This is a genomic window from Tenacibaculum pacificus (assembly GCF_027941775.1).
GTDB classification, from domain to species: Bacteria; Bacteroidota; Bacteroidia; order Flavobacteriales; family Flavobacteriaceae; genus Polaribacter; species Polaribacter pacificus_A.
The window spans coordinates 152,672-210,342 of sequence record NZ_CP115917.1; the positions used below are offsets into that span (position 1 = coordinate 152,672).

48 protein-coding genes and 1 pseudogene (2 of these 49 running past the window's edge) are annotated in these 57,671 nt (G+C 28.6%); 28 read left to right on the top strand and 21 right to left on the bottom strand.

Annotation, left to right across the window (positions count from 1 at the left end):
* The 5 genes from PG913_RS00690 to PG913_RS00710 form a co-directional block, all read left to right on the top strand.
* Positions 1-1,124, top strand: partial view of a TonB-dependent receptor plug domain-containing protein gene (locus PG913_RS00690; RefSeq protein WP_271231174.1) — the 3' portion only. The gene continues 370 nt to the left of window position 1, outside the view; 1,124 of the gene's 1,494 nt are visible here — the last part of the coding sequence; the start codon falls outside the window, past its left edge; it ends in the stop codon at positions 1,122-1,124.
* Complete coding sequence (locus tag PG913_RS00695) at positions 1,048-2,358, top strand: TonB-dependent receptor (protein WP_271231175.1); 1,311 nt, start codon at positions 1,048-1,050, stop codon at positions 2,356-2,358. Before PG913_RS00690 ends, PG913_RS00695 begins: the two co-directional genes overlap by 77 nt.
* A gap of 123 nt (positions 2,359-2,481) precedes the next feature.
* Positions 2,482-2,892, top strand: a complete 411-nt coding sequence (locus tag PG913_RS00700) for a hypothetical protein (RefSeq protein WP_271231176.1) — start codon at positions 2,482-2,484, stop codon at positions 2,890-2,892.
* Positions 2,893-2,953: 61 nt separating this feature from the next.
* Positions 2,954-3,550, top strand: coding sequence for a lysophospholipid acyltransferase family protein (locus PG913_RS00705; RefSeq protein ID WP_333780766.1), 597 nt, complete (start codon positions 2,954-2,956; stop codon positions 3,548-3,550).
* A gap of 160 nt (positions 3,551-3,710) precedes the next feature.
* Positions 3,711-4,691, top strand: coding sequence for an acyl-ACP desaturase (locus PG913_RS00710; protein ID WP_271231177.1), 981 nt, complete (start codon positions 3,711-3,713; stop codon positions 4,689-4,691).
* 49 nt (positions 4,692-4,740) lie between these two features.
* Here the strand turns inward: PG913_RS00710 and PG913_RS00715 are convergent.
* Positions 4,741-5,525 (bottom strand): annotated as a pseudogene (locus tag PG913_RS00715) (nitrilase family protein).
* A gap of 76 nt (positions 5,526-5,601) precedes the next feature.
* Here PG913_RS00715 and PG913_RS00720 point away from each other — a divergent pair.
* Positions 5,602-8,358, top strand: a complete 2,757-nt coding sequence (locus PG913_RS00720) for a PD-(D/E)XK nuclease family protein (protein WP_271231178.1) — start codon at positions 5,602-5,604, stop codon at positions 8,356-8,358.
* 12 nt (positions 8,359-8,370) lie between these two features.
* Here the strand turns inward: PG913_RS00720 and PG913_RS00725 are convergent, their stop codons facing one another.
* Positions 8,371-8,793 (bottom strand): molybdenum cofactor biosynthesis protein MoaE, encoded by a 423-nt coding sequence (locus PG913_RS00725; RefSeq protein WP_271231179.1) that lies wholly within the window; start codon positions 8,791-8,793, stop codon positions 8,371-8,373.
* Positions 8,794-8,910: 117 nt separating this feature from the next.
* Between PG913_RS00725 and PG913_RS00730 the strand changes: the two genes are divergently transcribed.
* The 3 genes from PG913_RS00730 (at position 8,911) to PG913_RS00740 (ending at position 13,522) form a co-directional block, all read left to right on the top strand.
* Positions 8,911-10,098, top strand: coding sequence for a phosphoglycerate kinase (locus tag PG913_RS00730; RefSeq protein WP_271231180.1), 1,188 nt, complete (start codon positions 8,911-8,913; stop codon positions 10,096-10,098).
* A 51-nt stretch (positions 10,099-10,149) separates the two neighbouring features.
* On the top strand, positions 10,150-11,190 hold the full coding sequence (locus tag PG913_RS00735; protein WP_271231181.1) for an NADP(H)-dependent aldo-keto reductase: 1,041 nt from the start codon (positions 10,150-10,152) through the stop codon (positions 11,188-11,190).
* A 148-nt stretch (positions 11,191-11,338) separates the two neighbouring features.
* Complete coding sequence (locus PG913_RS00740; RefSeq protein ID WP_271231182.1) at positions 11,339-13,522, top strand: DUF5723 family protein; 2,184 nt, start codon at positions 11,339-11,341, stop codon at positions 13,520-13,522.
* Positions 13,523-13,619: 97 nt separating this feature from the next.
* Here the strand turns inward: PG913_RS00740 and trpS are convergent, their stop codons facing one another.
* A complete protein-coding gene (gene trpS / locus PG913_RS00745; protein ID WP_271231183.1) occupies positions 13,620-14,588 on the bottom strand; it encodes a tryptophan--tRNA ligase in 969 nt (322 codons plus the stop codon).
* A 114-nt stretch (positions 14,589-14,702) separates the two neighbouring features.
* Between trpS and PG913_RS00750 the strand changes: the two genes are divergently transcribed.
* Positions 14,703-15,488 (top strand): lysophospholipid acyltransferase family protein, encoded by a 786-nt coding sequence (locus tag PG913_RS00750; RefSeq protein ID WP_271231184.1) that lies wholly within the window; start codon positions 14,703-14,705, stop codon positions 15,486-15,488.
* Entirely contained in the window at positions 15,466-16,077 is a 612-nt protein-coding gene (gene trhA / locus PG913_RS00755) for a PAQR family membrane homeostasis protein TrhA (protein ID WP_333780768.1), read from the top strand. The genes PG913_RS00750 and trhA overlap by 23 nt, the downstream gene beginning before the upstream one ends.
* Before the next feature lie 33 nt (positions 16,078-16,110).
* Here the strand turns inward: trhA and PG913_RS00760 are convergent, their stop codons facing one another.
* On the bottom strand, positions 16,111-16,581 hold the full coding sequence (locus PG913_RS00760) for a CYTH domain-containing protein (RefSeq protein ID WP_271231185.1): 471 nt from the start codon (positions 16,579-16,581) through the stop codon (positions 16,111-16,113).
* A 113-nt stretch (positions 16,582-16,694) separates the two neighbouring features.
* Between PG913_RS00760 and recO the strand changes: the two genes are divergently transcribed.
* Genes recO through PG913_RS00775 form a run of 3 tightly spaced genes read left to right on the top strand, consistent with a single transcriptional unit; the run spans position 16,695 to position 20,168 of the window.
* Positions 16,695-17,417, top strand: a complete 723-nt coding sequence (gene recO / locus PG913_RS00765; protein ID WP_271231186.1) for a DNA repair protein RecO — start codon at positions 16,695-16,697, stop codon at positions 17,415-17,417.
* Positions 17,418-17,420: 3 nt separating this feature from the next.
* On the top strand, positions 17,421-19,883 hold the full coding sequence (locus tag PG913_RS00770; protein WP_271231187.1) for a TonB-dependent receptor: 2,463 nt from the start codon (positions 17,421-17,423) through the stop codon (positions 19,881-19,883).
* A 12-nt stretch (positions 19,884-19,895) separates the two neighbouring features.
* Positions 19,896-20,168 (top strand): DUF3817 domain-containing protein, encoded by a 273-nt coding sequence (locus PG913_RS00775; RefSeq protein ID WP_271231188.1) that lies wholly within the window; start codon positions 19,896-19,898, stop codon positions 20,166-20,168.
* Between the two features lie 72 nt (positions 20,169-20,240).
* On the opposite strand, the gene PG913_RS00780 is transcribed toward PG913_RS00775, so the two are convergent.
* The 5 genes from PG913_RS00780 to PG913_RS00800 all read right to left on the bottom strand — a co-directional run bounded on the left by PG913_RS00780 (position 20,241) and on the right by PG913_RS00800 (position 27,307).
* Positions 20,241-20,483: a MoaD/ThiS family protein gene (locus tag PG913_RS00780; protein WP_271231189.1), complete on the bottom strand. Its 243-nt coding sequence runs from the start codon at positions 20,481-20,483 to the stop codon at positions 20,241-20,243.
* Positions 20,484-20,539: 56 nt separating this feature from the next.
* Entirely contained in the window at positions 20,540-23,005 is a 2,466-nt protein-coding gene (locus PG913_RS00785) for a DUF5686 family protein (protein WP_271231190.1), read from the bottom strand.
* 99 nt (positions 23,006-23,104) lie between these two features.
* Positions 23,105-25,741 carry an AsmA family protein gene (locus PG913_RS00790; protein ID WP_271231191.1) on the bottom strand — a complete coding sequence of 879 codons (2,637 nt, stop codon included), beginning with the start codon at positions 25,739-25,741 and terminating at the stop codon, positions 23,105-23,107.
* 167 nt (positions 25,742-25,908) lie between these two features.
* Positions 25,909-26,553: a PAS domain-containing protein gene (locus tag PG913_RS00795; RefSeq protein WP_271231192.1), complete on the bottom strand. Its 645-nt coding sequence runs from the start codon at positions 26,551-26,553 to the stop codon at positions 25,909-25,911.
* Between the two features lie 121 nt (positions 26,554-26,674).
* Positions 26,675-27,307: a PAS domain-containing protein gene (locus tag PG913_RS00800; RefSeq protein WP_271231193.1), complete on the bottom strand. Its 633-nt coding sequence runs from the start codon at positions 27,305-27,307 to the stop codon at positions 26,675-26,677.
* Between the two features lie 153 nt (positions 27,308-27,460).
* Here PG913_RS00800 and PG913_RS00805 point away from each other — a divergent pair, with 153 nt between their 5' ends.
* The 8 genes from PG913_RS00805 (at position 27,461) to PG913_RS00835 (ending at position 40,568) form a co-directional block, all read left to right on the top strand.
* Positions 27,461-29,743 carry an NADP-dependent malic enzyme gene (locus PG913_RS00805; RefSeq protein ID WP_271231194.1) on the top strand — a complete coding sequence of 761 codons (2,283 nt, stop codon included), beginning with the start codon at positions 27,461-27,463 and terminating at the stop codon, positions 29,741-29,743.
* Between the two features lie 53 nt (positions 29,744-29,796).
* Complete coding sequence (gene ruvA, locus PG913_RS00810) at positions 29,797-30,378, top strand: Holliday junction branch migration protein RuvA (RefSeq protein ID WP_271231195.1); 582 nt, start codon at positions 29,797-29,799, stop codon at positions 30,376-30,378.
* 6 nt (positions 30,379-30,384) lie between these two features.
* Positions 30,385-37,530, top strand: a complete 7,146-nt coding sequence (gene sov / locus PG913_RS00815; RefSeq protein ID WP_271231196.1) for a T9SS outer membrane translocon Sov/SprA — start codon at positions 30,385-30,387, stop codon at positions 37,528-37,530.
* 24 nt (positions 37,531-37,554) lie between these two features.
* Positions 37,555-37,935: a glycine cleavage system protein GcvH gene (gene gcvH / locus PG913_RS00820; RefSeq protein WP_271231197.1), complete on the top strand. Its 381-nt coding sequence runs from the start codon at positions 37,555-37,557 to the stop codon at positions 37,933-37,935.
* Entirely contained in the window at positions 37,901-38,275 is a 375-nt protein-coding gene (locus PG913_RS12970; RefSeq protein WP_408648493.1) for a VanZ family protein, read from the top strand. Before gcvH ends, PG913_RS12970 begins: the two co-directional genes overlap by 35 nt.
* 72 nt (positions 38,276-38,347) lie before the next feature.
* Positions 38,348-39,070 (top strand): energy transducer TonB, encoded by a 723-nt coding sequence (locus PG913_RS00825; RefSeq protein ID WP_271231198.1) that lies wholly within the window; start codon positions 38,348-38,350, stop codon positions 39,068-39,070.
* 372 nt (positions 39,071-39,442) lie between these two features.
* A complete protein-coding gene (locus PG913_RS00830; protein WP_271231199.1) occupies positions 39,443-39,940 on the top strand; it encodes an energy transducer TonB in 498 nt (165 codons plus the stop codon).
* 46 nt (positions 39,941-39,986) lie between these two features.
* Positions 39,987-40,568, top strand: coding sequence for an acyltransferase (locus tag PG913_RS00835; protein WP_271231200.1), 582 nt, complete (start codon positions 39,987-39,989; stop codon positions 40,566-40,568).
* Between the two features lie 83 nt (positions 40,569-40,651).
* Here the strand turns inward: PG913_RS00835 and PG913_RS00840 are convergent, their stop codons facing one another.
* Genes PG913_RS00840 through PG913_RS00865 form a run of 6 tightly spaced genes read right to left on the bottom strand, consistent with a single transcriptional unit; the run spans position 40,652 to position 47,649 of the window.
* Complete coding sequence (locus PG913_RS00840; protein ID WP_271231201.1) at positions 40,652-42,031, bottom strand: mannosyltransferase; 1,380 nt, start codon at positions 42,029-42,031, stop codon at positions 40,652-40,654.
* The gene (locus PG913_RS00845) at positions 42,031-43,521 is read right to left on the bottom strand and encodes a cellulose synthase family protein (protein ID WP_271231202.1); all 1,491 of its coding nucleotides are present in this window, start codon (positions 43,519-43,521) and stop codon (positions 42,031-42,033) included. The genes PG913_RS00840 and PG913_RS00845 overlap by 1 nt, the downstream gene beginning before the upstream one ends.
* A complete protein-coding gene (locus PG913_RS00850; protein ID WP_271231203.1) occupies positions 43,521-44,213 on the bottom strand; it encodes a glycosyltransferase family 2 protein in 693 nt (230 codons plus the stop codon). The genes PG913_RS00845 and PG913_RS00850 overlap by 1 nt, the downstream gene beginning before the upstream one ends.
* Complete coding sequence (locus tag PG913_RS00855; protein WP_271231204.1) at positions 44,214-44,690, bottom strand: toxin-antitoxin system YwqK family antitoxin; 477 nt, start codon at positions 44,688-44,690, stop codon at positions 44,214-44,216.
* Positions 44,680-46,302 carry a 4Fe-4S binding protein gene (locus PG913_RS00860; RefSeq protein ID WP_271231205.1) on the bottom strand — a complete coding sequence of 541 codons (1,623 nt, stop codon included), beginning with the start codon at positions 46,300-46,302 and terminating at the stop codon, positions 44,680-44,682. Before PG913_RS00860 ends, PG913_RS00855 begins: the two co-directional genes overlap by 11 nt.
* Before the next feature lie 3 nt (positions 46,303-46,305).
* Complete coding sequence (locus tag PG913_RS00865) at positions 46,306-47,649, bottom strand: NAD(P)/FAD-dependent oxidoreductase (RefSeq protein WP_271231206.1); 1,344 nt, start codon at positions 47,647-47,649, stop codon at positions 46,306-46,308.
* A 140-nt stretch (positions 47,650-47,789) separates the two neighbouring features.
* Between PG913_RS00865 and PG913_RS00870 the strand changes: the two genes are divergently transcribed.
* Both PG913_RS00870 and PG913_RS00875 read left to right on the top strand, forming a co-directional pair.
* Positions 47,790-48,665 carry a transporter family protein gene (locus PG913_RS00870; protein WP_271231207.1) on the top strand — a complete coding sequence of 292 codons (876 nt, stop codon included), beginning with the start codon at positions 47,790-47,792 and terminating at the stop codon, positions 48,663-48,665.
* Positions 48,666-48,852: 187 nt separating this feature from the next.
* Entirely contained in the window at positions 48,853-50,115 is a 1,263-nt protein-coding gene (locus PG913_RS00875) for a BamA/TamA family outer membrane protein (RefSeq protein WP_271231208.1), read from the top strand.
* A gap of 10 nt (positions 50,116-50,125) precedes the next feature.
* Here the strand turns inward: PG913_RS00875 and PG913_RS00880 are convergent, their stop codons facing one another.
* From PG913_RS00880 to PG913_RS12975, 3 genes are all read right to left on the bottom strand, one after another.
* Complete coding sequence (locus PG913_RS00880; protein ID WP_271231209.1) at positions 50,126-51,013, bottom strand: sterol desaturase family protein; 888 nt, start codon at positions 51,011-51,013, stop codon at positions 50,126-50,128.
* A 152-nt stretch (positions 51,014-51,165) separates the two neighbouring features.
* On the bottom strand, positions 51,166-51,912 hold the full coding sequence (locus PG913_RS00885) for a uroporphyrinogen-III synthase (protein WP_271231210.1): 747 nt from the start codon (positions 51,910-51,912) through the stop codon (positions 51,166-51,168).
* A gap of 12 nt (positions 51,913-51,924) precedes the next feature.
* On the bottom strand, positions 51,925-52,392 hold the full coding sequence (locus PG913_RS12975) for a DUF4271 domain-containing protein (protein ID WP_408648500.1): 468 nt from the start codon (positions 52,390-52,392) through the stop codon (positions 51,925-51,927).
* Between the two features lie 254 nt (positions 52,393-52,646).
* Between PG913_RS12975 and PG913_RS00890 the strand changes: the two genes are divergently transcribed.
* The 3 genes from PG913_RS00890 (at position 52,647) to PG913_RS00900 (ending at position 55,163) form a co-directional block, all read left to right on the top strand.
* A complete protein-coding gene (locus PG913_RS00890) occupies positions 52,647-53,369 on the top strand; it encodes a polyprenol monophosphomannose synthase (protein ID WP_271231211.1) in 723 nt (240 codons plus the stop codon).
* Positions 53,370-53,379: 10 nt separating this feature from the next.
* Positions 53,380-54,717, top strand: a complete 1,338-nt coding sequence (locus tag PG913_RS00895; RefSeq protein WP_271231212.1) for a dihydroorotase — start codon at positions 53,380-53,382, stop codon at positions 54,715-54,717.
* A gap of 83 nt (positions 54,718-54,800) precedes the next feature.
* On the top strand, positions 54,801-55,163 hold the full coding sequence (locus PG913_RS00900) for a DUF4296 domain-containing protein (protein ID WP_271231213.1): 363 nt from the start codon (positions 54,801-54,803) through the stop codon (positions 55,161-55,163).
* 3 nt (positions 55,164-55,166) lie between these two features.
* Here PG913_RS00900 and PG913_RS00905 read toward each other — a convergent pair whose 3' ends face one another.
* The 3 genes from PG913_RS00905 to PG913_RS00915 form a co-directional block, all read right to left on the bottom strand.
* Positions 55,167-56,168 (bottom strand): NAD-dependent epimerase/dehydratase family protein, encoded by a 1,002-nt coding sequence (locus PG913_RS00905; RefSeq protein ID WP_271231214.1) that lies wholly within the window; start codon positions 56,166-56,168, stop codon positions 55,167-55,169.
* 77 nt (positions 56,169-56,245) lie between these two features.
* Positions 56,246-57,079, bottom strand: coding sequence for a hypothetical protein (locus PG913_RS00910; RefSeq protein WP_271231215.1), 834 nt, complete (start codon positions 57,077-57,079; stop codon positions 56,246-56,248).
* Positions 57,057-57,317, bottom strand: a complete 261-nt coding sequence (locus PG913_RS00915; protein ID WP_271231216.1) for a hypothetical protein — start codon at positions 57,315-57,317, stop codon at positions 57,057-57,059. Before PG913_RS00915 ends, PG913_RS00910 begins: the two co-directional genes overlap by 23 nt.
* A 162-nt stretch (positions 57,318-57,479) precedes the next feature.
* Between PG913_RS00915 and tyrS the strand changes: the two genes are divergently transcribed.
* Positions 57,480-57,671 carry the start of a tyrosine--tRNA ligase gene (tyrS, locus tag PG913_RS00920; RefSeq protein ID WP_271231217.1) on the top strand. Its footprint extends 1,110 nt past the window's final position, so the window shows 192 of its 1,302 coding nt (coding positions 1-192); its start codon is at positions 57,480-57,482; its stop codon lies off the right edge, out of view.

Genomic DNA, 57,671 nt, shown 5'->3' on the forward strand with positions numbered 1-57,671 from the left:
CAGTTTCTACAATTAAAGCTGCTGAGATTCAAAAAAAGATAGGAACTCAAGATATTACGATGACTTTAGTGAATACACCTTCTGTATATGTTGCTGGACAAACTGGAGGTTTTGGAGATTCAAGAATTGCGGTAAGAGGTTTTGGACAAGATAATACTGCATACTTATTAAATGGACAACCAATTAATGGTATGGAAGATGGTAAAATGTATTGGTCGAATTGGTCAGGAATTAACGATATTGCAGAAGCAGTACAGATTCAAAGAGGTTTAGGAGCTTCTAAATTAGCTATTTCTTCTGTTGGAGGTACAACAAATTTTGTTATTAAAACAACAGGTAAAAAAGAAGGTGGTTATGTTTCTGGTGCAATTGCAAATAATCAGTACTATAAAACTACAGCTTTTTATAATTCAGGAGTAAATGATAAAGGGTTTGCAGCTTCAGTAATGTTATCTCATTGGCAAGGTGATGGTTATATGGATGGAAATAAAGGAGAAGGACAAACTTATTTTATTTCTTTTGGATACAAACCAAATGAAAAACATAATTTCAACTTCTTATTAACAGGAGCTCCACAACAACATGATCAAGCTTTCAGTGAAAAAATTGAAACATATTTAGAAAAAGGTACAAGATATAATAGTAATTGGGGTACTTATAAAGGAGAATATAAAACTGAAAGAAGAAATTTTTATCATAAACCTATTGCTAATATTAACTGGGATTTTAATATTAATGAAACATCAAACTTATCTACAGTACTTTATGCTTCTTGGGGACGTGGTGGTGGAACAGGAGGTAGAGGTAAGAAAATAAAAACTGATTCTGGAAATGTTGATTATGACGCTATTTATGCTAAAAATGCAACAGCTTTAAATGGAGCAGGAGGACTTTATGCTGCCGGAAATGGTTATGCTACCAGAGCTAGTATGAATATGCATGATTGGTATGGTATGGTATCTAATTTTGAAAAAGAACTTTCAGATAACTTAACATTCAATTTTGGAGTAGATTTAAGAACTTACCACGGAAAACACTATAGAACTATTGCCGATTTTCAATGGTTTAAAATCTTGGCAAGAAAATATTCAATTATTAGACCATACAATAGAAGGACATCCTAAAGTGGGGTCTTACGGAGATTATAAAAATGTAATAGTTACAGAATCTTATGCTGTAAATCCTTACAAAGCTTTATTTAATTCTTATGATAAAAAACAAAGAATGGCTTGGGATTACGATGAAACTATTTCATATATGGGAGCATTTACTCAATTAGAATACGCAACAGATAAATTTTCTGCATTTTTTCAAGGAGCAATTTCTAATCAATATCACGACAGAACAGATTACTATCAGTATGCTGATCAATCATTAGTTGATGGAACTTCTCCACAAGCTACAGGTGATTTACCAAGTAACATAACAACTGATGGTACAAAAGCTGAAAGTGTCGAAAATTTAGGGTACAACGTAAAAGGTGGATTAAGTTACACAATTAATGATGCAAATAAAGTATACGTAAACTCAGGATATTATTCAAGACAACCATATCATGATAATATTTATTTAAATTATTCAAATTACGTAAACTCTGCAACAGAAAATGAAAAAATATTAGGTATCGAAGCAGGTTATGCATATAGTTCTTCTAATTTTTCAGCAAATTTTAACTTATATAGAACTTCATGGAAAGATAGAGTAACTTCTGCAAGTAAAATTGTTGAAGATGTTTTACAACTTACAACAAATTATGGAGTAGAACAATTACATCAAGGGGTTGAAGTTGATTTTACATATAAGCCAATTGAAGATTTAAAAGTTAAAGGATTCGGTTCTTATGGAGATTGGAGATATAAAGGAAAAGGATTGACACAGGTTGTTGATGAGGATCAAAATTTAATTGATACAGGAGAGGTTGATTATGATGGAGGAGAAGTAGGCGATGCTGCTCAAACAACTCTTGGATTAGGTTTAGATTATAGAATCACTGAAAATTTATCAGTTGATACTGATTACCGTTATTATGATAGATTGTATGCTAATGTAGGAGCTCAAAAAGAAAACTTACAATTACCTTCTTATGGTTTACTTGATTTAGGTATATCTTATCATTTACCTTTAGCAACCGAAACTCAAAGTATTGATTTTCGTTTTAATGTAAATAATGTTTTAGATACAGAATACCTTTCTGAATTACAGTCAAGTATTAAGGCAGATGATTTGATTGATTCAGATGATGCTTCTAAAGGAACTTATAGATCAAATAACATGTTACATAACGGAATTGCTACAGCAAATAAAGGTTTCTTCGGATATGGTACAACTTGGAACTTTAGTCTTAAATATAATTTCTAATAATTAGTTTTTTATTAAATATTATTAGATAATAAAATTTTTAAAACCACCTCAATTGAGGTGGTTTTTTTATGCATAAAATTCACTAAATTTGTCATCAACAAAAACTAACACAAACACATCATGATTAAAACATTACACTCTTATTGGGCATATATAGTCGTAGCCGTATTGGTTTTTACGGTAATAAATGCAATTGTAGGATTAGTTCAGAAAAAAGAATTTACACACAAAGAGTTTCGTTTAGGCTTATTTAGTTTAATAACAACTCATATTCAATTATTACTAGGTTTTTTAGTATACTTTGTTGGAGGTTTTCAAAAAGGATTAGGAGATATGAAAGATTCTAGCGTAAGATTACTTGCTTTAGAGCATCCATTAATGATGATTATTGCTATTGTATTAATCACCATCGGATGGTCAAAACATAAGAAACAAGTAAAAAGTGAAACCAAATTTAAAACCTTTGCTATTTTTTACGGAGCAGCATTAGTACTAATATTATCAAGAATTCCTTGGAGCAATTGGTTTTAATTGAAAAATATACTCCCGCTATCGCGGGATTTTTTATTTTTGCAAACATTAAATTATAATAATGAAGCTTTTAAGTTATATCATCTCATCTATATTTGCGGTAGTTTTCTTTTCACTACTATTAATATTTCATCCTATACAATGGTTAGGACTGAAATTTTTTGGTCAAAAAGGACATCAGAATGTTGTAAATATTATGAATTGGTTTTTAATTCAATCATTATTAATTTTAGGAGTTCGTGTTCAAGTAGAGAACGAGCAAAATTTACCAGAAAATACTAGTTTAATATTTGTATCAAATCATCAAAGTACTTTTGATATATCTCCTATTATTTGGCATTTTAGAAAATACAATCCTAAATTTGTATCTAAAAAAGAATTAGGAAAAGGTATCCCAAGTATTTCATTCAACTTAAGACACGGAGGAGCTGCTTTAATTGATAGAAAAGATGCAAGACAAGCATTAACTGAATTGGCTAGTTTTTCAAAAAGAATAGAAAAAAATAATTGGTCTGCTGCTATTTTTCCTGAAGGAACAAGAAGTAAAACAGGAGTGCCAAAATCATTTTCACCAAATGGTTTAAAAATGATTACAAAATACAATCCTGAAGCATATGTTGTTCCGTTAACAATTAACAATTCAATGGAAAGTATTTAAATACGGGAAATTCCCATTAGGATTAGGAAGTCCTATAAAAATTATAACACACAAGCCAATAAAAGTAGATAGTTTACCGTTTAATGAGTTGATAGCTAGTGTGGAAAGTACTATTAAAGAATCAATTTTATAATCACTTATAAAATATAATTATATATTTATGTCAATACAAAATATCCGAAAGGAAGTTATGAAAACGCTCGAAAAGAACATCGATATTTTCGTAGATAAGTTTTTAATCCCTGCTGAAAAAATTTGGCAACCAACTGATTTTTTACCAAATTCACAACAAGATACTTTTATTTCTGAAGTAGAAGAAATCAGAGAATTATCAAAAGAATTAGATGATGATTTTTGGGTTGTATTAGTAGGAGATACTATTACTGAAGAAGCTTTACCAACTTATGAATCTTGGTTATTAGATTTAGACGGAGTTACACAACACCCTGACAATGGCTGGGCAAAATGGATTCGTGCTTGGACGGCAGAAGAAAATCGTCATGGAGATGTTTTAAATAAATATTTATATCTTTCAGGAAGAGTAAATATGCGTGAGGTAGAAATTACAACACAACATTTAATTACTGATGGATTTGATATTGGTACAGCTAGTGACCCATATAAAAACTTTGTATATACAAGTTTTCAAGAATTAGCAACTTATATTTCACACTTAAATGTTGCTAAAATAGCAAAGAAACACGGGCATAAATCTTTAGCAAAAATGTCTAGAATTATTGCTGGAGATGAAATGCGTCATCATTTAGCATATACCGAGTTTGTAAAACAAATTTTTGCTATTGACCCTAGTGAGATGATGTTAGCTTTTCAACACATGATGAAACATAAAATTGTAATGCCTGCATATCATTTAAGACATTCTTTTGAAGCAAAAGGAAGTTTATTTGATGATTTTTCGACAGTAGCGCAAAGAGTAGGTGTATATACTGGTTTTGATTATGTAGATATTCTTAAGAAATTAAACGAAGCTTGGGAAATCGATAAAATTACAGGTTTAACACCTGAAGCAGAAAAAGCTCGTGATTATTTAATGAAATTACCAGCTAGAATGTATCGAATTACAGAACGTATTACAGTTCCTGATACAAAGTTCGAATTTAAATGGATGATTCCAGCATAAATAAAAAACAATTAAAAAAGCAACCTTAGGGTTGCTTTTTTATTAAAAATTAGTTAAAAACAATAGTATCTTTATCATTTAAAAATCCAAATTTACTACGGATTTTATTTTGTTCTTCTTTATTTAATTCGATGTGTAAAGATATTTCTTTACTGTTATTATTTTTATCGATACAGTTTCCAAGCATATCATAACAAACAGAATTTCCATTATATTCATGTCCATTGGCATCAATTCCAATTCTATTTACACCAATTGTAAAACTTATATTTTCAATTGCACGAGCTTTTAATAAAGTATCCCAAGCGTCAATTCTTGAAGTTGGCCAACTTGCTACGTATAGTAATAAATCGTAATTTTCGGTGTTTCTTGCCCATGCAGGAAAACGCAAATCATAACAAATTAACAGACAAATTTTCCAATCTTTGTAATTAACAATATTTTTTTTAGTTCCAGCGGTAAATATTTTCTGCTCGCCAGCAAGGGTAAATAAGTGTTTTTTATCATAAAAATCAATCTTACCTGAAGGATGTACAAATAATAATCTGTTAAAATAAAGTTCATTTTCTTTGATAATAATACTTCCTGTAATGGCGCATTTTTTTCTTTTGATATTTTTTGCATCCAAATAATGGTATCACCATTCATGGTTTCAGCTAATGAATTTGGATTCATAGTAAAACCAGTTGTAAACATTTCAGGCAAAATAATTAGGTCTATATCCGAAGAAAGTTTATTTATTTTTTCTTGAAAATTTTTTCTGTTTTCTTTCGGATTTTCCCATACAATATCAGATTGTACAAGTACTGTTTTAAGTTTATTATGAGTATGCATTATTCAAAAAATGAAGTGGTTATTCTTATCAAAAATAAGATAAAATTTGTACTTTGGGTTGATTAAAAAAAAAGCTATGAATTCGTTTATTTCTGAAACTTTAAACACAATTTTAGAAACCACTAAATCATTTGAAGATGTTGTATTTATTCTTCCATCTCAAAGAGCAGGAGTGTTTGTAAAACAAACATTTAAAGATAAAATTTTTGCAGGTTTTTTGCCTGAAGTCATTAATATTGGCGATTTAGTTGAAGATATTTCTGAAATTACCAAAGTAGATTCTGTGCAATTATTATTTCATTTTTATACAATTTATAAAGATGTAGAAGAAAATCCGGTTTCTTTTGATATATTTTCTACATGGGCTTTTACGGTTTTAACTGATTTTAATGAGATTGACCAACATTTAATTGATCCGACTAAAATTTTCGTGTATTTACGAGATATTCATCGATTAGAAAAATGGTCAGTAAAGGGAGAGTTTAAAGAAACCGAATTGATAAAAGATCATTTTTCTTTTATAGAAAGATTAGAGAAATTTTACACAGTTTTTTATAAGTTTTTACTTGAAAATGAAATTGGTTATCAAGGTGTTTTATATCGAGAAGCAACCAAAAAAGTAACGAGTTTTCTTAAGAAAAATGAACATAAAAAATATTTTTTCATCGGATTTAATGCCTTAAATACTGCCGAAGAATTTTTATTTAAAGCTTTTTTATCCGAAGGAAATAGCAAAGTATATTGGGATGTGGATAAATCATTTTATCAAACAAATCATCAAGCTGGTAGTTTTCTTAGAAAATATAAAAAAGCATGGAAATATTATGAAAAAAACTCAATTGAAACGATAAAAAACTATTTTTCTGAATCTAAAAATATTCAAGTAATAGGTGCATCTAAAAATATAACACAAGTAAAACATGCAGGTGAAATTTTAGCAAAATTATCAAGTCATAACAATACAGCTTTGGTTTTGGCTGATGAAACTTTATTACCGATTACCCTAAATTCACTGCCAGAAAGCGTGAAAGCAATCAATATTACTATGGGATATCCGTTAAAAGATATTCCTACAACTACTTTAATTTTCGCTATTTTTCAGTTGTTTAATAATCAAGAAAAATTACAAAAACAAACCGAAAATTTATTTTATCATAAAGATGTGGTTCGTTTTGTAAAAGATGCATCAATATATAAATTATTACAAATTAATGAACTTGAAAATATAGCAGAAATTATTTCATTAGCTATTGTAAAAGAAAATAATACATTTATAAGTCGTGCTAAAGTCAATGATTTTTTAGAGCCTTTAGATGATGAAATTAAAGAAGTTATTGGGCTTGTTTTTTCAAAGTTTTCAACAATATCAGAATTTTTATCAAGAATATTACAGTTAATAAATGTTTTAAAAGATAGAGCAAACGATTTAGAAAAGGAATATTTATTCCGTTTTTATACGGCTTTTACGCAATTACAAACCTTACATAACGAGTTTAATTATGTACAAGATTTAAAAACGTTACATCAATTTTTTAAACAATTAATTCAATCTGAAAGTTTATCATTTCAAGGAGAACCACTTCAAGGATTACAATTAATGGGGGTTTTAGAAACTCGAATGTTAGATTTTGAAAATGTAATTATCACTTCTGTAAATGAAGGCGTATTACCTGCAAGTAGTCAGCAAAATACTTTTATTCCTTTTGATGTAAAAATTGAATTCGGTTTGCCTACTTACAAAGAAAAAGATGCACTTTTTTCGTATCACTTTTTCAGATTATTACAACGAGCTAAAAATATTTTTATCCTATATAATACAGAACATGATGTTTTTGGAAGTGGTGAAAAAAGTCGTTTTGTAACACAATTAGAAATGATGCGAGATGATATTACTGAAAAAACAATCAGCCCTAAATTAGTAACATCGCCTGTAAAATTAAAAGAAATTAAAAAAGATGTAAAGGCTTTAGAAAGTTTGCGAGAACTTGCTAAAAAAGGAATATCTCCATCGGCTTTAACGAATTATTTATACAATCCGATTGCATTTTATAAGCAGAAAATTTTAAAGATAAATGAGTTTGAAAATGTTGAAGAAACTGTTGCTTCAAATACGATGGGTAATGTAGTTCATGATGTTTTAGATGCTTTGTATAAACCTTATATTGGTGAGTTTTTATCGGTTGCTGATATTGATAAAATGAAAGTTAAAACAAAAAAATTAGTGATTTATTATTTTTCGAAACATTTTAAGAATGGAAATATTTCAACAGGGAAAAATAGGTTGATTTTTGAAGTAGCAAATCGTTTTGTTGAAAATTTTTTATCCAAAGAAAAAGAACTGTTAAAGGATGAGAATAATCGCTTAAAAATTATAGGAGTAGAAGATTTTTTAGCTACTGAAATTATGGTTGAAGGAATTGATTTTCCTATAAAAATACACGGAAAAGTAGATAGGATAGATGAGTTAAATGGCGTTATTCGAATTATAGATTATAAAACAGGAATGGTAGATTCAGGTAATCTTAAAGCTACTGATTTTACGAATATTCGAGATTTAAAACATCATAAAGCAATTCAAGTAATGTTGTATGCTTTTTTATATACTAAAACGAATAATTTTGATTTTTCAAAGAATTTAGAAGCAGGAATTATCTCTTTTAAAAACTTAAATAGTGGTTTTTTGAAGATGAATTTTTCAGCTAAAAGAGGTGGGAATGATAATCTTGTTACAGAAGAAAAATTAGCCGATTTTATGGATGAAATAAAAACGTTTTTAATCGAGATATATAATCTAGAAGTTGATTTTATTGAACCAGCAGATTTGCCTTATTAAAAGAAATATTTATTAAGGATGTGCATTTACCCAAACCTCCCCATCTTCAAAATATTCTTTTTTCCAGATTGGGACGGTTTCTTTTAAAGTATCAATAGCAAATTGACAAGCATCAAAAGCAGCGTTTCTGTGTGGAGAAGAAACGGTAATAATAACAGGAATATTTTTTATTTGTAATAAACCTTCGGCATGATGAATAGCAATTTTTTTGATGCTAAATTTAGCGAGAGCTAAATCAGCAATTTTTTGCATTTCTTTAATTGCCATTGGTTTATAGGTAGAAAAATCTAACTGTGTGACATTTTTATTCTGGGTTGAATTTCTAACAGTTCCAACAAAAACAGCAATTCCACCGCAAGAGGAATCTTCTACAAAATTATAACATTCTTGTAAATTTAGTTTTTCTGAAGTTACTTTTATAGAGGTTGTATTCATATCAAATAATAAACAATCACAAATATATATGTTTGAAAAGGTAAATAGTACAAACGAATCAGATTTAAATAATTATTTTTGTAGGTAACAAAAACGAACACACTTTTAATAAAAAATATGAAAACACTAAACGATTTTAATTTCGAAAATAAAAAAGCCTTAATTCGTGTAGATTTTAATGTGCCTTTAAATGATGCATTTGAAGTAACTGATGCTACAAGAATTCAGGCAGCAAAATCAACAATTATAAAAGTTTTAGAAGATGGAGGTAGTTGTGTATTAATGTCGCATTTAGGAAGACCAAAAGGAAAAGAAGACCAGTTTTCATTAGGTCATATTGTTGCTGAAGTAAGTAAAAATATAGGAGTTAAAGTTAAGTTTGTTAACGATTGTATCGGTGATAAAGTTAAAGAAGCTATTGCTAGTTTACAAAATGGAGAAATTTTATTGTTAGAAAATTTACGTTTTTATCCAGAAGAAAAAGCAGGAGATGTTGCTTTTGCTGAAAAATTATCAAAGTGGGGGGATATTTATGTAAACGATGCTTTTGGTACAGCACACAGAGCGCACGCTTCTACGGCTGTAATTGCTCAGTTTTTTACTGATAACAAATGTTTTGGTAATTTATTAGCTACTGAAATTGAAAGTATTGATAAGGTTTTAAATGATGCAGAAAAGCCTGTAACTGCTATTTTAGGAGGTGCAAAAGTATCATCTAAAATTGGAGTTATTGAAAATATTATTGAAAAAGTAGACCACATTATTGTTGGTGGAGGAATGACCTTTACTTTTATAAAAGCTTTAGGTGGAAATATAGGAAATTCATTAGTAGAAGATGATAAATTAAGTTTAGCATTGGCTATTTTGAAATTAGCAAAAGAAAAAAACACAGAAATTCACTTACCTGTAGATGCTGTAATTGCTGATGCTTTTTCTAATGATGCAAATACTCAAACAGTAGATACTACAAAAATTCCTGAAGGATGGATGGGACTTGATTGTGGACCTAAAACTTCAGAAAATTTTGCAACAGTAATAGCAAAATCTAAAACTATTTTATGGAATGGTCCTTTAGGTGTTTTTGAATTAGAAAATTTTTCAAAAGGTACTATTGAATTAGGAAATGCTATTTCAAAAGCAACTGAAAACGGTGCATTTTCTTTAGTTGGAGGAGGAGATTCTGTAGCCGCTGTAAAACAGTTTGGTTTTGGTGATAAAGTAAGTTATGTTTCTACAGGTGGAGGTGCAATGTTAGAAATGTTAGAAGGAAAAACATTACCAGGGATTGATGCTATTTTAAAATAAGCTATCTTTTAAGTGTAGCTAAAAAATATTAATATTAATCAAATTGATAAAATGAAATATACAACACTACCAAATACAGATATCAAGGTTTCTAAAATTTGTTTAGGAACAATGACTTGGGGAAATCAGAATACAGAAACTGATGGACACGAACAAATGGATTATGCTTTAGAGCAAGGTGTAAATTTTTTTGATACTGCCGAATTATATTCAGTTCCTGCAACTCCTGAAACTTACGGAGCAACGGAAAAAATTATAGGTTCTTGGTTTAAAAAAACAGGAAATCGTGATAAGGTAGTGTTAGCAAGTAAAATTGCTGGTGGTGGCGATTATACCAAACATATTCGTACAGGTGGATTTACAAAACAAAATATTATTGATGCCGTTGAAGGAAGTTTAAATCGTTTACAAACCGATTATATGGATTTGTATCAATTACACTGGCCTTCTCGTGGCGTAAATTGTTTTGGTGTGCGTGATTATCCGTATAAAACATCAGTAAAAGAAGCTGAAAATCATTTAGAAATTTTAGAAACTTTAAATGATTTAGTAAAACAAGGAAAGATAAAACATATCGGTTTATCAAATGAAACTCCTTGGGGAACAATGAAATATTTGCAAACCTCTGAGCAACATAATTTACCAAAAATGAGTACAATTCAAAATTCGTATTCGTTAATTCATAGAGGTTATGAAGTTGGAATGAGCGAGGTTTCTATGCGTGAAAATATCGGTTTATTGGCATATTCGCCATTAGCACAAGGTGTTTTATCAGGAAAATATTTAGAAGGAAATCTTCCTGAAGGCGCACGAGGAACATTATTTCCAAGGTTTATAGCACGTTATATGAATGAAGGTTCATTAAAAGCAGTTTCAGAATATTTTAAAATTGCAGAGAAACATGGTTTAACACTTGCTGAATTATCATTAGCATATATTAATCAATTACCTTTTGTAACAAGTAATATTATTGGAGCTACGAAAATGCCTCAGTTAAAAGAAAATATCAATTCTATTAATATTGATTTATCCGAAGAAATTTTAATCGAAATTGAAGCTGTTCATGCTTTAATTCCGAATCCTGCGCCTTAATAATTGCAGTTTTAATAGATGAAAAAATCCGAAGTAATAATTACTTCGGATTTTTTTTATTCTAGTAAATTTTTCTAGTTTAGAATTCTATTAATAAAGGTGTGATTGAAATATAATGTATATTTTTGCTTCAAAATTTAAAATAAAAATGAAAAAAATAGGACTATTCGGATTTCTTTTATTTAGTAGTTTAGTTATGAAAGCACAATCTTATGTTGGTTTTCATTCTGATAACTATAATGGTGTACACAGTGTAATTTTTAATCCTGCAAATATTGTAGATTCTCGTTTTAAAACCGATATCAATATGGTATCAGCAAGTTCATTTGTAGGTAATGATTATTTTGCTGTTGATTTTGGTAAAATAGGTAGCAATAATTTTGATGAAGATAAACATACTGTCAAATCACCAACAAATAATAATAATTTGTTTGCTAATGTAGATGTTATGGGACCTTCATTTATGTTTAACATCAATAAAAATAATTCGATAGCTATTTTTACTAGAGCACGATCGGTTGTAAATATAGCTGAAGTAAATGGTGAACTTTTTGATGAATTGAGTAATGATTTTGATCAAAATAAAGACTTTAATATTAATGAAGGAGACTTCAGTGGAAATGCTCATGCTTGGGCAGAAGTAGGTATTTCTTATGCAAAGGTACTACTGAATAATGAACAACACTTTTTAAAAGGAGGTTTATCATTAAAGTATCTTCAAGGTTTAGGATTTTATAGTGCTCAAGGTAATAATGTTAATTTTGACTATGATTTAGATGGAACTGTTTTACCAAATGGGCAAACTACTGGATCTATTGATTCAAAAGGGTCAGTATCTTATTCAAGAAGTAGTAATTTAATTGATGATTCAGCAGATTTTGAAATTGTTGATGGCGCTACTAGTTTTGGTGCTGATTTTGGTTTTGTATATGAATGGAGACCTGATTATAAAAGTTATAAAACAAGTAATAAAAGTGGAAAATCATTTAACTTTAAAGATAAAAATAAATACAAATTAAAAGTTTCATTATCGGTTACTGATATAGGAGGAATATCTTATAAAGCATCAGAAAACAATAATTATAATTTATTAGGATTTAATATTAATGAAGATACTTTTAATAGTTATGATGATTTAGAGGCTGTTTTAGAAAATATTTATACAGAATCAAACACAATAGAAGATATTCGTATTTCGCTTCCAACAGCTTTACATACTGCGGTAGATTATAATATTAATAATAAATTTTATGTAAACTTAAACTATGATGCAAGTTTAAGAAAAGTTACAGAAAATGCCAATAGTATTACAAGTAGTCTTACGTTAACACCACGATTTGAATCAAAATGGTTTAGTTTTTATTCTCCTATCGGAATTAATAAATACAGTAGTTTTTCAATGGGAGCAGGCCTTCGTGCAGGTCCTTTATTTGTTGGTTCTGGATCTGTTTTATCAAATTTAATTTCAAAAGAATCTAAAGCTGCAGATGTATATATTGGTTTAAAAATCCCTATTTATCAAGGGAAATTAAAAGATAAAGACAAAGATGGTATTTTTGATAAATTAGATGAATGTCCTAAGCAGGAAGGTCCTATTGAAAATGATGGTTGCCCTTGGAAAGATACAGATGGCGATAGTGTTTTAGATAAAGATGATACTTGTCCAAAAATAGCAGGAATACCTGAAAATAAAGGTTGTCCTTGGAAAGATACAGATGGAGATACAGTTTTAGATAAAGATGATACTTGCCCAGAATTAGCAGGAACACCTGAAAATAATGGTTGTCCTGATACTGATAAAGATGGAATTTCTGATGATAAAGATGTTTGTAAAGAAGTTGCAGGACCTATAGAAAATAAAGGTTGTCCATGGGCTGATACAGATAAAGATGGTGTTGCTGATAAAGATGATAAATGTCCAAATGTAGTAGGTTTATTAGAAAAGCAAGGATGTCCTGAGGTAGTAATTACTAAAGAAGCAAAAGCTAAATTAGATGAATTTGCAAGAGCTATTTATTTTAACTCAGGTAAAACAACTTTTAAACAAGGAGTTACATCAAAATTAGATTTAATGGCTAAAATTATGCAAGAATATGCTACTGCAAAATTTAATATTGAAGGACATACAGATAGTGTAGGTTCAGCAGTAACAAATCAGCGTTTTTCTGATAAAAGAGCTAAAGCAGTTTTAGATTATTTAGTAAAAATAGCAGGAATTAAAGCTGATAGATTAACTTCTGTAGGTTATGGTGAAAACAATCCGATTTCAACAAACAAAACAAGAGCAGGAAGAGCAGAAAATAGGCGTGTAGAAATAAAATTAGTAAAATAATTAGAACGCTTTACTTTATAAAAAAAGCCTTGAAGAAATTCAAGGCTTTTTTAGTTTATGATAATAGATTTAAAACTACTATTTTAAATTTTTAGAATTAATATCCTATTTTTTTACGAACTCTTTGTAAAACATCAGTAGCTACAGTTTTAGCTTTTTCGGCACCAATTGATAATGCTTTATCTATTTCATTTCTGTTTTCCATATAGTGTGCATATTTTGCACGAATTTCAGCAAACTCTTCAATAATTAGCTCATATAATGCTTGTTTTGCATGACCGTAACCATAATTTCCACCTTCATAATTAGCACGCATTTCTGCAATTTGAGCATCCGAAGCTAATAATTTATAAATAGCAAAAACATTATCTGTATCAGGATTTTTAGGTTCTTCAAGGGCTTTACTATCCGTTTGAATTCCCATTATTTGCTTGCGTAATTTTTTATCTGCTAAGAAAATATTGATAAAGTTATTTCTTGATTTACTCATTTTTTCACCATCAGTACCAGGTACTAACTTGGTGTTTTCGTTGGTTTTTCCTTGAGGCAAAATTAAGGTTTCACCAACAGTATTATTTATTCTACTAGCTACATCACGAGCCATTTCTAAATGTTGTAATTGGTCTTTTCCTACGGGAACAATTTCAGCATCGTATAATAAAATATCGGCAGCCATTAACATAGGATATGTAAATAAACCACTATTTACGTCTGATAAACGGTCAGATTTATCTTTAAAACCATGTGCCAATGTTAAACGTTGATATGGAAAATAACAACTCAAATACCAACTTAATTCGGTTACTTGAGGAATATCACTTTGGCGATAAAAAACAGTTTTATTGATGTCAATTCCACAGGCAAGCCAAGTAGCAGCAACACTGTAAGTGTTTTCTCTTAATTCGTTTCCATCTTTAATTTGGGTTAACGAGTGCATATCTGCAATAAAAATATAAGATTCATTTTTAGCATCGTTCGCCATTTCAATGGCTGGTAAAATAGCACCTAATAAGTTACCTAAGTGTGGAGTTCCTGTACTTTGTACTCCTGTTAAAATTCTTGACATATAGTTGTTTTGAAAAATTATGTAAGCAATCGTAGTGATTGCTAATACTACTTGTATACTAGCAAAAATAAGCTTAAAATTGTTCAAACAAAAGAAATTACTACATTCGCATATATGAAATACATACTTTTTCCTTTTCGATTAATTTGGCGAATCTGGTTTTATCTTCTGATGATTGTTTCGGTGGTTGCCATATCTCCTTTTGTATTGTTTTTTTTATCTGAAGAAAAATATTATGGTTCTTTTTGGAAACTAATGAGAGCTTGGTCATTTTTCTTAATTTACGGAATGGGTTTTAGGCTTAAATTTGAAAGACAAGAAAAACTAAATCCTGAAAAAAGTTACATATTTATAGCAAATCATACTTCATTATTAGATCCTTGGATAATGATTGCATCGAGTAAAAACCCAATTTTATTTGTAGGGAAAATCGAATTAACAAAAGTACCATTGTTTGGTTTTTTCTATAAAAAAGCCGTGATTACTGTTGATAGAAAAGATCCAAAAAGTAGAAGGGAAGTATATGGACGCATCAAAAAAAGATTAGATACAGGTTTGAGTATTGCTATTTATCCTGAAGGATTAGTTCCTACGGAAGATGTTGTTTTAGCTCCTTTTATGAATGGTGCATTTAATTTAGCAATACAATATGAAATGCCAATTGTACCCCAAATATATTTTGATGCAAAACGCTTATTTTCTTGGGATATTTTTAAAGGACATCCAGGTGTTTTTAGAGTAAAACAATTACCCTTTATACAGGTAGAAGGCTTAGTTCTGAAAGATAGAAAAGTTTTAAATCAACAAGCTTTTGATTTGTTAGAGAATGAATTATTAAACGATAAACGATATATGAAAGATACTAATCGATTAAGTAATGAGCGAAAAATTAAATCATAATTATAGTAGTACCGAAGAAAAATTAAATGTTTTAACTCACGGTTTTGGCTTGTTATTATCAATAATAGCGTTGCCTTTTTTAATTTTAAAATCGGTAAGTTATCAAGGTTTTTGGCAAATTGCTAGTTTTAGTATTTTTGGTTGTAGCTTGATTATTTTATATGCTGCTTCAACTTTTTATCATGCGTCTAAAAACGCTAAAATCCGCCGAAGGCTTAATATTTTTGATCATGCTGCAATTTATGTATTAATCGCAGGAAGTTACACACCATTTTGTTTGGTCGTATTGCCTGAAAAAACAGGTTGGTATTTGTTCGTTTTTGTGTGGTTATTTGCTTTGATAGGCGTTGTTTTAAAGCTTTTTTTTACAGGAAGATTTGATAAATTATCAACAGTTTTATATTTGATAATGGGCTGGCAAGTCATCTTTTTAATAAATCCATTAATAGATAATTTACCTTGTGATGGATTATTTTATTTAATTGCAGGAGGCGTTTTTTATACTGTAGGAGCTATTTTATATTCGATTAAAAAAGTGCCTTATAATCACGCTATTTTTCAATGTTTTTGTGCTTTTAGGAAGCTTTAGCCATTTTTGGACAATCTATAAATATGTGTAATTTTACCAGTTACAAAACGGTAGTTTACTTAAATTAGAATTATAATATTTTACAGTTCCTGTAACTTCTTTTCCTAGCCAATTTGGTTTTTCAAAAGCTTCGTTTTCTTCGGATAATTCTATTTCAGCAACTACTAAGCCTTTATTATCACCTAAAAAATCATCGACTTCATATATATGATTATTTGATTTTACTAAATAACGATATTTTTCAATAATTCCTTCTTCGCATAAATTGAATAAATCTTGTGCTTCTTTTAAAGGAATCTCTTTTTCCCATTCATAACGAGTCGTTCCGCTTTTGTTTGATGCTCCTTTAATGGTTAAAAAACCGCTGTCATCTTTTATTCGAACTCGTACAACACGTTCTTTTTTAGAGTTTAAGAAACCTTGTTTTATATAGCTTTTTTGGTAAGCTACTTGTTTATAAGCATCAGAAGTTACTAAGAATTTACGTTCAATTTCAAAAGTCATATTAAAATTTATAAGAAGTTAAATCATATTTGTACGAATGTATCATTTTTGTTGATATTATTAAATATCTTTGAAGGTATATTGTTCTTATTCATTTTTAAACTTTTAATTTAATGGCATTAATTACAACAAAAGCAATTGTTATTAGTGCGCTTAAATACGGAGATACTAGTTTAATTGTAAAGTGTTTTACTTTTGAAGACGGAATTCGTTCGTATATGATACGAGGCGTATTAAAATCGAGAAAAGGGAAACTTAAAAAAGCCTATTTTCAACCATTAACACAGTTGCTTATTGAAGCAAATCATAACAATAAAAACACTTTAAATTCGATAAAAGAAGCGCAAGTTATTAATCCTTATGAAAATATTTATACATCAGTAATAAAGCAATCTATTGTACTTTTTTTATCAGAAATACTTTCAAGTATTATTAAAGAAGAAGAAAAAAATGAAGTGCTATATGAGTATATTGAAACAAGTTTAATTTGGCTAGATACTCATGATACTGTTGCTAATTTTCACTTGCTTTTTTTGCTGAATTTATCAAGGTATTTAGGGTTTTATCCTGATGTTTCCGAAGCTTATAAACCTGCTTTTAGTTTAATTGAAGGACAATTTACAGATGCAACTTATGAAAAATTATTGTTAACAGGAGATGAACTAATTCTCTTTAAAAAGTTATTAGGTTTAAATTTTGATGAAATACCTAGTATTTCCTATCATAAAAGCGAAAGGCAAATCATCCTTAGAGCTATAATTAGATATTTTGAATTACATTTGGAAGGTTTTAAAAAGCCAAAATCATTAGATATTTTAGAAATAGTGTTTAGTTAATTTATGAAACAATTTATAACCATAATATTTTTCTTTACAATCACGTTTGTTTTTTCACAAAAGCTTACTTTAATTGATGCTAAAACGGGTAAAAAAATTGATGGAGTTGCTGTATTTAATAAAAATAAAACAATAGCCGAAGTTAGTAATATTGATGGAATTGTAAATGTTTTTAATTTTAAAGAAGATGAAATTATTATATTTTCACATGTAGCTTATGCTGATTATCAAGAAATAAAATCGATATTAAAAAAAAATAAATATCAAGTTTATTTATCAAAATATTCGGAACAATTAGATGAAGTTGTAGTTTCGGTCTTTAAAAATAAAGAAAAAACAAATAGAATTGCTGAACAAATAGCAGTTGTTTCTTTACAAGATATTCAAAAAGTATCACCTCAAACATCGGCTGATTTATTAGCAAGTATTCCTGGAATTAAAGTGCAAAAATCACAATTTGGAGGTGGAAGTCCTGTGCTTCGAGGAATGGAAAGTAATCGTGTTTTATTAGTAGTAGATGGTGTGCGAATGAATAATGCGATTTATAGAAAAGGACATTTACAAAATTCAATTACAGTTAATCCAAATTTATTAGAACGAACAGAAGTGGTTTTTGGACCTTCATCAGTTATTTATGGTTCTGATGCACTTGGCGGTGTGATTCATTATTATACGAAAACACCAAAATTATCCAACGAAAATAATATTAAAGGAAGTCATTTTTTACGATATAGTTCGATAAATAATGAAGTAACTAACTCTTTATCTGCTGAGTTACAATTTAAAAAATGGGCATCGTTAACAAGTGTATCACATAGTAATTTTGGTGATTTAAAAATGGGTAAAAATAGAACTCATGGTTTTGATGATTGGGGAAAAGTGTTTTTTTATTCAGATAATTTAAACGTAAACTATACTGAAAATCCGAAGAAAAATAAGGATGTAAATTTGCAGAAAAATACAGGATTTAGTCAAACTGATTTTTTACAGAAATTATTTATTCCTCTATCAAAAAATACCGATTTAAAATTTAATATTCAATATTCAACATCATCAGATATACCAAGATTTGATAAGTTGACAGAATTAAAAGATGGCAATTTAAAATTTGCTGAATGGTATTACGGACCACAAAACAGGTTGTTAATTTCTTCTCAACTAGATATCAATCCGAATAAAAATTGGTTAGAAAAAGGAACAATTACTTTAGCGTATCAAAATATTGAAGAAAGTCGTATCCAAAGAAAATTTGAAAGTTTAGAGCGATCTTATAAAAATGAAAATGTAAAAGTATATAGCGCAAATGTAGATTTTACAGTTCCTTTAGCAAAAAAACGTGATTTAGGTTATGGTTTTGAAGTTGCTTATAATGATGTGCAATCAGAAGCTTATGGAAAAACATTAAAAATATCTACGGATAAAATAATTAGTTTTGATGATGATTTTGTGGTGCAATCTCGTTATCCTGACGGAGGAAGCAGCTATTTTAGTACTGCAATGTATTTAGATTACCGCCAAGATATTACTTCAAATTCTACTTTAAATACAGGAATTAGATTAACTAATACGCACTTGAATGCTAAGTGGATAGATGAAACATTTATAAAATTACCAAACAATAATATTAGTTTGAACAATACCGCATTAACTGCAACTGCTGGTTATGTGTATAAACCTGTTAAAAATTTGCAATTAAATGCTGTATTATCATCAGGATTTCGTTCGCCAAATATTGATGATGTTGGTAAAGTTAGAGAGAAAAATGACGAAGTTACTGTGCCAAATATTAACTTAAAACCAGAATATGCTTATAATGCAGAAATTGGTGCTCAAAAGTATTTTAATAATAAAAAGTTTCGAATCGGTGCAAATATGTATTATACTTTACTGAATAATTATATTTATCGAGAAGCTTTTATATTAAATAGTAGTCCTACAATTCCTTATGAAGGAGAAGATGTATTTACTGTGGCTAATGTGAATAAAGGAACGGCTTACATAACAGGTGTAACGGTAAGTTATCAAGGTAAATTTTCTAGACATTGGAAAACATCGGGTTCTTTTACATATACAAAAGGAAGGTCATACGATACCGATTTACCATTGTCATCAATTCCGCCATTATTTGGTCGTTTTGAATTGAATTATATTAATAAAAAATTTGAAAGTGGTGTTAATTTTATATTTAATGCTAAAAAAGATATTTCAGATTATAATCTAGAAGAAGGTATTGATAATCATCAACAAACACCAATTATCAACAAAAATGCAACAAATGATGTTGATAAATATTACGGAACACCAAGTTGGATGACTGTTGGTTTATATGCTAAATATACGTTGAATAAAAATATTTCAATACAAACGCAGTTTAGTAATTTATTTGACACTCATTATAAAGAATTTGCTTCAGGAATTTCAGCTCCAGGACGCAATATTTCAATATCATTATTAACTAATTTTTAAACACACAGAAAAATGATAAATATATTTAAAATTGTAAGTTTATTAGAAGGGATTTCTTACATATTATTACTTTTTATAGCAGTGCCTATTAAGTATCTTCAAGGAAATGCTGAGTATGTAAAAATGCTAGGAATGCCTCATGGAGTATTATTTGTAGCCTATATAATTATAGCGATTATGCTAAAATTCGAACTAAATTGGAGTGCTAAAACTTTCGGGATTGTTAGCATATTATCAATTTTACCTTTCGGAACTTTTTTTGTTGGAAAGTATTTAAAAGCGTAATATTAGTAGTTTTTAAGAATAATATGGTAATATATTTATCTTTTAAAAGGTAAATATATTACCATATTATTACTACCCACCACTAACAGGTGGAATAATAGCTATTGTACTGTTTTCTTTGATGATAATATCATCTTTAGCGTAACTTTCGTTGATAGCTACAGCAAATGAGCTCATGCTTTTTAGTTCAGTGTGTTGTTTTACAAGTAATTCTTTAAAATGGCTGACACTACAATTAATAGGAAGCGCTACTTCTAAAGAAGAGTTTCCTATTAAATCTGTAGCAATACCAAAAAGTAGTACAGTTATGTTCATATTAGTATTTGAGGATTTTTCGCTTATAACCTCTATAAGCAGATTAAAAGTCTAATTTACAATTTAATTCCGAAAACTATTCTATTTTCAGATTTTCCGTTAAAATTAGACTTAGCAAAATCGACACGTAAAAAACGCCACTTCCCAAAACCGATGTTATCCAAACCAATAGCAAATTCAGAATAAGGTTTGTTTTCAGCTGTAAATAATCCTTTTGCACCAGTAACTAAATGGAAATTTAATTTATTAATTAATGGAATTTTAGTTAGTAAAGCACCTTTAAAATTATATTCTCCATGAAGTTCTCCATATTTATCATTAGTACTTAATTGATAATAAGGTAGCATATAAAAGTTATCTAAATAATTATCTTTTGGAGCAATTAACAAACGATTTCCATTAAAATGAACATAATCTATAAACGGAATATCTTTTTTCTTTAAAAATATGCCTCCTTTAGCTTTATATTTAAATTCTCCCCAATTACTTAAATTCATTTTTTGAGTTAATTGAGAATAGAATATATCAGAATTTAATGTAGTATTTCCTGAACCAAAATTTTTAGTATATCCGACAAATAAAGTAGGATATTTATTAGTTCCTATATTATATTTTCCATCAGGATATGACATATATTTTTGATCGAAATTAATATTTGCACCTAACTTAAGTGACCACATATGATGCGGTGTAAATGAACTTGTAAAATTTGTAGGTTCTTGCGGATTGTTAGCTGTATAATTAACATCATTTTTAGAAAACATAACATAATCGGTTGTATTAAATAAAGGTTTTCTATCTGCGTATTCTAAGGAAGAATAGAAACGAATACCATTATTTACTTCTTCTGAAAAAGCAATTTTGGCAAATGTTTTTTCATAAATTTTCATATAATTTCTTTTAAAATAAGTGCTGCTAATTGTATTCCATAATCTTGAAATAGGTTTTTTAGCATTAAATTGCGAAGTAGTAATACCTCCCGAAGCAGTTAAAATAGGTTTATTTGTATTGTTCCATCTGTAAAAAAAGTTTGCTGTTGGTCTTAATTTTTTATCAGAAAAACCATAATTTATTTTTGTACCAATATTAAATCGTTCTCCTTTTTTGTTGACTGTTTTAGAATATTTAATTCCAATAGATGAATTCCATCCTTGTACCGTGTTAAAGTTTAAATCTTCAATAGGGGAAGAAATATCGATATTCCATTTGTCATAGGTATTATCATAAGAATATCCTGAAATAATATTTATAAGATTAAAATTATTATGTTTTGTATCTGTAGAATCTAAATATTTTTTTGAACTTCGGATACTTTTAATGCTGTCTTTTAATTTGTAATCTGCATTTTCTTCGGATGTTAAACTTACTGGACGAATTTTATTCCAATATAAACTATCTTTTTCGGTGGCATTTTCAGCAAAAGATAAAACTTCATTACCAAATGATTTTTTAGTGAAATTAGGGGTGAAATTATAATTTGAATATGCTGCAGAAAAGCGTCCATTAAAATTAAAACCAAAAATACCAGCTTTAAAATCGATTGTTTGTGTAACAGGAATCCAAACGTTGTTTTTTAGCGAATAATTATAACTTTGTTTGATGAGTAAAGTATCAATCATAGGTGTATTTGCTTGTGCACCTGTAACGAAAACATCAGTTCCGTAAATAGCCCAATCGTCTTCGGATATATAAATAAATCCGCTAAAAACACGATCATTTTTTCTCTTCGGAAGTAATTTTATTTTACTGATTAGTTTTTTGTTTTTATCATAAAAACTTCCAGTTAATTGATACTTGTAATAATTAAATGCTTCGTTCGCAATTGGCGAAATCATTTGAGCATCTGCTAAATTAAAAGAGTTTTTATAAAAGTTAAAGTCAACTTCTTTAGCTTGATTAAAACTAATTCCGTTATTACTTCCCGAAACTTTAGAAGCAATAATATGTTCTTTAAAATTGGTTGGTTTTTTCTGATATGAAATTTTAGAAATGGTTTCTGAAAGATATACAATTCCACTTCTTGTAGAATCTAAACCACCGCCCATATCATCAATTTTATTACCTAGAAATTTTTTGGGAAGGTTTTTTACTTTAAATAATCCACGAGAATAAAAGTCGGCAGTATATTGAGAAAATTTAGCGGTATTTTTCTTTTTAGAAGCAATTACATTTCTAATAATTTTATTTGCAGGATTTTCTTTAGATGAAATTAAAACTTCATCTAAAGTAACTTTTTCTTCAGAAAGTGTAGTGTTTAAAATAAAAGGAAACTTGGTAATAGTAATATTTTTTGTTACTGTTTTGTATCCTAAAAGCTGAAAAATAACGGTGTATTCTCCTTTTTTATTTACTGATAATTCATAATCACCATTATTATTTGTGGTAGTTCCTGTAATTGTATTTTCTAAATAAATACTAACAAAAGATAAAGGTTGATTATTTGTATCGATAACTTTTCCTTTAATTTGAGCAATAGCGATATTAGTAAATACTACAAATAATAGTGTAATTAATCTTTTCAATGTTTTTTACTACAAACATAAAAAAACAGGTTTCAACTAACTGTTAAAACCTGTTAAATATTTTATTTAGAGTGTTTAAGGTCTAAAGTCAATGTTTTATTATTTCTTCTTTTTTCCAAATAATCCGCCTAAAACATCTGTTACTTTTTTAACTGTTTCTGTTGTTTTTTCTTTTTTAGTGGTGGTGGTTTTGGTTGAATCTGTTTTTTTATTACCTAATAAATTATTAATTGTATTAACGGTATTTCCAGTTTTATTTCCTGATATTTTACCAATTGCATTGTTAATTAAATTGTCTTTTTGCTGTTGAATTAATTTTTGACTCAATTTAGTTACTGATGATGATAAATCTGTTTTTACAGCAGGATTTTTCATATTTCCTGTAATATTAGCGGTAACAGGTACAGTTGTATTTTGGTCTTTTGCACTTACTTTAGAAAGCAATCCTTGAACTTCGCTTCCTAAATATTTAGCAGGTACATCTAAAGTTACGTTATAATTCATCTTTTGATCAAAACTATGACTTCCGCCAACATTTATATTGATGTCTTTATATTTTAACTTAAATGGTTTTACAGATACTTGTCCTTTATCAAAAGATAATTTTGTTTTAATATCAGATAAATCTAATTTACTTAAATCGATAAAAGATAATTTATTGTTTAATAAACTTAAAGCTTTACTATTTTTAGGTTCAATTTTAGTACTTAATAATTCCGCTAAAGCTTTTCCTGAAACAGATGATAAATCAGGAGTAAAATCACTGTTTAAATTCCCTGATAAATTAATGTCAGAATTTAATTTTCCGTTTAAAGCGGTTGCAATTGGGCTAATCGATTTTAATAAATCTAAACCGTTAAAAGATTCTGAAATATCAAAAGATTTCATTCTTAAATTCATGTTGAAAACAGGTGTTTTTTCTTTGGTATTTACTTCACCGTTAAAAGAAATTTGACCTTTAAACATATTCGCATTTACATTTTGTAAAATTGCTTTTTCATCTTTTATTAATAAAGTTCCTTTTACGTTTTTTAATGTTAAGTTGTCGTAATAAACTGTTTTTGAATCTGCTAAAATTTTACAATCTAAAAAAGCAGGAATTTTTAAAGAAGCAACAGGTTGTTCTTCTTGAGTAGTATTTTCTTCTTCTTTTTGATTATCATCAGTGCTTTCTTGCATAAAATCACTAATATGAAAAGCATTCGATTTTAAGTTAAAAGTTCCTTGTAGTTTTTTGTCAGCAAGTAAAAATCCTAATAAATTTTGAATATTTCCAGTAGCATTTAAATCACTTTTACCAGTAGTCGCATTAAATTTATTTAAGGTAATTGTAGCAGGAGTAAAACTTACTTTAGAGTTTTTGATATTAATAGAATTAACGATGTCTTTAGAAGCATATACAAAATCGTTTAGTTCAATGTTTCCATTGTTTTTAATACGATTTAAGGTGTTGTTTTCAATTGCTTTTAAATCGAATTTGGTATGTAAATTAGCTTTTAAAATCCCTTGTAATTCATTTTCTAAATCAACAGGATATGCTTTGTTGATGTTCGCTAAATTTAAAGTTCCGTTTAATTTAGCATCAATAGTTGGGTTGGTTGTAATATTGTAGGCTTTTCCGCTACTAGAAAAAACATCTTCATCAATTTTAAAAGATAACTTGTTAATATCAACAAATGTTTTATCAAGATAACCGCTTGTGTTTTTTAATTGTACATCGATATTAATATCACGTACACTTTTAGGTAAATCAGGATATTTAAAAGAAGCATTGTTCGATTTAAGCCTGATATCTAAAAGCGGAATTGTGTTATTTGTAACAAGTCCTTTAACAGTTCCTGCAACACTAAAATCACCACTTGTTTTTACATTTTCAATACTTTTGGTATATGTTTCAGGTACTAATCCTAAAAAATTTTTAAAGTCTGATGAAGGCGTTTTAAAGTTAAGGTCTATTTCTTGATTATTTTCGTTTATTTGAACGTAACCATCAAAGATTAAAGGTAAATTATTAAGTTTAGCTTCGTTTTTTAAGAATGAAAATTTGCTATTAACTAAGTCCATTCCTAAAATAGCATCTAAAGTTATTTTTTGATTTTTAGCATATGAAGCGCCGTCCATTTCAAAAGAAACTAATGTTGATGTACTCGTGTTTAATTCTGAATTAGTTTGAGAAAAATCGCCACTTCCGCTATGATTAAAATCAGTTAATTGTACTTTTAACTTTCCTTTTTTATCATGATATTTTATCAAGGCATTATTAATTGCATACGAATTTATAGAAAGCCCGAAATTAGAAGGAGTTTCATCCGTATTTTCAATTTTTACATCTGAAGGTTTTGCAATATCATAATTTGCAATTCCTATTTCATTGACTAAAACATTAACGTTTGGATCATCAATAGAAAAAGATTGAATATTCAGTTGCTCTGAAGTTTTTTTGAATAACTCGGTAAGTTTTAATTCTAAGTTAATTTCTTTAGCAAATAATAAAGTGTCTCCTTTAAAAGGTTTTCCGTTGATAATTGAAACATCAGAAAGTTGTAAAGATGCATTCGGAAAATCTCTTAATAAACTAAGGTTTGCATCTGAAAAATCTAATTGTGCAGTAATGTTATTGTTAACTGTTTTTTTAACTAGATTAATAATTTTATCTTGAAATAAAAACGGTGTTAAAATTAGTATCATTAACAAAGTAACAAATATGGTTAACAGTATTTTATATATTTTTTTCATGAATAATAAATTATTTAGAATGTTATTATAGTTTGCTAAGTTCTGTAATTATTTGTTAAGGAAAAGATAATAAATTATAACTTTTATATTTTTTAGATAGAAGAAATTAAATTGTAAAAAAAAAAGTTATCTGATTTTTATTTCAGATAACTTTTTTGAGTTGTTTTTTATAGAAAATCACCAAAGAAAAACCAATTTAATCCTTTTTTAATTTTACCTTTTCCATTTTCTTCTAGTTTTGGATTAGCATCTATTTGTTGTTGTTTTTCCATTTTTAAAGATTCTTCGGTAAATAAATCAACTACAAAATCATCGTAATTTTTACCAATTTCTTCTTTTAAATATGCATCAAAATATAACTCACTTGCTGCTTCACCTTTTACTTTTTCAATATTTAAAAGAGTTTCATATAGTGGTTTTATCTTTTCGATAACACTATTTGGTACTGCTTTTCTACGACCAGTATAACCAGTAACATTTCCTTTTTCATCTTTATCAATTGTAAAATCGGTAATAACCCAATAATATCTACCTGTTCTGGTAAGGTTTTTAACAATTGCATGAAAATTATTTTTATTTTTTAAGTTATCCCATAATACTTTAAAAACAACCTTAGGCATATCTGGGTGTCTGATAATACTATGTGGTTCACCAATTAATTCTATTTTATTATACTCTGAAACTGTTTCAAAAGTATCATTCATATAAAGAATTGTACCAGAAGCATCCGTTTTACTACTAATGGTTTGTGTTTTGTTCCATTTTATTTCTTCATCAATAATTTGTTGTGGACGTAGGGGATTTTTTATCATAAAGTTTTAGCTTTTAAAGCTGCAAAATTATAACATTCTCTTAATATAATAGTGTTAAAATAGTTTAATAATTAGAAAGGCTATCTATTTTATTTAAATAACCTTTTTTTATGTTGTTGATTTACAAGAAGTCACCAAAGAAAAACCAATTTAGTCCTTTTTTGAATTTATTTTCTTCTTCAACAGCAACTTCAATTTTAGGTTCGTTGGAAGTAGCTAGTTGTTTCTTTTTTGCATTTTTTAGAGATTCTTCTTCAAATAAAGAAACAACAAATTCATCGTAGCTTTTACCTGCTTCTTCTTTTAAAAAACCTTCAAAATATAATTCACTTACTTTTTCACCTTTTAGTTTTTCTATTTCTAAAAGTGTTTTATATAAAGGTTCAATTTTTTCAATAACACTGTTTGGTACTGCTTTTCTACGACCTGTATATCCAATAATTTTTCCATCATCATCTTTATCAATCGTAAAATCGGTAATAACCCAATAATATCTACCTGTTTTTGTTAAGTTTTTAACAATTGCATGATAATTTTTTCCTTTTTTTAAGGCATCCCACAAGGCTTTGAAAGCTACTTTTGGCATGTCTGGATGTCGAATAATATTATGAGGTTCACCTATTAATTCAATAGTACTGTACTCACAAGCTTCTGTAAAAGCTGTATTTGCGTAAAGAATAGTTCCGTGAATATCTGTTTTACTAACAATTGTTTGGGTTTTATCCCATTTTACTTCTTCATTGATTATTTGCATCGGGGGAATTTTTATGGTTTAGTTTTAAATTTAATAGTTATTGCAAATTTCTTAAGTAAATTATTATTAAAACATGATTTTAGTCATGTTTTAAATTTTAAACTAAATAACAAAAATGTATATTTGTGAGTTCAAACAAACAACAACGAACCTATGAGTGATTCTAGAAAAAGACGTGAAGCTTTGTTATATCATGCCAAGCCAAAACCAGGAAAAATAGCAGTAGTACCTACTAAAAAATATGCAACACAACACGATTTAGCGTTAGCATATTCACCTGGGGTTGCAGAACCTTGTTTAGAAATAGCAAAAGATAAAAATAATGTTTATAAATATACAGCGAAAGGAAATTTAGTAGCTGTTATATCTAACGGAACAGCTGTATTAGGGTTAGGAGATATAGGTCCTGAAGCCTCTAAGCCAGTAATGGAAGGAAAAGGATTGTTGTTTAAGATTTTTGCAGATATTGATGTTTTTGATATTGAAGTAGATGCTACTGATGTAGATAAATTTGTAGAAACCGTTAAAGCAATAGCACCAACTTTTGGAGGTATTAATTTAGAAGATATTAAAGCTCCTGAAGCTTTTGAAATAGAAAGAAGATTAATTGAGGAATTAGATATTCCTGTAATGCATGATGATCAGCATGGTACTGCTATTATTTCAACAGCAGCTTTAAAAAATGCACTTGAAATTATAGGTAAAGATATTGCAGATGTAAAAATTGTAGTAAACGGAGCTGGAGCAGCAGCTATTTCTTGTACACGTTTATATTTAGCATTAGGTGCTAAAAGAGAAAACGTAGTAATGTGCGATAGTAAAGGTGTTATCAGAAAAGATAGAGGTAACTTAACTTCTCAAAAAGCAGAATTTGCAACAGATAATGATGTAAATACTTTAGAGGAAGCAATGCATAATGCCGATGTTTTTATTGGTTTATCTAAAGGTGATGTAGTAACACCTGAAATGTTATTAGTAATGGCTAAAGATCCTATTGTTTTTGCAATGGCTAATCCAGATCCTGAAATTGAATATCAATTAGCTGTTGATACTCGTGATGATATTATTATGGCTACCGGAAGATCAGATCATCCTAATCAAGTAAATAATGTACTTGGATTTCCGTTTATTTTTAGAGGTGCTTTAGATGTTAGAGCAACCAAAATTAATGAAGAAATGAAAATGGCAGCTGTACATGCTTTAGCTGATTTAGCTAAAAAATCAGTTCCTGAGCAAGTAAATATTGTGTACGATGAAGTAAGTCTTTCATTCGGTAGAGAATATATTATTCCTAAACCATTTGACCCGAGATTAATTTATGAAATTCCTCCAGCAATAGCAAAAGCTGCAATGAGTTCTGGCGTAGCGCAAGAGCCAATTACAGACTGGGATGCTTATAGAGAAGAGTTAATGGATAGGTCTGGTAGTGGAAATAAAGAAATAAGATTATTACATAACAGAGCAAAAAAAGATCCTAAACGCATTGTATTTGCTGAAGCAGATCATATAGATGTTTTAAAAGCAGCTCAACGAGTTTCTGATGAAAAAATAGGTATTCCTATTTTATTAGGTAGAAAAGAAGTTATTTTAGAATTAAAAGAAGAGCTTGGTTTTGATGCTGAGGTTGTTATTATTGATCCTAAAACAGATGAAGAAACAGATAGAAGAAACAGATATGCTGAGTTTTTCTGGAAAACAAGACAACGTAAAGGAATTACTTTCTTAGAAGCACAAAAGTGGATGCGTGAACGTAATTACTTTGCTGCAATGATGGTAAATACAGGTGAAGCGGATGCTTTAATTACTGGATACTCAAGGTCATACGCTTCTGTTGTAAAACCAATGTTAGAGTTAATCGAAAAAGACAAAGGTGTTACTAGAGTTGCAGCAACAAACATGATGCTTACCAAACAAGGACCAATGTTTTTAGCTGATACTACAATTAATATAAATCCAACAGCAAAAGATTTAGCTAAAATAAGTCAGTTAACATCTGGTTTAGCAAAAATGTTTGGTATGACACCACATATTGCAATGTTAGGTTTTTCTAATTTTGGATCATCAAAAGCTGAAAGTTCAGTAAAAATAAGGGAGGCAGTATCTTATATACACCGTAATCATCCAAATGTAATTGTAGATGGAGAGTTACAAGCAGATTTTGCTTTGAACCCTGAATTGTTAGCAAAAGAATTTCCTTTTTCTAAGTTGAATGGTAAAAGAGCAAATATTTTAATATTTCCGAATTTAGAATCGGCAAATATTACTTATAAATTAATGAAAGAGACTGAGGGTGTAGAATCTATCGGACCTATTTTATTAGGAATGAGTAAGCCTGTACACATTTTACAATTAGGTGCAAGTGTAGATGAAATGGTTAATATGGCAGCCGTGGCAGTTGTAGATGCTCAAAATAAAGAAAGAAAAAATAAAATCTAAAGACTTAATACTAAATAATTTGTCTACTTTTAGACATGTTAAAATTCAATTAAATGATAACACAAATAAAAGGTAAACTTGTAGAAAAAAGTCCTACAAATGTGGTAATTGACTGTAATGGAGTAGGCTACTTATTGCATATTTCTTTACAAACTTATTCGTTATTACCTGCGGATGAAAATGTGTTGTTATATACTCATTTATCTATTCGTGATGATGCGCATACTTTATATGGATTTTTTACTAAAGTAGAACGAGAAATATTTAGATTGCTTACTTCCGTTTCTGGAGTAGGACCAAGTATTGCCAGAACAATGTTATCATCAATGACATCCGAAGAAATACAACAAGCTATTGCTTCGGAAAATGTAAAAGCAATACAATCGGTTAAAGGAATCGGAATAAAAACAGCGCAACGTGTTATTGTTGATTTAAAAGATAAAATTGTAAAACTTTTTGATTTAGATGAAGTTTCAATTACTCAAAACAATACAAACAAAGAAGAAGCGTTATCAGCTTTAGAAGTTCTTGGTTTTTTACGTAAACAAGCAGATAGAGTTATTGGAAATATACTAAAAGAAACACCTGATGCTAGTGTTGAAACACTAATAAAAAAGGCGTTGAAAAACTTATAAAACGGATTGAAAAAGACAGTCATTAATATATTCTTAACAACACTTACTTTATTAGTAAGTGTTGTTTCGTTTTCGCAAAACACAGTAAGTAATAAAAAAAATGCTGTTAAAAAAGATACCGTTATACCTCTTAAGTATAATTTTAGTAACAATCAAAAAGGAGGTCTTTTTTTAAATAATCCAACAGAAAAAATTGTCAGCTATGACAAGGCTATTAATAAATTTGTATTGGTAGAAAAAATTGGTGATTACTATATTGGTACACCTATTTTTATGACTCCAAATGAATATAAAAAATATCGCTTAAATAATGATTTGAAAGATTATTTCAAAGAAAAAATAGATGCGACTAACCCGAATAAAAAAGGAAGTAAAAAAGCTAGAAAAAACTTATTGCCAAAATATTATGTAAATTCTAAATTTTTTGAATCTATTTTTGGCGGAAATACAGTTGATGTAAAACCTACAGGTCAAGTAAATATAAAATTAGGAGGAGTTTATCAAAAAAATGAAAATCCTCAAATATCTATTGAAAATCAAACTAGTTTTACTTTTGATTTTGATCAGCAAATAAGCCTTGGTTTACAAGCAAAAATTGGAGAACGATTAAAGGTAACAGCAAATTATGATACCCAATCTACTTTTGATTTTCAAAATATTATTAAGTTAGAGTACGCCCCAACCGAAGATGATATTATACAAAACATTGAAGCGGGTAACATTAGTATGCCAATTAAAAACTCCTTAATAAACGGAGCGCAAACATTATTTGGTGTAAAAACAGAATTACAGTTTGGTAAAACATTTATAACGGCTGCATTTTCACAGCAAAATTCACAATCTAAAACAGTTGTTGCAGAAGGCGGTGCTACCATTGAGCCATTTGAATTACGTGCTTCCGATTATGATAATGATAGACACTTTTTTTTAGGACAGTATTTTAGAGAAACTTATAAAAAAGCATTAGGTAATTATCCATTAATAAATAGTCCAATAAATATTACTCGTGTTGAGGTTTGGGTTACCAATACTTCGCAAAATGTAACCGATTATCGTAGTATTGTAGGACTTGCCGATTTAGGTGAATCGAACACAAAAAGCACATCAAATAACTTAGTTAATGATGAAGTTGAAGACTTAACTATAAATCCTGCAAAGGCAAATGGGTTTAACATACCTGATAATAATGTTAATAATTTAAAAGGTTTATTAGCTGAAGGCAGTAAAATTAGAGATGTAGCAACTGTTGATGCTGCAATTAATGAATTAGGTATTCCTGCTAAACAAGGATACAATTATTCGTATTTGCAAAATGCAAGAAAGCTACAACCAAACGAGTTTAAAGTACATAATCAATTAGGTTTTGTATCTTTAAATAGAAGATTAAATGACGGAGAAGTTTTAGCCGTTGCTTATGAATATACTGTTGTTGGAGCTTCTAACGGAGAAACAGTATTTAAAGTAGGAGAGTTTTCTAATGATGGAGTCGTAGCGCCATCAAACTTAGTAGTAAAATTATTACGTAGTGAAATTTTAAATACGATTCGTCCGAATACAAGTGCACCAGGGTTTTTAGGAGTAGCATTTCCGACTTGGCAATTAATGATGAAAAATGTATATGCTTTAGGTGCTTTTCCGTTACAGCGTGAAGGTTTTCGTATTGAATTACTATATCGTGATGACCAAACAGGAACATTACAAAATACTTTACAAAAAGCATTAACGCCAGATGTATCAGAGAAACCACTATTGCGAATATTTAATCTAGATAAATTAGATCAAAGTGAGTATGCTGTACCTGAAGGAGATGGTTTTTTTGATTATGTAGAAGGAGTAACAGTTAGTTCAGAAAGAGGTTATGTTATTTTTCCTGAGCCAGAACCTTTTGGAAATGATTTAAAAGGCGAACTTACAAATACTACAGATCAAGAAAAATATCTTTTTGAAGAATTGTATTTAACGACTAAAATTCAAGCAAAAAATGAATATCAAAATAAAGATAAATTCTTTTTAAAAGGATATTTTAAATCAGCAACAAGTAGAGGTATTTCTCTTGGAGGATTTAATATTCCTAGAGGATCTGTTAGTGTTACTGCTGGTGGACGACAATTAGTAGAAGGAATTGATTATGTAGTAGATTATCAATTAGGAAGAGTACAAATTTTAGATCCAGGTTTAGAAGCATCAGGAATTCCTATAAATGCAACTACAGAAAGTAATAATTTATTCAGTCAACAACGAAAAACATTTATCGGTATTGATGTAGAACATCGTTTTTCCGAAGATTTTACTTTAGGAGGAACTTACTTAAATGTAAGTGAAAAACCAATAACACCAAAAGTGAATTTTGGTGGAGAACCTATCAATAATACAATGTTAGGTTTAAATTTAGATTATTCATCAGAAGTACCTTATTTAACAAAATTAGCAAACAGATTGCCGTTTGTAGAAACGGAAGTTCCATCAAATGTATCGGTTAGAGCAGATTTCGCATATTTGATACCTGGTTCGCCAAGTGGAATTGATATTGATGGAGCAGCAACATCTTATTTAGATGATTTTGAAGCATCAGAAATACCAATAAATTTAAGCTCACCACAACAATGGTTTTTAGCAAGTACACCAGAATCTCCAGGTTTTAATGGAGGGTCAGGTGATTTATCATATAATTATAACAGAGCAAAAATAGCTTGGTATAATGTAGATCAACTTTTTTATGCTAATGGAAACAGACCTAGTAACATTGATGAAAATGAACTATCAAGAAATGAAGTTCGTCAGATTCGTTACAACGAATTATTTCCAAATACTGATTTAGATATAACTCAACAAAACTTAGTACGAACTTTAGATTTAGCTTATTATCCATCAGAAAGAGGTCCCTATAATTATAATGTAAGCCCAGAAATAGCTGAAAAACGTTGGGGTGGAATTATGCGCCCGTTAACAACTAATAATTTTGAACAAGCGAATGTAGAATATATTCAGTTTTGGTTAATGGATCCGTATGAAAATTATTCAATTACAGAAGCAGAAGGTTTACCAGCAGGTGTCAATCATCAAGATTTAAGTAATCAGGTTGGTAAATTATTCATCAATTTAGGAAATGTTTCTGAAGATATTTTAAAAGATGGTCGAAAACAATATGAAAATGGTTTGCCTGAAGATGGAGTTAAAACAGACGAACTTAACGTAAACAAAACTGCTTGGGGTAATATACCGATTAATCCATCTATTTTGTATGCCTTTGATAATGATGATGGACATAGAACAAATCAAGATATTGGTTTAGATGGATTGAATGATGAAGATGAAAAAACACATCTTAAAGAACGTCATAGTTTTACTGATACTCAAATAGCTACTTTTGGAGATGATCCTGCGGGAGATAATTTTCAATATTTTAGAGGTGGAGCTATTGAAGCATCAAGTCCATCTGTTTTATCACGATATAAAAATTTTAACGGTACACAAGGAAACTCGCCAACGGCATCGCAATCAACAGAGTCGTATCCTACTTCATCAACTGCATATCCTGATACCGAAGATATTAATAAGGATCAAACAATGAATCCTGTTAATAGTTATTTTGAATATGAAATTTCATTAAATCATGATGATTTAAAAAAAGGTCAAAATAATATTATTGATGCGAAAAGCGAACCAATTACTTTGGCTAACGGAACAACACGAAATACTACTTGGTATCAATTTAGAATTCCTGTTAGAAATGATGCTAAGGCAATTAATGGAATTTCCGATTTTAATAGTATTCGTTTTATAAGAATGTTTCTTACTGAGTTTAAAATGCCAGTTGTTTTACGATTTGGTGAACTAGAATTAGTTCGTGGAGATTGGCGACGTTACACTAAAACTTTTCCAGAAACTGGAGTTCCTGAAAATTTAAAATCAGAAGAACTTAATAAGTTTGAAGTAGGTGTAGTAAGTATTGAACAAAACCAAGAAAAATATCAGTTACCGCCAGGAATTACACGTGAAGAATTACAAGGAACTAATAGAATTCAACGTCAGAATGAACAATCGGTTACTTTAAAAGTTACTGATTTACCTGCAGGTGAAAAAAGAACTATCTATAAAAATATAAGTATAGATATGCGTAGGTATAAAAAATTATTGATGTTTCTACATGCTGAAGCACCAACAGGTTCTAGAACAGATAATGATGATATGACAGCTATTATTCGTTTAGGAACTGATTTGAATGATAATTATTACGAAATTGAAAAACCATTAAAATTATCAACCTCGAATACTACTTCACGAGATGTTTGGCCAGAGGTAAATGATTTAGAAATTCCATTAGAAGAATTAGCAAACTTAAAGCTTGAGAGATCAGATGTTAGCGATGTTTTTTCATCAACAAGTTCTAATGGTTTAAAAATATCAGTAAAAGGAAATCCAACATTAGCACAGATAAGAACGGTAATGCTGGGAGTAAAAAATAATTCTAATTTAGAAGAAACAGCAGAAGTTTGGTTTAATGAATTGCGTGTAGTAGGTTTTGATAATAAAGGCGGATGGGCGACTGTTATAAATGCTGATGCAAATCTTGCTGATGTTATGGATTTATCTTTAGCAGGGAAAATGTCAACTATTGGTTTTGGAAGTATTGAAGATAGAGTACAGCAAAGAAGTATTGAAGAAATTAAACAATATAGTGTTGCAACTAATATTCAGTTAGGTAAAATGATGCCTAAAAAATGGAATATGCAATTGCCGATGAGTTATAGTTATGGTGAAGAATTTAGAGATCCTAAATATGATCCTCAATTTCAAGATATCGAATTAAAAAATGCTTTAGATAAAAATCCGAATAGTAAAAATGCGCAAGATTATACTCGTAGAAAAAGTATAAGCTTTATCAATGTTAAAAAGAATAAGAACTCTGAAAGTAAAAAAATACCAAAGTTTTATGATGTAGAAAATGTATCAGTTTCTTATGCTCATAATGAAGAACTTCATAAAGATTATAATATTGAAAAATTTGAAAATAAAAATGTAATGGCAGCGGCTAGTTATAATTTTAACTTTAAGCCTTTCGTTATTGAACCTTTTAAAAAATCAAAATTATTTAAAAGTAAATATTTAAAATTAGTAAAAGATTTAAATATAAATCCTGTTCCTAAAACACTAGCTTTTAATTCACGTATCAATAGAAATTATAATTCTCAGAAATCAAGAAATTTAATTGAAGGATTAAGTGAACAAACAGAATTAGTTCAGCGTAGGTTTTTATTTAATTGGGATTATACTATCGGTTTTGATTTAACAAAATCATTACAGTTGAATTTTAATGCAACCAATAACTATATTTATGATAGTTTTGGAAATGATGAAGATTTAGAAATATATGATCAGTTTTTTACTCTAGGACGACCTGATAATTATCATCAAAAATTAAATGCAACTTATAAATTGCCTCTTAAAAAAATACCATATTTAAATTTTATAACAGCAGATTATGGCTATACAGCAGATTTTGACTGGAAAGCTGGTTCGCAGAGTGTTGTAAATCAGGTAGATGAAACCACAGGAGAAACGACAGTTCTTGATTATCAGGATGTAGTTGGTAATATGGTTCAGAATGCGAATACACATAGTTTAAACGCGAATATTAATTTTGGTCGTTTTTATAAAACTTTGGGTATTGATAAATTATTATTAAAAGGAACTAAAAAGCAACCCATTAAAAAAGGACAAGCTACTTTAGGATCAAACGCTTCTGTAAAAAAGGCAAAGCTGAAAAAGAATGCTTCTTTTGGTCATAAAATATTGAAAGGTACATATGATGTATTAACATCAATAAAAAAAGGTAAAATTAGTTATTCTGAAAATAATGGAACTTTATTACAAGGATACAAACCTTCTGTAGGTTTCTTAGGAAGAAATAATTTTGAAGGAGGTTCTGCACCATCTTTAGGATTTGTTTTTGGTAGTCAAACAGAAATTTTAAATACTGCTATTCAAAACGGATGGTTAGTAACAAGAGATACAGATGATCCTTATTATAGTAAAAATTACGGAAAAACCAGATATAAAAAATTAGACTATACTGTTTCTGTAAAACCATTTAAAAATTTATCTATTGATTTAAGAGGAAATAGAATTCATACTAGTAATTTGAATCAACAGTTAGATGTAATTTCAGATGGTAATGGTAATTTTGAACAAAATCCAGCAATTAAAGTCTTTGAAACAGGTAATTATAGTATTAGTCATTTTATGTTAAGTACTGCTTTTACAGATAGTGAAGCTTTATATGAAACATTTTTAGCAAATAGAGCAACAATTTCAGAACGATTATCTGCTGCATCAGGGTTACCAAATAATGATGATGGAGCCGGATACAAAACAACAGGACAACAAGCAATGTTACCCGCATTTATTGCTGCTTATTCAGGTACTAGTGCAACTTCTGTAAGTACAAATGTGTTTAAGAGTATTCCAATTCCAAACTGGACATTACGTTTTAATGGGTTAATGAAGTATAAGTGGTTTAAAAAATCATTCTCTTCTTTTACGGTGTCTCATGGTTATAAATCATCATATACAGTAGGTAATTACACAAATAACCTACAATATGACACTTCTACACCAACAAATACAAATAATTCTGGTAATTATCAGTCAGAACTATTACTTTCGTCGGCAACTTTAATTGACGAGTTTTCTCCATTGGTAAAAGTTGATTTTAGAATGAAAAATGACTTTTCATTTAAAGGAGAAATAAGAAGAGATAGAAGTTTAACATTAAATTTCAATAATAATACTTTAACCGATGTTAAAGGAACAGAATATGTTGTTGGTTTTGGTTATAAAATTAAAGATGTTAAATTTGTAACCAGATTTACAGGTAAAAAACAAACCTTGAAAGGAGATGTTAATTTAAGAGCTGATATCTCTTTAAGAGATAATTTAACATTAATACGAAGTGTTGATAAAGAAAATAGTCAGATAACAGGAGGAGAGAAATTATTTGGGTTAAAATTTATAGCCGATTATAATTTAAGTAGTAGTTTAACAGCGTCGTTTTATTATAACCATCAAACGTTTCAATATGCGGTGTCAACTACGTTTCCAAGGCAATCTATCAATGCAGGAATCAATATTATATATAACTTAGGAAATTAAAACAAACACAATAAAAATAGTACAATGAACATTCCATCAGAATTAAAGTTTACAAAAGACCACGAGTGGGTTAAGATAGAAGAAGGTGTAGCTACAATTGGTATTACTGATTTTGCACAAGGAGAATTAGGAGATATCGTATATGTAGATGTTGATACTTTAGATGAAACTTTAGATATTGAAGAAGTTTTTGGTTCAGTAGAAGCAGTTAAAACAGTATCTGACCTTTTTATGCCTTTATCAGGAGAGGTAATCGAATTTAATGAAAAGTTAGAAGATGAGCCAGAATTGGTAAACTCTGATCCTTACGGTAACGGTTGGATGATAAAAATTAAATTATCAGACGATTCACAAGTAGCAGATTTATTAAGTGCTGAAGGGTATCAAGAGCTTATTAAAGGATAATTTAACAAAAATAGCAATACTAATAACCATTAGTATTGCTATTCTTAGTTTAATTAAAATTGGAAAGCAACCAGCTATAATTCAAATAAATCATTTAGATAAATACGAGCATGCATTTGCTTATTTTGTTTTATGCTTTGTTTGGTTATTGGCTTATAGTAAAACAAAAAATAATAGTTTTATAGTTGTTTTTTGCTGCGTATTTTACGGCATAATTATTGAAGCTCTTCAAGTTACAATAACTACATACCGTTCAGGTGATGTTTTAGACATTGTAGCAAATACGACGGGTATTTTAATAGCTTATATTACGTACTTTCTTTTTTTAGAAAAAATGTAACTATTTAAAGAATTAGCTTGTAAAAGTTGAAATAAATTAATTAAATTAGCGAACTATTAAAAAACATTTAGGATGGAAATTAAGAAGAATCCAAAGTCAAACTTAGAGAATTATAGTAAACTGTTTATGCAGTTAGGTTTGGTTTTAGCTTTATTTGTAACATATGTTGCAATTGAAAATAAAACATATGATAAAACATATGGAGATTTAGGTGAAGTGACTATGGCTTCTGAAATTGAAGAAGAAACAATAGAACTTAATATTGAACCACCAAAACCAAAACAAAACACACCTCCACCACCAGCACCAGAAAAAATAGAGGTTGTTGAAGATGAAAAGGAAGTTGAAGAAACCGTTATTGAATCGACTGAAACTGATGAATCTGAAGCTGTTGAAGTAGAAGATATTGAAGAGGCTGTTGAAGAAGAAGAAGTTGTAGAAGATGTACCTTTTTCTATTATTGAAGAAGTGCCTATTTACCCTGGATGTACAGGTTCTAAAGCTGAGAAAAAAGCTTGTTTAAATAAAAAATTACAAAAGCATATCCAACGTAATTTTGATGCTGAATTAGCAAACGAATTAGGGTTATCTCCTGGTAAGAAACGTATTTATGTTCAATTTAAAATTGATAAAGACGGATCTATAACAAGTGTTAATGCAAGAGCACCTCACCCAAGATTAAAAAAAGAAGCTATTCGTATAGCTAAAAAGATACCTAAAATGAAACCAGGTAGACAAAGAGGTAGACCAGTAAGAGTAGGGTATACATTACCTATTACTTTTAATGTAGAATAATTTACTTCTAATTATAATATAAAAAAAAGCAATCCAATTTGGGTTGCTTTTTTTATTGGCATACTTCTTGGTTTTAACAGTGTATTAACTTAAAAATTAATTACTATGAAAAATTTAAAGAATACGTCAAACAAAATTTTAAAGAAAAACCCAAGAAAACAATTAGAAAAATTTTCTTCTATTTTTATGCAGCTAGGTTTAGTACTTACATTATTTGTTGTTTTTATTTCATTAGAACATTGAAACAGAAAAAAAGACAGCCGATGTATTTATTCCTTTTGAAACAAATCAATCTACTGTTTTTACTTTTTCACGTTCTGTGGTTATCAAAAAAGTAGAAAAAAAGTAGTTCCTGTGGTTAAAAAACGAGTAATGAAAATAATTAGTACCCCAGTAATTGTTAAAAATACTAATGTTATTGAAGAAACAATTATAAAATCAACAAAAGAAAATAAGAAAACAACAATTAAATCGATTATAAAAGAACCGAAAATTGTTGAAATAGTAGAGAAAACAATACCTATAAATAATGTTCAAAATGCGCCAGTTTTTAAAGGTTGTGAAGGTTTATCCGAAGAAGAAAATAGAAAATGCTTCGAGCGTAAAATACAACGACATGTTCAGCGACATTTTAATTCAGAAATAGCACAAGATGTAGGATTAAGTTCTGGTAAATATAAAATATTAACTCAATTTATAATAAATAAATCAGGAATAGTATCTGATATCAAAATTAGAGCTCCTCATAAAAAATTAGAAAAAGAAACAAATAAAGTAGTGCGTAAAATACCTAATTTTACACCAGGAAAACAAAATAAGAAAGCTGTAAAAGTTAAATATACCTTACCGATTACTTTTAAAGTAGAATAAAATCAAAAACTCAACTATTAAGGTTGAGTTTTTTACTTTTGTATATATGGATAAAACGAACTCTTATTTTTCTCACGAAACTGCTATAATTGATGATAATTGTATTATTGGTAAAGAAACCAAAATTTGGCATTTTAGTCATATAATGTCTAATTGTAAAATTGGTAATTATTGTAATATAGGTCAAAATGTAGTGATTTCTCCAGAAGTAATTTTAGGAAATAATGTGAAAGTGCAAAATAATGTATCTATTTATACAGGTGTTATTTGTGAAGATGATGTTTTTTTAGGTCCATCAATGGTTTTTACCAATGTAATAAATCCTAGAAGCGCTATAAATAGAAAAGATCAATATTTAAAAACTATAGTTAAAAAAGGTGCTAGTATTGGTGCTAATGCAACTATAGTTTGTGGTAATAATATTGGTGAATATGCATTTGTAGGAGCAGGAGCAGTGGTTACAAAAGAAGTACTTCCTTATGCTTTGGTTGTAGGAAATCCATCTAAACAAATAGGATGGGTTAGTGAATATGGACATCGATTAGAATTTGATGAGAATAATGAAGCAATATGCTTTGAAAGCTTTCAAAAATATTATTTAGAAAAAGATAAAGTAATTAAATTATAATTTTTTAATGTCTAATTACTTGTGTATTAGATATAACTTACTTATATTTGAGTAGTGGTTTTAAAACCACTACTTTTTCTTTTTCATAGCAATTTTTCCCACTCAATTTTTTGAGTGGGTTTTTTTATGAATAATTCCCAAATTAAATAACCATAAACAAATAGATATTCTAAACTAACAAACCATAAGTTTTCTTTCCATGGTTCATTTGAATATGCTTGATAACTTAAAATTATGACAATACTCCAAATTAAAGGAAATCGATATTTAGTAAATACAGATAATATTAAAAGTGTTGCGATGTACCATGGATGCATTGTTGTTGTTGTAAAATAATAAAAAGATAAACCAAATAACATTGCTGTAATTAATTCTATCATTGATTTATTTCTTCTAAAAAATGTAATCCCTATTAAAAATAAAATAGTTAATAAAGGACCTATTTTTCCTATGATTGCTATTTCGTTATAACCTCTAAATAAATAACCTATTTCTCTAGCGATATAGTAAAAACTACCATTAAATTCGAAATTCCGAAACCATAATCCAACAGAATTAGAGTAATTTGAAATAAATAAAGGCGAGTAAAAAGGAAGAAATAATACAATAATGCTCACTAGAATAATTCCATAGAAACAAATAAGTTTTGTTATTTTTATTATTGATGAAATTTCTGTCTTTTCTTTTTTGATAAACCATTGAAAAAATAATGGTAAAAATAACAACGGAATTAATTTTACAGTAACAGAATAGGCAAGTAATAACCCTGCTGATATCCATTTTTTTTGTTGTAATTGATATAAACTCAAAATTAAGAAAAATAACATTACAGGTTCAAAATGTAAATTACCTGTCATTTCAATAATGATAAACGGGTTTAAAGTATATAAAAAGATATTATGAATAGGTAAATTTAGTTTTTCTAAGAGTTTTTTTCCAAAATATAAAATTCCAATATCTGCCGAAATTATAATAATTCGCATCACAATTACACTGCCTAAAATGCTTTTGTTAGCCAAAATAGCAGCTATTAAAAAGCATAATTGATTTATAGGTGGATAATTAGTATAATGACTTCCATTCATTTCTCCCATTCCCTTATATAAAGAAATAGCTTCATTTATAGGATACTTTTGTTGTTCTATAAAGATTTTAGGCAATGATAAATACGGATTAAATCCTTCTAAAATCATTCTTCCATCCCAAATAAATCGATAAAAATCTTGTGATAAATTAGGGATTGCAAACAGAAAAATCAATCTAAATAAAATAGAAACACCAACTAGAAGAGGAAAATTATGCTGATTTTTTTTCCATAAAAAATAAGTGCTACTAAATAGTGCACACCATAAGAAAAATAGTTGTAAAAAATTTGTTCTATCTAAAAAAAAAGCGACTAAAAAATAAAGAATACTGCTAATAAAAGTTAGCAGTATTGCATTGTTTTTTTTCCAGAAGTACATTAGGCTTTAGAAAATAATGATTTGAAAAATACATAACCAAAACCTACACATAGCATTAAGTGAAAAGGAAACAATCCAAAATCACCGCCTTGGTCACCTACAATAAAAGCACTATACATACCAAATGCAAAATAAAGAGCCAAAAGACCTTCAAAAATTACATGTAAAGAAACTTTTTTTCTGATATATTTATTGTTTTTCCAACCATCTTTTACCGACTTAATATTAAATTTAGGTGTACGAACAAATTCACTTTTTTTACCATAATGACCCTCTAAAACAGCAATAGAGTTATGTAATGAAAATCCCATCGCAATAGAAAAAAAGGTAAAAAATGTACCAATATAACTAAAGAAACTCTTAATTCCACTACCGTAAGTTCTTTTGTACATATGCCAATAGCAAACAAAAAATATAACAGAGCTAATTACAAAAAAGCTCATCATATAAAAATATGGTTTTAAATGTTCATATTCGTTTTTTATATATAGCATAGGAATACTTAGTACACCAACTAAAAATACATTTAAAAACATTGAACTATTTAATAAATGTAATAATCCGTGAACTTTAGATTTAAAAGGCAAGTTATTATTACCAATAACTCTTTTTGCCATTTTCTGAAAGTTTTCAGCACCACCTTTATTCCATCGAAATTGTTGCGAGCGTGCAGCACTAATAATTACGGGTAATTCAGCAGGAGTTTCAACATTTTCTAAGTATTTAAACTTCCAGTTTTTAAGTTGCGCTCTATAACTTAAATCTAAATCTTCAGTTAAAGTATCGCCTTCCCAGTTACCAGCATCATAAATACATTGTTTACGCCATATACCAGCAGTACCATTAAAATTGATAAAATGACCTTTACTATTTCGTCCTACTTGTTCTAAAGTAAAATGAGCATCTAAGGCAAAAGCTTGAATTTTAGTTAAGGTAGAATAATTTCTATTGATGTGTCCCCAACGAGTTTGAACAACACCAATTTCTGAATCTTTAAAATAAGGAACTGTTTTTTCTAGCCAATCTTCTTGAGGTAAAAAATCAGCATCAAAAATAACAATAAACTCTCCTTTGGCAACTTCTAAACCTTCTTTTAATGCTCCTGCTTTAAATCCTTGTCTGTTTTTTCGACAAATATGTACAATATCTAATCCTGTTTTTTGAAGCTCTTTTATTTGTTTTTCTGTAGATATTACAGATTCATCCGTAGAGTCATCTAAAACTTGAATTTCTAACTTTTTATTTGGGTATTTTATTTTGGCGATGTTAGTTAACAAACGCTCCATCACATATAATTCGTTAAAAACGGGCAATTGTATGGTTACAAAAGGAATTTCTTCAGGTTTTGAAAAATCGAATTTAGGTGAATTATCTTTTTGTTTTTGAGCCTTTAAATAATTAAACAATAAGTTTAATTGTGCCAAAGCATACATAAAAATAAGAATTAACGAAATAGCATAAACTACTATTATAATGTATTCTACAATCATTATTTGAAACTATATTTGAATATCCAACTTAATATTTTAACGCCCGCAAATATACTACCTTTTACCGTTCCTGAAACTTTTGAAACTCCAATTCTGTTTCTATATTTCATAGGAATTTCTACGTAACTAAATTTTTGTTTTAGTGCTTTTAATTGCATTTCTACTGTCCATCCGTAGGTTTTATCTTCCATATTTAAGGATAGTAATTTATCATATTTAATAGCTCTAAAAGGTCCTAAATCGGTGAATTTTGCTCTAAAAAATAATTTCATTAAAAAGGTAGCTAACCAATTTCCGAATATTTGTTGCGGTGTCATAGCACCATCTTCTCGTAATTCTTTTACACGAGCACCAATTACAAAATCGATGTTTTTATCTATAATAGGAGCAATAAGTTCGGTTAATTGTTCAGGATAATCAGAATAATCGCCATCTAAAAAAACAATAATTGTTGGTTTTTTTTCTGATGATGCAATATAATCCATACCTTTTAAACAAGCGTATCCATAGCCTTTTCTGTTTTCTTGTAGAACAGTAGCACCTGAATTTGTAGCATTTTCAACTGTGGCATCCGTAGAATTATTACTAATCACGATTATTTCATCAACAATTGATGGAATATCGTTAATAACTTTTGCGATAGAATCTTGCTCGTTATAAGCAGGAATAATCACTTTAATTGATTGTTTCATTTATCTTAAGTCGAACAAATTATTTTCTTTTTTAAAAGATTTTAAATCTGTCCATTCTTTTATTTTTTTTCCTTGATGATATTTTTCAGCACGAATTAATTCTTGATTATAATATCGTAAACAATATCCATTTTTTTGGTTATCTTTTAATTGGCATTTATGATTTACAACTCCTTTACTATCATAAAATAACCACCATTTACTTTTTTTACCATCAATAAAATGACCTTCTTTTAAAGTCGTTCCATTTTGGCGATAAAAATACCAATATTTTACGGAGCGGTTTCGCTTAAAGTTACCTTCTTTTTTTAATTGACCATTTCTATAATAAAATTTCCAATAATCAGATTTAAAAGATTTTTTAATCCAGCCTTCTTGTTTCAAATTACCATTATCAAAATATTTTTTTTGATATGTTTTTTGCGAAAACATTATCATCGAAATAAAAAACAAGAAGATGAATAGTTTATTTTTCATTGATTAAATCCATTAAATTAACATCGTTTCCTAATAATATTTCAGTAGGATTAATTCTTCCTTTTTCAGGACCATTTTCCAATTTTAAAACGCCTCTTGGGCAAACTGCCGAGCAAACTCCACATCCAACACAGCTAGAACGTACAATATTTTCGCCTTTTTGAGCATAGGCTCTTACATCAATTCCTTGTTCACAGTAAGTAGAACAATTTCCACAAGAAATACATTGCCCTCCGTTTGTTGTAATTCTAAATCGAGATTTAAAACGTTGGATAAAACCTAAATAAGCAGCTAAAGGACATCCGAATCTACACCAAACACGATTTCCAAAAATAGGATAGAACCCTGTACCAATTACACCTGCAAAAATAGCACCGATTAAAAATCCATAAATATCTTGAATTGTTTGTGTTTTAATACCAATAACTTCATTTGCACCCGAAAAGAAAGTATATAAAGCAAAGCCTGTCATCACCAAAACAAAAATAAGTACTGTATGAATTACAATACGTTCGACTCTCCAAGAAAGTAATGTTTTGCTTGATAATTGTCTGTAAGGATCTCCTAGTGTTTCTGCCAATCCACCACATCCACAAACCCATGAACAATACCATCTTTTTCCGAAGAAATAAACCATTACAGGAACTATAATAATGGTTAAAATAACTCCCCAAACCAAAATAAATAAACCAAAACCACCGCTGGCTAATAATTCATCTAAATTCCATTTGAAAAAAAAATCATAATCTAAAGGAAAGGCATTTTTAAAGTCGTACCAAGGTTTTTCGAAGCGAACTAAAATTTCTGGAATTAAAAAAGCAAATACAATTTGAAAGAATAAAACAGAGGTTGTTCTTAAAATTTGATATTTATTATGACGATATTTAATATACATTCTTACTGCCATAACCGACATTACTGTACAATATAAAAATCCGTATAAAAACCATTGACTTGCAGGATTTCCACTAATTGATTCACTAATCGGATCAACTAAATATACCCAGTTTACTATGAAATCAGGATAAAAATATAACAGTATATAAAAAGTAACCAAGAAGATAAAAGCAAACCAACCAATCCAACCACGATTTGTAGCTGCGTTTAAAAATATTCCATCATTTTTGATACCTGCATTTCCTAATAAAACGACATCAGGAACGATAAAAAGTAACGCACCAATAATTCCTAAACCGAATGTTAAAAACCACATCAAACCTGTATTGTCGGAAGCAAGTCTGTTTCCTGCTTTTTTAGCAAGCGTAAAACTTAAACTATGCGGTTTTCCAAATATTTTATATTGATATTGTTCTCCTTTTTTAGCCCAATTTTTTTCAGCATCATATTTTGCAATAAGTCCGTTATAATGTGTGTTAGAATTTTCATACGCTTTTATAACACGACTCGAAAATTGAAAAATATTTAAATCTTCTGAAGTTACAACAGCCTTGCTTAATTCATCATTTATAACCGTACTTTTATACTGTTTTTCTTTGATAAAAGAATCTAATTCGGCTTGTTCTAAACGGAAAGAACCTGTGAAAATAGTTCCTATAAAGATACTTAATCCGATTAAGAAAATTATTAGACCTGTTTGTTTTATGATTTTCATATATTATGATTTACTAAAAATTCGTATCCAACTTTTCTTTTTTAGTTGAATAGTACTATTATTTTCTTTGTTGAATTGTGCTATTATTTCTGGCTCATGAAGTTTATAAAATTCGGGATCAAAATTAGCATCGGCTAAATGTTCTAACACATATTCTACAGAACGTTTTTCGGTTAAAACTTTATCAAAAAAATGATGACGCATTCTAATTCCGAAGGTATTTATTCCGATAAATTGATGCGTTTTTTTATCATAATTAATATGAATACATTTTTTACCACTTTGATGTTCCCAATAAAAACGAGCTTCATTTTCTTTTGTTTCTGCCCAAACCCAACCATAAGTTTGATATTCAATATCCATAAATTTGGCAGAGTTAAACCAATGTCCAGGTTTATATGCTGTTTTATTATCACAAATAGTTTGCGCAACAGTTTCGCCCATCATTCTTCCTGTGTACCAAACGGCTTCAATAGGTGGGCGCTGATTTATGGCGTTGTGTTGTTGGGCACAATCGCCAATTGCATATATGTTTTTAATATTTGTTTCTAAAAATCGATTTACTTTTACGCCTCTTTCTATTTCAATTTCAGATTCTTTAATAAAATCAATATTAGGAGAAACACCTGCTGTTAATCCAACAACATTACATTGAATTTCTTCACCTGTTTCTTCAATAATAATCGATTTTACGTGTCCGTTTTCATCAGCTTTAATTTCTTTTAAATTGACACCTAAACGTAAATCAATATGATTTGCTAAAATTTCTTTGTTAAGCATTTCCGATTCTTGAGCAGGCAAAACACCATTCCAAAAACTTTTATCACGAACTAAAAATGTTACAGGAATATTTCTGCTGTGTAACATTTCTGCTAATTCTATTCCAATCAAACCGCCACCAACAATTACAGCTCTTTTACAGGTTTTATTATCAGGAGCAAATTTTTCTAATTTTTCTAAATCTTGTTTATGATACATTCCCATAACGCCTTCTAAATCTTGTCCTTTCCAACCGAATTTATTGGGTTTACTTCCTGTAGCAATAATTAATTTATCATATGCTAGGGTTTCATTGTTATCAAAAATGACTTCTTTATTAGATGTATTTATCTTAGAAATGAGTCCTTTTTTAAGCACGATTCGGTTTTTTTTCCAAAACCAAGGTTCGTAAGGTTGTGTGTGCTCAAATTTCATGTGTCCCATATAAACATACATTAAAGCAGTTCTTGAGAAAAAATATTTAGTTTCAGATGAAATAATAGTAATTCTTTTGTCTGATAATTTTCGAATATGTCTGGCAGCAGTAACACCAGAAATTCCATTACCAATAATAACAACATGTTCCATAAAAGTTGATTTGCAGTTAGGTCGTTGTTAAAGTTAATAACTTAACAGGATAAATAAATTTAGAATCAATTTAAATAAGGATGTAATGTAAGTTGATTAAAAATATGTCGTCTTATTATATAAATATAAAAAAGCTTAAAATGGAAATTAAATCAAGATACATTGCTGTATTAATCGTTTTATTTGGTTTTTCTGAAGTGTTTTCTCAAGAAAAACAAGAAGAAGAAAAAAGTAATATTCAAACTTACACACCTTCTAAATTATTGAATAAAGGACAGTGGGATATTAAATGGGGAAATAATTTATACACAGAAACAAAGTTTACTAATGAAAATGGAAATTCATTATCAAAAGACCGAGCTAATTTTTTTACTTCATCAGTAGAAATTTTTACAGGAATTTCTGATAATAATCGTTTTAATGTTGGTCTTTTAGCAGAATTTCGTTCTAATACTATCGGAGGTAGGCAAGCATTTTCTGTTTTTAGTTTAGAAGATACAAATTCTGATAGAAAAGGAATTACATCAATAGCGCCTGCAATAAAATTTCAACCTTTTAAAAATATTGCTAATTTTTCGGCACAGTCAGCAATTCATATTCCTTTAGTAAAGAATGAATCTGATAGTAATGGTGTGTATTTAGATCAAACTTCATGGATATTTCAAAACAGGTTTTTTTATGATTATACTTTCGAAGGAGATAAATGGCAGTTATTTACAGAACTAAATACCGAATACAGTTTTGGAGAAGAAAAAAGTTACGCAAACAATACTTATTTATTAGCACCAAGTATTTTTATGAGTTATTTTCCAACAAATAAATCGACTGTTTTAGGTTTTGCACAACACTCGCAACGCTTTGGCGATTTTACACAAGATTATACTGCTTTAGGTTTTGGAGGTAAATATCAGATAACAAAAGTTTTAAATTTAGAAGCGATATACAGTAATTTTGTAAGAGGAAATAACAACGGATTAGGGCAAAGTTTTAATATAGGAGTACGAGCATTGTTTTAAAAAACAGTATTTGATAATTTGTTTTTTATTCTGTAAAAGTTAAAAAATAATCATCAATATGTTTCCCCTTTTTTATAGGTATTGACCAACTATGTTGTGTTGATACCTTTTTTGGTTTATTAAATATTTGTTGTCATCTAAAATAAGTTATACTTTAACAATAAAATTTTTATAAATAATAAAATATATGCGAAATAAAATAACAATCATTTTAATTATTTGTATTTGTTTTAGTTCTTTTTCACAAGAAAATATTATTTCTGATGTAAAAATTATTGGATTAAAAAAGACTAAAATTTCGTTTATAAAAAAGATAATATCATCTAAAAAAAATACGCTTTTAGATTCTGTGAAATTATCCGAAGATATTGTGCGTTTAAAGCGTTTACCTGCAATATCAAACGCTTATTTTCAGGTAGTTTTTATTTCTGATGATAAACAGAATGTTTTAATCCATATTGAAGAAAACTTTACAATTATTCCTGAATTTAATATTTGGACAACTACAAATAAGAAAACAGCTTATAAAATTGGGCTGTATGATTATAATTTTTTAGGCGAAAATATTACTCTTGGAGGTTTTTATCAAAATAATGGATTCGATTCTTATGGTATTAATTTTAGTGCGCCAACATTATTTTCTAATAAATGGGGTTTAGGATTGCATCATCAAAAATGGATTAGTGAAGAACCTTTGTATTTTGCTGATAAAACGGCTAATTATAAATATCAAAATACTTCCTACGAAGCACTGGCTATTTATCAAATAAATTTTAAAAATAACCTTCAATTCGGTTTCAATTATTTCAAAGAAAAATACGATTATTTAAAAGGAAGTACATCGCCTGATATTCCTTTAACTTTAGATGTTAACAAGTGGTTATTTAAAACTGTTTATACTTATGATAATTTAAATTATCATTATGAATATATAAACGGTTTTAAAAATGAATTATACGCACAATATGTAATTTCTGAAAATTTGTATCAAGATGATTTTTTAATTTTTTGGAACGATTTCTTCTATTTTAAAAGAGTTGGAAAAAAAGGAAATTGGGCAAACAGATTGCGTGTAGGATTGTCATCAAATATAAAAAGTCCTTTTGCGCCTTTTGCTTTAGATAATAATGTGAATTTACGTGGCGTAGGTGTTTTGGTTGATAGAGGTACGGGAAGTATCGTTTGGAACACAGAATACAGACATACTTTGTACAATAATAAATGGTTGGCAATACAAGGAAATGCTTTTGTTGATACTGGTAGTTGGCGAAATCCTGGAGGTAATCTTAGTGATTTTGTTCAAGAAAAAAATATTCAAGTTTACTCTGGGTTTGGATTGCGATGTATCAATAAAAAAATATTTAATGCCGTATTTAGAATCGATTATGGTTACGGATTAACTAAAAATACATCTAAAGGATTTGTTTTTGGTATTGGTCAATATTTTTAATTTGATATTATCAACTTTCTTTATTTAACGGATATATTTCTTGATTGATAAAATCTTTCGGAAAATATTCATCACCATTAAAACCTATTTCAATATCTCTACCAGAATGTGGAATGTAATTTGTTTTAAAAATATAATCCCAAATACTTAATGTAATTCCGAAGTTTACACCAGTTCTTCTTTCTTTAGGTAATTCTTTTGCATGATGCCAAATGTGCATTTTCGGATTGTTTAAAATATATTTTAAATAACCATAATCCCAATTAATATTTGCGTGATTTAAGTGTCCGATAGTAATATTAAAAAAATGGACTATTGCAATATCTTTTGCTGTAAATCCGCCCATAATAGCGAGTGGAATATATTTCATTGAATTATAAAGTACAGGTTCCATCCAGTGATAACGTAAATGTGCTGCAAATCCCATTTCTTTTACAGAGTGATGTACTTTGTGAAAATTCCATAGAAATTCATACTTGTGTAAAAGAGTATGAGTAAACCATTGTACAAAATCAATAATGATAAAAAAAGTAAATATTCTTAGCCAAAAAGGGAATTTATTAATATCAAAAAGTTGAAAATTAGCTATTGATAAATCAGCAATACTTAAAATATCATTAAAAAATTGTGCTGTTGCATTTGATAAAGCAATTAGAATAATAAGATTCAATAGAAAAAAATTGAAGAACATATAAAAAACATCAAGCCAAAAATCTTTTCTAAATATTGATTGATGTTTACGCCAAGGAAAAACCATTTCTAATATCCAAACAACTAAAGAAATAATAATTAATCCGTAGAAATAATTTTCCCAGTTTAATTCCATTAAAACAGATTGTTTTATATAATTCCAATAATCGGAATAAGAGTTTTTGATAATATTTAGATAGCTATCCATATAAATTATTTGCCTAAAAAATGTCCTTTAAAATAAGAAAATAAAGTGATATTTTGTTCTAAATAAAATAATTTCGAAGATTATATTAATTATTGGAACAAAAAAAACCATCAAAAATTTTTGATGGTTTTGTAATCGTTTAAAAAGTATTGTTACTTTTTATTATTTTCTTTAATGTATTTATCTAAAGCCATAGTCATTGAAGGAGTTTCAGGAGTTGGTGCAGCAACATCTACACGTAAACCTCTATCTTCAACAGCTTTAATAGTTGAGTTTCCAAAAACAGCAATTTTTGTTTTATTTTGCTTAAAGTTAGGAAAGTTTTCAAATAAACTATCAATTCCAGAAGGACTAAAAAATACTAAAACATCGTAAAAAACATCTTCTAAATCAGATAAATTACTTACAACAGTTTTGTATAAATTGGCACGTTTCCAGTTAATTCCTAATTTATCTAATTCTTCAGGAATTAATGGTTTTAATTTATCAGAAGAAGGCAATAAAAATGTTTCATCTTTATGCTTTTTTATCAATTTAATTAAATCAGGAAAAGTTCTACTTCCAACATAAATTTTACGTTTTCTGTACACAACATATTTTTGTAAGTAGTAAGCTACTGCTTCTGATTGACAAAAATATTTCATAGAATCAGGAACTGTAAAACGCATTTCTTCAGCAATTCTAAAAAAATGATCGACAGCATTTCTACTTGTTAAAATAATTGCAGTATAGTTTTTTAAGTCGATTTTTTGAGATCTAACCTCTTTTCCATCAATCCCTTCAACATGAATAAAAGAGCGAAAATCGATTTTCACTTTTTGTTTTTCTGCTAAATCAAAATAAGGAGAAGTTTCCGTTTTTGGAGCGGGTTGAGAGACTAAAATAGTTTTCACTTTCATATATTTTCTCTTTTACGTAGTAGTTGTTATTTTATAAACAATTATTAGGGGCGCTATTTCAAGAGTGCAAAAGTACAAAATAAAATAAAACAACTTACGTATAACTATTTTTTTGTTATTAATTAAAACTAAAAAAGCCCTGAAAACAAATAAGATAACAGAAAATATAAGTAAAAAAATATGAGATTTAAACGCATATTGATATATAATTATACCAGGAAATAACCATAAACTAAGGCTGTTTAAATAGCCTGATTTTGTTGCTAAAAAATACTTAGTATTGTAGTTCGATTCAATAATATTAGCTAATATAAAATCTAATAAATTTTTGAGTATAAAATATATTGAAACGAAACAACATAATATTATATAGTTAAAAAAACTAGGTAAATAGGCACTAGGAAGCAGTATTAAAAAAAGTAATAAGGAAATTGTAATTGTTGAGAAAAAAAGAATATTATGTAAAAAGGAGAAAAAAATGAAGTATTATCTTCTACTTTTCTTTTGAAAAAACCAGTTGTAAAAAAGGCAAGACTATAATCTCGTAATTTATTTGGTTTTAGAAGTTTCATTATTGCTAACAAAACAATAGCAAATATAATTACTAAGGTAATCCAGTTATTATCAGTTATAATGCGTTCAATTGCTTGCAATCGTATTTGTTTTATGCTTTAATTTAACACAAAATTAGTGATAAATTAGTGTATATTTGCTTAGTTTTAGATGAAAATTACATGAAATCAGACGCTTTAGTTATAATACCTACTTATAACGAAAAAGAAAACATAGCGGCGATAATACAAGCAACTTTTAATCAAAAAAAAGAGTTTGATATTTTAGTTGTCGATGATAACTCACCAGACGGAACAGCTAATATCGTAGCGAAATTACAAAAAGAATATCCTAATAAACTTTATATTGAAAAAAGAACAGGAAAAAATGGATTAGGTACTGCCTATATTCATGGTTTTAAATGGGCAATTGCTAAAAAATACGATTATATAATTGAAATGGATGCCGATTTTTCGCACAATCCTAATGATTTAATTAAATTATATAATGCCTGCGCTATTGATGGAGCTGATGTTTCTGTCGGTTCTCGTTATTCAATTGGTGTAAACGTAGTAAATTGGCCAATGCGCAGAGTTTTATTGTCGTATTGTGCATCTAAATATGTCCGTTTTGTTACAGGAATTCCTGTGCACGATACCACTGCTGGTTTTGTATGTTGGAAACGAAAAGTTTTAGAAACTATTCGATTTGATAAAATTAAATTTATAGGATATGCTTTTCAAATTGAAATGAAATTTAAAGCATGGAAGCATAAATTTACCATTAAAGAAGTTTCTGTTATTTTTACAGATAGAGTTTTAGGAACATCGAAATTAAATTCGGGTATTATTAAAGAGGCAATATTCGGAGTATTAAAAATGAGAATTAAAGGTTTACCAAAATAATAACACAATTATGAAATCATACTTAATTAAAAACGCAACAATCGTTAACGAAAACAAGGTTTTTAAAGGCGATGTTTTAATCGAAGGAAATTATATTAAAGAAATTTCAACTGAAATAAATACAACTTCAGATATTGAAGTTATCAATGCCGAGGGTAAATATTTAATTCCAGGTATGATTGATGATCAGGTGCATTTTCGTGAACCAGGTTTAACACATAAAGCAAACATTGGTACTGAAAGTAAAGCCGCTATTGCTGGTGGAATTACTTCTTTTATTGAAATGCCAAACACAGTTCCACAAGCTACAACTCAAGATTTATTAGAAGATAAATTTCAAATAGCAGCTAAAACATCATATGCAAATTATTCGTTTATGTTTGGTGGAACAAATGATAATTTAGAAGAATTATTAAAAACAAATCCAAGAAATGTAGCGGGAATTAAACTTTTCTTAGGTTCATCAACAGGAAATATGTTGGTTGATAACGAAGAAGTTTTAGAAAAAATATTCTCTTCTACTGATATGTTAATTTCGGTACATTGTGAAGACGAAGCAACTATCAGAAAAAATACGGAAGAATATGTTGCCAAATATGGCGATGATATTCCATTAAAATATCACCCAATTATCAGAAGTGAAGAAGCTTGTTATTTATCTTCATCAAAAGCAATTGAATTAGCTAAAAAAACAGGAGCAAGGTTACACGTTTTCCATTTATCAACAGAAAAAGAAACGCATTTATTCAGAAATGATATTCCTTTAGAAGAAAAGAAAATTACAGCAGAGGTTTGTGTACATCATTTATGGTTTACCGATAAAGATTATGATGAAAAAGGAACACATATTAAATGGAATCCAGCGGTAAAATCTCAAAAAGATAAAGACGGATTATGGAAAGCTTTATTAGATGATAGAATCGATGTAATTGCAACTGACCGTACACCTCATACTTTAGAAGAAAAAGATAACTTATACACAAAAGCACCAAGTGGAGGACCTTTAGTTCAACATGCAGTAACGGCAATTTTAGAAAAAGTAAAAGAAGGCGTTATACCAATTGAAAAAGCGGTAGAAAAAATGTGTCATAATCCTGCAAAACTATTTAAAGTTGAAAAACGTGGTTTTATTAAAGAAGGATATTATGCCGATTTAGTGTTAATAGATAATAATCAAAATTGGACGGTTTCAAAAGATAATATTTTGTATAAATGTGGTTGGTCTCCTTTTGAAGGAACAGAATTTTCAAGTAAAATTACGCATACTTTTGTAAATGGAAACTTAATGTTTGCAAACGGTATTTTTGATGAAAACACAAAAGGAAAACGTTTAGAATTTAAAATATAAATGAAAAATTTTTTTACATACTGGTTTCTTTACTTTTTATGTCTTGTACTACAAGTAATACCATATATGAAAAACCAAAAAATTTGATACCAAAAGATTCTATGGTAGCATTATTAACAGATATGTATATTGCATCATCTGTTAGTAATGTTAAAAATAAGTTTTTAGAAAAAAAGAAAAACTATGTTTTTTTGGTTTATGATAAGTATAAAATAGATAGTACTCGCTTTAGTGAAAGTAATATATATTATACATCAAAAACAGAAGATTATACTTTAATACTTAAAGATGTAAAATATAATTTGGATTCTCTGAAGAATTATTATTTAGAAAAAAGTAAAATAAAAGATTCGTTACTTAAAGAAGCTCCAAATAAAAAGTTATCATTAGAGTTGATTAAGAGAAATAAAAGACTCTCAGAAGAAAAAAAATCTAAGTTAAAATAATTATCAAATTTGAATTTCTTGACAAATACGAGTAATTGTTTTGTTAATTAATTCAAATTTGAAATTTAATTCTTCTGTTATCTTTTTAGATGAATAGTAAGAAATATTATGAGAAGACCTTGCCGAATTTTTTGTTAATAAAGGTTCTTTTTTTGTTACTTTTGATATCAACCAGCTAATTCTCCAAGCAATTGCTGTTATTACTTTTTGAACTTTTATTGATGGTCTTTTTTTCTGTAAACCATCAGCAATAGCAAATAAAATATCTTTAAACGATTTGTTTTCTGAAACTAAAATAAAACGTTCGTTTTTAACGTTTGAATTCATCAATAAAACCATTGCTTTTACTACATCTTGTACATCAACAAAACCAGTGATTCCTTCAGTATAAAACTTAAAACCATTTTTTATTTGTGTAAATAATTTACCAGATCCTTCTTGCCAAAAACCACTTCCTAAAATAACACCAGGATTTACAATAACAACCTCTAAACCTTCTTGGCTAGCTCTCCAAACTTCCATTTCAGCACCATATTTTGTAATGGAATAACCGCTATGAACGTCATTATCTGACCATTCATTTTCTTCATCGATTATTTTTCCATTGATAGCATCGCCAACGGCAGCAATTGAACTCACAAAACATAGTTTTTTGATGTTGTTTTCAATAGAAAAATTAACAATATTTGCTGTTCCATCAATATTTACTTGACGCATTTTATCATAATCTTTCGGGTTAAAAGAAACCAAAGCAGCACAATGATAAACTTCTGTAATATTTTTAAAAACATTTTCTAAAGAAGGAATATCTGTAATATCTGCTTGTATCCAAATTATTTTAGAAAATAACTGTTCAACATCATCAGTATAAAAAGAAAATATTTTTTTTAGATGTGTTCGTTTTTCATCAGTTCTATAAATAGCTGTGATTTCATCATTTTTTTGAGTTAAATGATATAATAAATGTGCTCCTACTAAACCTGTTCCGCCTGTAACTAAAATCATGATTCAAAGATAAATTATTTTAAACAAAAAAAGAGGTCGAAATTTCGACCTCTTTTTATTATTATTTAACTGTTTTATTATAATTTAATATACTCAACATTTTGAATTTTTACATCAAAATATATTTTACCTGAATTTCCATCAGTTCCTTCTATTTTGGTTACTTTAATTAAACCTTTAGCACCGTTTTTATCTTCAAATTCTAAAACAGCTCCTGTACTTAAATTAGTAACTTTTTCAGAAGTAGGAGTAACAATAGTTTCTAATTCAGAAGTAGTTACAGTATCAAAATCTTTAGTAGATTTAGCTATATAAAAATTATTTAAAGGCTCTTGTGTGATATTTATGTTAGCTTTATCAGCAATATCAACAATAGCTTTAGGAAAATCTGAAGCTGAAGCAAAAGAAGCTTTATGAGTATTACCATAATAGTATCCAAAATCCCAAAAAGAAGCAGTTTCTAACCCTGCATTAATAGCATAAGTTTCTCCGTTATATACTGATATAAAAGATTTAGAAGAACCATTTGCTAAAGGAGCGGCTAAAATAACTGCTGAAAATTGTTTGATAGTGGTAGCAGTTGCAGTTGCATTTCCTGCTTTAATAGTAATGGTACCAAAAGCGTTTAAATCGCCATAAGCATTTCTTTTAGAAACATCTCTAAAATCTCCTTTACTAGTTGTTCCTAAAGTGGCAAGACGAGTTGTCCATAATTTATATACAACAACACCATCAGTACTTGTTGGAGCTTCAAAAGGAATTTTGTAGGTAAATTCTTGTCCTTCTTTAGTACCTAAGTCGATTGAACCATCACCTTTAGTTTTAACTGCTGCGGCAACAGTTGATAAATCATAAGCAATAGCTCCTTGTTCACTTCCGTATACATTTTTAGTTATGTATAATCTTTTCAATGTTCTTTTCAGCGTCTGAAAATTTTACAACAACATCTAAAGTAGTACTAGGTTCAGCTGTTAATTCTAATGTTGGGTAATAATCATTAGTATCAATAACTAATTCTTTAGGCGTATTAATACTAGGAACATCAGGGTCTATAGCAAGTCCATTCTGTTCTTCACTACAAGCTGTAAAAGTTGTTCCGATTAAAAATGCACTACATGCGATAAATAATGGTTTCAATAAATTTTTCATTTTTTTTGTTTTAAATTCTTTTTGATAAAAGTATATATTGTTTTTCAAAATATATGCCAAAGAGCTTTATATTTGTGTTAAAAACATAAATATGTTTAATATTTAGAAACAGATTGTGTTTGAATGTCACATTTTTAGCAAATTTTAAGAAATAGTAATCAAATGAAGAATTTAGTAGAAGAATTACGTTGGCGTGGAATGATTCACGACATGATGCCAGGAACAGAAGAGCAATTGCAAAAAGAAATGACAGCGGCATATATTGGTTTTGATCCAACCTCTGATTCGTTACATATTGGAAGTTTAGTGCCAATTATATTACTTGTACATTTAGAAAAATCGGGGCATAAACCT

Excerpts from the sequence above, each read along its gene's own strand:
- PG913_RS00700 (WP_271231176.1), top strand. The coding sequence starts at position 2,482 with ATGATTAAAACATTACACTCTTATTGGGCATATATAGTCGTAGCCGTA.
- PG913_RS00705 (WP_333780766.1), top strand. The coding sequence starts at position 2,954 with ATGAAGCTTTTAAGTTATATCATCTCATCTATATTTGCGGTAGTTTTC.
- PG913_RS00710 (WP_271231177.1), top strand. The coding sequence starts at position 3,711 with ATGTCAATACAAAATATCCGAAAGGAAGTTATGAAAACGCTCGAAAAG.
- PG913_RS00720 (WP_271231178.1), top strand. The coding sequence starts at position 5,602 with ATGAATTCGTTTATTTCTGAAACTTTAAACACAATTTTAGAAACCACT.
- PG913_RS00725 (WP_271231179.1), bottom strand. The coding sequence starts at position 8,793 with ATGAATACAACCTCTATAAAAGTAACTTCAGAAAAACTAAATTTACAA.
- PG913_RS00730 (WP_271231180.1), top strand. The coding sequence starts at position 8,911 with ATGAAAACACTAAACGATTTTAATTTCGAAAATAAAAAAGCCTTAATT.
- PG913_RS00735 (WP_271231181.1), top strand. The coding sequence starts at position 10,150 with ATGAAATATACAACACTACCAAATACAGATATCAAGGTTTCTAAAATT.
- PG913_RS00740 (WP_271231182.1), top strand. The coding sequence starts at position 11,339 with ATGAAAAAAATAGGACTATTCGGATTTCTTTTATTTAGTAGTTTAGTT.
- trpS (WP_271231183.1), bottom strand. The coding sequence starts at position 14,588 with ATGTCAAGAATTTTAACAGGAGTACAAAGTACAGGAACTCCACACTTA.
- PG913_RS00750 (WP_271231184.1), top strand. The coding sequence starts at position 14,703 with ATGAAATACATACTTTTTCCTTTTCGATTAATTTGGCGAATCTGGTTT.
- trhA (WP_333780768.1), top strand. The coding sequence starts at position 15,466 with ATGAGCGAAAAATTAAATCATAATTATAGTAGTACCGAAGAAAAATTA.
- PG913_RS00760 (WP_271231185.1), bottom strand. The coding sequence starts at position 16,581 with ATGACTTTTGAAATTGAACGTAAATTCTTAGTAACTTCTGATGCTTAT.
- recO (WP_271231186.1), top strand. The coding sequence starts at position 16,695 with ATGGCATTAATTACAACAAAAGCAATTGTTATTAGTGCGCTTAAATAC.
- PG913_RS00770 (WP_271231187.1), top strand. The coding sequence starts at position 17,421 with ATGAAACAATTTATAACCATAATATTTTTCTTTACAATCACGTTTGTT.
- PG913_RS00775 (WP_271231188.1), top strand. The coding sequence starts at position 19,896 with ATGATAAATATATTTAAAATTGTAAGTTTATTAGAAGGGATTTCTTAC.
- PG913_RS00780 (WP_271231189.1), bottom strand. The coding sequence starts at position 20,483 with ATGAACATAACTGTACTACTTTTTGGTATTGCTACAGATTTAATAGGA.
- PG913_RS00790 (WP_271231191.1), bottom strand. The coding sequence starts at position 25,741 with ATGAAAAAAATATATAAAATACTGTTAACCATATTTGTTACTTTGTTA.
- PG913_RS00795 (WP_271231192.1), bottom strand. The coding sequence starts at position 26,553 with ATGATAAAAAATCCCCTACGTCCACAACAAATTATTGATGAAGAAATA.
- PG913_RS00800 (WP_271231193.1), bottom strand. The coding sequence starts at position 27,307 with ATGCAAATAATCAATGAAGAAGTAAAATGGGATAAAACCCAAACAATT.
- PG913_RS00805 (WP_271231194.1), top strand. The coding sequence starts at position 27,461 with ATGAGTGATTCTAGAAAAAGACGTGAAGCTTTGTTATATCATGCCAAG.
- ruvA (WP_271231195.1), top strand. The coding sequence starts at position 29,797 with ATGATAACACAAATAAAAGGTAAACTTGTAGAAAAAAGTCCTACAAAT.
- gcvH (WP_271231197.1), top strand. The coding sequence starts at position 37,555 with ATGAACATTCCATCAGAATTAAAGTTTACAAAAGACCACGAGTGGGTT.
- PG913_RS00825 (WP_271231198.1), top strand. The coding sequence starts at position 38,348 with ATGGAAATTAAGAAGAATCCAAAGTCAAACTTAGAGAATTATAGTAAA.
- PG913_RS00830 (WP_271231199.1), top strand. The coding sequence starts at position 39,443 with ATGAAAATAATTAGTACCCCAGTAATTGTTAAAAATACTAATGTTATT.
- PG913_RS00835 (WP_271231200.1), top strand. The coding sequence starts at position 39,987 with ATGGATAAAACGAACTCTTATTTTTCTCACGAAACTGCTATAATTGAT.
- PG913_RS00840 (WP_271231201.1), bottom strand. The coding sequence starts at position 42,031 with ATGTACTTCTGGAAAAAAAACAATGCAATACTGCTAACTTTTATTAGC.
- PG913_RS00845 (WP_271231202.1), bottom strand. The coding sequence starts at position 43,521 with ATGATTGTAGAATACATTATAATAGTAGTTTATGCTATTTCGTTAATT.
- PG913_RS00850 (WP_271231203.1), bottom strand. The coding sequence starts at position 44,213 with ATGAAACAATCAATTAAAGTGATTATTCCTGCTTATAACGAGCAAGAT.
- PG913_RS00855 (WP_271231204.1), bottom strand. The coding sequence starts at position 44,690 with ATGAAAAATAAACTATTCATCTTCTTGTTTTTTATTTCGATGATAATG.
- PG913_RS00860 (WP_271231205.1), bottom strand. The coding sequence starts at position 46,302 with ATGAAAATCATAAAACAAACAGGTCTAATAATTTTCTTAATCGGATTA.
- PG913_RS00865 (WP_271231206.1), bottom strand. The coding sequence starts at position 47,649 with ATGGAACATGTTGTTATTATTGGTAATGGAATTTCTGGTGTTACTGCT.
- PG913_RS00870 (WP_271231207.1), top strand. The coding sequence starts at position 47,790 with ATGGAAATTAAATCAAGATACATTGCTGTATTAATCGTTTTATTTGGT.
- PG913_RS00875 (WP_271231208.1), top strand. The coding sequence starts at position 48,853 with ATGCGAAATAAAATAACAATCATTTTAATTATTTGTATTTGTTTTAGT.
- PG913_RS00880 (WP_271231209.1), bottom strand. The coding sequence starts at position 51,013 with ATGGATAGCTATCTAAATATTATCAAAAACTCTTATTCCGATTATTGG.
- PG913_RS00885 (WP_271231210.1), bottom strand. The coding sequence starts at position 51,912 with ATGAAAGTGAAAACTATTTTAGTCTCTCAACCCGCTCCAAAAACGGAA.
- PG913_RS00890 (WP_271231211.1), top strand. The coding sequence starts at position 52,647 with ATGAAATCAGACGCTTTAGTTATAATACCTACTTATAACGAAAAAGAA.
- PG913_RS00895 (WP_271231212.1), top strand. The coding sequence starts at position 53,380 with ATGAAATCATACTTAATTAAAAACGCAACAATCGTTAACGAAAACAAG.
- PG913_RS00905 (WP_271231214.1), bottom strand. The coding sequence starts at position 56,168 with ATGATTTTAGTTACAGGCGGAACAGGTTTAGTAGGAGCACATTTATTA.
- PG913_RS00915 (WP_271231216.1), bottom strand. The coding sequence starts at position 57,317 with ATGAAAAATTTATTGAAACCATTATTTATCGCATGTAGTGCATTTTTA.